General features: G+C 59.5%; 59 protein-coding genes (2 of these 59 cut by a window edge). 25 read left to right on the top strand and 34 right to left on the bottom strand.

Annotated elements, in window-relative coordinates; all coding sequences use genetic code 11:
• Positions 1-302, top strand: the 3' portion of a protein-coding gene (locus tag ACT3TP_RS01940; RefSeq protein WP_141393495.1) for a phosphatase PAP2 family protein. It extends 262 nt beyond the left edge of the window; the window shows 302 of its 564 coding nt (coding positions 263-564); its start codon lies beyond the left edge, outside the window; its stop codon occupies positions 300-302.
• Here the strand turns inward: ACT3TP_RS01940 and ACT3TP_RS01935 are convergent.
• The 6 genes from ACT3TP_RS01935 to ACT3TP_RS01910 form a co-directional block, all read right to left on the bottom strand.
• On the bottom strand, positions 279-608 hold the full coding sequence (locus ACT3TP_RS01935; RefSeq protein WP_096284499.1) for a hypothetical protein: 330 nt from the start codon (positions 606-608) through the stop codon (positions 279-281). The two genes, ACT3TP_RS01940 and ACT3TP_RS01935, sit on opposite strands and share 24 nt — an antisense overlap.
• 192 nt (positions 609-800) lie before the next feature.
• The gene (locus tag ACT3TP_RS01930) at positions 801-1400 is read right to left on the bottom strand and encodes a recombinase family protein (protein ID WP_444619009.1); all 600 of its coding nucleotides are present in this window, start codon (positions 1398-1400) and stop codon (positions 801-803) included.
• A gap of 176 nt (positions 1401-1576) precedes the next feature.
• The gene (locus ACT3TP_RS01925; RefSeq protein WP_444619007.1) at positions 1577-2323 is read right to left on the bottom strand and encodes a formylglycine-generating enzyme family protein; all 747 of its coding nucleotides are present in this window, start codon (positions 2321-2323) and stop codon (positions 1577-1579) included.
• Positions 2324-2383: 60 nt separating this feature from the next.
• Positions 2384-3376 (bottom strand): HEAT repeat domain-containing protein, encoded by a 993-nt coding sequence (locus tag ACT3TP_RS01920; RefSeq protein WP_444619005.1) that lies wholly within the window; start codon positions 3374-3376, stop codon positions 2384-2386.
• A gap of 4 nt (positions 3377-3380) precedes the next feature.
• On the bottom strand, positions 3381-4052 hold the full coding sequence (locus ACT3TP_RS01915; protein WP_444619004.1) for a HEAT repeat domain-containing protein: 672 nt from the start codon (positions 4050-4052) through the stop codon (positions 3381-3383).
• A gap of 184 nt (positions 4053-4236) precedes the next feature.
• The gene (locus ACT3TP_RS01910; protein ID WP_444619003.1) at positions 4237-4620 is read right to left on the bottom strand and encodes a hypothetical protein; all 384 of its coding nucleotides are present in this window, start codon (positions 4618-4620) and stop codon (positions 4237-4239) included.
• 209 nt (positions 4621-4829) lie between these two features.
• Here ACT3TP_RS01910 and ACT3TP_RS01905 point away from each other — a divergent pair, with 209 nt between their 5' ends.
• Both ACT3TP_RS01905 and ACT3TP_RS01900 read left to right on the top strand, forming a co-directional pair.
• Entirely contained in the window at positions 4830-5264 is a 435-nt protein-coding gene (locus tag ACT3TP_RS01905) for an NUDIX domain-containing protein (protein WP_444619001.1), read from the top strand.
• Between the two features lie 116 nt (positions 5265-5380).
• Positions 5381-5818, top strand: coding sequence for an NUDIX hydrolase (locus tag ACT3TP_RS01900; protein ID WP_444618999.1), 438 nt, complete (start codon positions 5381-5383; stop codon positions 5816-5818).
• A gap of 250 nt (positions 5819-6068) precedes the next feature.
• Here ACT3TP_RS01900 and ACT3TP_RS01895 read toward each other — a convergent pair whose 3' ends face one another.
• From ACT3TP_RS01895 to ACT3TP_RS01885, 3 genes are all read right to left on the bottom strand, one after another.
• On the bottom strand, positions 6069-6677 hold the full coding sequence (locus tag ACT3TP_RS01895; protein WP_013350240.1) for a tetratricopeptide repeat protein: 609 nt from the start codon (positions 6675-6677) through the stop codon (positions 6069-6071).
• A gap of 236 nt (positions 6678-6913) precedes the next feature.
• Positions 6914-7474, bottom strand: coding sequence for a TIGR02391 family protein (locus tag ACT3TP_RS01890; protein WP_096287252.1), 561 nt, complete (start codon positions 7472-7474; stop codon positions 6914-6916).
• 213 nt (positions 7475-7687) lie between these two features.
• Positions 7688-7945 carry a metal-sensitive transcriptional regulator gene (locus ACT3TP_RS01885; RefSeq protein ID WP_022876876.1) on the bottom strand — a complete coding sequence of 86 codons (258 nt, stop codon included), beginning with the start codon at positions 7943-7945 and terminating at the stop codon, positions 7688-7690.
• 517 nt (positions 7946-8462) lie between these two features.
• Here ACT3TP_RS01885 and ACT3TP_RS01880 point away from each other — a divergent pair.
• The 9 genes from ACT3TP_RS01880 (at position 8463) to ACT3TP_RS01840 (ending at position 17147) form a co-directional block, all read left to right on the top strand.
• Positions 8463-9860 carry an MBL fold metallo-hydrolase gene (locus ACT3TP_RS01880; protein WP_022876878.1) on the top strand — a complete coding sequence of 466 codons (1398 nt, stop codon included), beginning with the start codon at positions 8463-8465 and terminating at the stop codon, positions 9858-9860.
• A gap of 114 nt (positions 9861-9974) precedes the next feature.
• Positions 9975-10559, top strand: coding sequence for a rhodanese-like domain-containing protein (locus tag ACT3TP_RS01875; protein WP_022876879.1), 585 nt, complete (start codon positions 9975-9977; stop codon positions 10557-10559).
• A 120-nt stretch (positions 10560-10679) separates the two neighbouring features.
• Positions 10680-10976, top strand: coding sequence for a rhodanese-like domain-containing protein (locus tag ACT3TP_RS01870; RefSeq protein WP_096287258.1), 297 nt, complete (start codon positions 10680-10682; stop codon positions 10974-10976).
• 65 nt (positions 10977-11041) lie between these two features.
• Complete coding sequence (locus tag ACT3TP_RS01865) at positions 11042-11938, top strand: sulfite exporter TauE/SafE family protein (protein WP_096287260.1); 897 nt, start codon at positions 11042-11044, stop codon at positions 11936-11938.
• Positions 11939-11992: 54 nt separating this feature from the next.
• Positions 11993-13321: an MFS transporter gene (locus ACT3TP_RS01860; RefSeq protein WP_096287262.1), complete on the top strand. Its 1329-nt coding sequence runs from the start codon at positions 11993-11995 to the stop codon at positions 13319-13321.
• Between the two features lie 88 nt (positions 13322-13409).
• The gene (locus tag ACT3TP_RS01855) at positions 13410-13829 is read left to right on the top strand and encodes a DUF302 domain-containing protein (RefSeq protein ID WP_022876883.1); all 420 of its coding nucleotides are present in this window, start codon (positions 13410-13412) and stop codon (positions 13827-13829) included.
• Positions 13830-14226: 397 nt separating this feature from the next.
• A complete protein-coding gene (locus ACT3TP_RS01850) occupies positions 14227-14820 on the top strand; it encodes a recombinase family protein (protein ID WP_096287264.1) in 594 nt (197 codons plus the stop codon).
• A gap of 6 nt (positions 14821-14826) precedes the next feature.
• Entirely contained in the window at positions 14827-16335 is a 1509-nt protein-coding gene (locus ACT3TP_RS01845) for a Mu transposase C-terminal domain-containing protein (protein WP_444618992.1), read from the top strand.
• A complete protein-coding gene (locus ACT3TP_RS01840) occupies positions 16335-17147 on the top strand; it encodes an AAA family ATPase (RefSeq protein WP_105553695.1) in 813 nt (270 codons plus the stop codon). The genes ACT3TP_RS01845 and ACT3TP_RS01840 overlap by 1 nt, the downstream gene beginning before the upstream one ends.
• 618 nt (positions 17148-17765) lie before the next feature.
• Here the strand turns inward: ACT3TP_RS01840 and ACT3TP_RS01835 are convergent.
• The 3 genes from ACT3TP_RS01835 to ACT3TP_RS01825 all read right to left on the bottom strand — a co-directional run bounded on the left by ACT3TP_RS01835 (position 17766) and on the right by ACT3TP_RS01825 (position 19288).
• On the bottom strand, positions 17766-18194 hold the full coding sequence (locus tag ACT3TP_RS01835) for a hypothetical protein (RefSeq protein WP_128471010.1): 429 nt from the start codon (positions 18192-18194) through the stop codon (positions 17766-17768).
• Entirely contained in the window at positions 18187-18837 is a 651-nt protein-coding gene (locus ACT3TP_RS01830) for a hypothetical protein (protein ID WP_444618990.1), read from the bottom strand. Before ACT3TP_RS01830 ends, ACT3TP_RS01835 begins: the two co-directional genes overlap by 8 nt.
• A gap of 196 nt (positions 18838-19033) precedes the next feature.
• On the bottom strand, positions 19034-19288 hold the full coding sequence (locus ACT3TP_RS01825; protein ID WP_444618988.1) for a hypothetical protein: 255 nt from the start codon (positions 19286-19288) through the stop codon (positions 19034-19036).
• A 419-nt stretch (positions 19289-19707) separates the two neighbouring features.
• On the opposite strand from ACT3TP_RS01825, the gene ACT3TP_RS01820 reads away from it, so the two are divergent.
• Both ACT3TP_RS01820 and ACT3TP_RS01815 read left to right on the top strand, forming a co-directional pair.
• The gene (locus tag ACT3TP_RS01820) at positions 19708-19992 is read left to right on the top strand and encodes a DUF6355 family natural product biosynthesis protein (protein ID WP_096288825.1); all 285 of its coding nucleotides are present in this window, start codon (positions 19708-19710) and stop codon (positions 19990-19992) included.
• 57 nt (positions 19993-20049) lie between these two features.
• Complete coding sequence (locus tag ACT3TP_RS01815; RefSeq protein WP_444618986.1) at positions 20050-21282, top strand: glycosyltransferase 87 family protein; 1233 nt, start codon at positions 20050-20052, stop codon at positions 21280-21282.
• 204 nt (positions 21283-21486) lie between these two features.
• Here ACT3TP_RS01815 and ACT3TP_RS01810 read toward each other — a convergent pair whose 3' ends face one another.
• The 6 genes from ACT3TP_RS01810 to ACT3TP_RS01785 all read right to left on the bottom strand — a co-directional run bounded on the left by ACT3TP_RS01810 (position 21487) and on the right by ACT3TP_RS01785 (position 27504).
• On the bottom strand, positions 21487-22269 hold the full coding sequence (locus ACT3TP_RS01810; RefSeq protein WP_096284686.1) for a GntR family transcriptional regulator: 783 nt from the start codon (positions 22267-22269) through the stop codon (positions 21487-21489).
• An 84-nt stretch (positions 22270-22353) separates the two neighbouring features.
• Positions 22354-22755 (bottom strand): cytochrome c oxidase subunit 4, encoded by a 402-nt coding sequence (locus ACT3TP_RS01805; protein ID WP_105552125.1) that lies wholly within the window; start codon positions 22753-22755, stop codon positions 22354-22356.
• Positions 22756-22757: 2 nt separating this feature from the next.
• Entirely contained in the window at positions 22758-24476 is a 1719-nt protein-coding gene (gene ctaD / locus ACT3TP_RS01800) for an aa3-type cytochrome oxidase subunit I (RefSeq protein WP_444618983.1), read from the bottom strand.
• A 5-nt stretch (positions 24477-24481) separates the two neighbouring features.
• Positions 24482-25372 carry an aa3-type cytochrome oxidase subunit II gene (gene ctaC, locus ACT3TP_RS01795; RefSeq protein ID WP_096284692.1) on the bottom strand — a complete coding sequence of 297 codons (891 nt, stop codon included), beginning with the start codon at positions 25370-25372 and terminating at the stop codon, positions 24482-24484.
• Between the two features lie 213 nt (positions 25373-25585).
• Positions 25586-25960: a HesB/IscA family protein gene (locus tag ACT3TP_RS01790; protein WP_096284694.1), complete on the bottom strand. Its 375-nt coding sequence runs from the start codon at positions 25958-25960 to the stop codon at positions 25586-25588.
• A 134-nt stretch (positions 25961-26094) separates the two neighbouring features.
• The gene (locus tag ACT3TP_RS01785; protein WP_105552126.1) at positions 26095-27504 is read right to left on the bottom strand and encodes a dipeptidase; all 1410 of its coding nucleotides are present in this window, start codon (positions 27502-27504) and stop codon (positions 26095-26097) included.
• Between the two features lie 69 nt (positions 27505-27573).
• Between ACT3TP_RS01785 and ACT3TP_RS01780 the strand changes: the two genes are divergently transcribed.
• Complete coding sequence (locus ACT3TP_RS01780) at positions 27574-28167, top strand: DUF3043 domain-containing protein (RefSeq protein WP_096284698.1); 594 nt, start codon at positions 27574-27576, stop codon at positions 28165-28167.
• 374 nt (positions 28168-28541) lie between these two features.
• Here ACT3TP_RS01780 and ACT3TP_RS01775 read toward each other — a convergent pair whose 3' ends face one another.
• On the bottom strand, positions 28542-29606 hold the full coding sequence (locus ACT3TP_RS01775; RefSeq protein ID WP_444618981.1) for a quinone-dependent dihydroorotate dehydrogenase: 1065 nt from the start codon (positions 29604-29606) through the stop codon (positions 28542-28544).
• A gap of 61 nt (positions 29607-29667) precedes the next feature.
• Between ACT3TP_RS01775 and ACT3TP_RS01770 the strand changes: the two genes are divergently transcribed.
• Complete coding sequence (locus ACT3TP_RS01770; protein ID WP_176484118.1) at positions 29668-30705, top strand: alpha/beta hydrolase; 1038 nt, start codon at positions 29668-29670, stop codon at positions 30703-30705.
• On the opposite strand, the gene ACT3TP_RS01765 is transcribed toward ACT3TP_RS01770, so the two are convergent.
• The 3 genes from ACT3TP_RS01765 to leuA all read right to left on the bottom strand — a co-directional run bounded on the left by ACT3TP_RS01765 (position 30702) and on the right by leuA (position 34087).
• Entirely contained in the window at positions 30702-31508 is an 807-nt protein-coding gene (locus ACT3TP_RS01765) for an isoprenyl transferase (RefSeq protein ID WP_096284704.1), read from the bottom strand. The genes ACT3TP_RS01770 and ACT3TP_RS01765 overlap by 4 nt on opposite strands.
• Entirely contained in the window at positions 31505-32254 is a 750-nt protein-coding gene (recO, locus tag ACT3TP_RS01760; protein WP_096284706.1) for a DNA repair protein RecO, read from the bottom strand. Before recO ends, ACT3TP_RS01765 begins: the two co-directional genes overlap by 4 nt.
• Before the next feature lie 93 nt (positions 32255-32347).
• A complete protein-coding gene (gene leuA / locus ACT3TP_RS01755) occupies positions 32348-34087 on the bottom strand; it encodes a 2-isopropylmalate synthase (RefSeq protein WP_096284708.1) in 1740 nt (579 codons plus the stop codon).
• 343 nt (positions 34088-34430) lie between these two features.
• Here leuA and ACT3TP_RS01750 point away from each other — a divergent pair, with 343 nt between their 5' ends.
• The 3 genes from ACT3TP_RS01750 to ACT3TP_RS01740 all read left to right on the top strand — a co-directional run bounded on the left by ACT3TP_RS01750 (position 34431) and on the right by ACT3TP_RS01740 (position 37129).
• Positions 34431-35603 carry an FAD-dependent monooxygenase gene (locus ACT3TP_RS01750; RefSeq protein ID WP_444618979.1) on the top strand — a complete coding sequence of 391 codons (1173 nt, stop codon included), beginning with the start codon at positions 34431-34433 and terminating at the stop codon, positions 35601-35603.
• Between the two features lie 92 nt (positions 35604-35695).
• A complete protein-coding gene (locus ACT3TP_RS01745) occupies positions 35696-36271 on the top strand; it encodes a DUF4396 domain-containing protein (protein WP_444618977.1) in 576 nt (191 codons plus the stop codon).
• 39 nt (positions 36272-36310) lie between these two features.
• Positions 36311-37129, top strand: coding sequence for a type II CAAX endopeptidase family protein (locus tag ACT3TP_RS01740; RefSeq protein WP_105552131.1), 819 nt, complete (start codon positions 36311-36313; stop codon positions 37127-37129).
• A gap of 166 nt (positions 37130-37295) precedes the next feature.
• Here the strand turns inward: ACT3TP_RS01740 and ACT3TP_RS01735 are convergent, their stop codons facing one another.
• The 5 genes from ACT3TP_RS01735 to ACT3TP_RS01715 form a co-directional block, all read right to left on the bottom strand.
• Positions 37296-38531 carry a serine hydrolase domain-containing protein gene (locus ACT3TP_RS01735; protein WP_096284714.1) on the bottom strand — a complete coding sequence of 412 codons (1236 nt, stop codon included), beginning with the start codon at positions 38529-38531 and terminating at the stop codon, positions 37296-37298.
• A 296-nt stretch (positions 38532-38827) separates the two neighbouring features.
• On the bottom strand, positions 38828-39790 hold the full coding sequence (era, locus tag ACT3TP_RS01730; RefSeq protein ID WP_096284716.1) for a GTPase Era: 963 nt from the start codon (positions 39788-39790) through the stop codon (positions 38828-38830).
• The gene (locus ACT3TP_RS01725) at positions 39780-41072 is read right to left on the bottom strand and encodes a hemolysin family protein (protein ID WP_096284718.1); all 1293 of its coding nucleotides are present in this window, start codon (positions 41070-41072) and stop codon (positions 39780-39782) included. The genes era and ACT3TP_RS01725 overlap by 11 nt, the downstream gene beginning before the upstream one ends.
• Positions 41073-41075: 3 nt before the next feature.
• Positions 41076-41549, bottom strand: coding sequence for an rRNA maturation RNase YbeY (gene ybeY, locus ACT3TP_RS01720; RefSeq protein ID WP_096284720.1), 474 nt, complete (start codon positions 41547-41549; stop codon positions 41076-41078).
• A complete protein-coding gene (locus ACT3TP_RS01715) occupies positions 41546-42574 on the bottom strand; it encodes a PhoH family protein (RefSeq protein ID WP_096284722.1) in 1029 nt (342 codons plus the stop codon). Before ACT3TP_RS01715 ends, ybeY begins: the two co-directional genes overlap by 4 nt.
• Positions 42575-42879: 305 nt before the next feature.
• Between ACT3TP_RS01715 and ACT3TP_RS01710 the strand changes: the two genes are divergently transcribed.
• Positions 42880-43785 carry a GerMN domain-containing protein gene (locus tag ACT3TP_RS01710; RefSeq protein WP_444618974.1) on the top strand — a complete coding sequence of 302 codons (906 nt, stop codon included), beginning with the start codon at positions 42880-42882 and terminating at the stop codon, positions 43783-43785.
• A gap of 81 nt (positions 43786-43866) precedes the next feature.
• Here the strand turns inward: ACT3TP_RS01710 and ACT3TP_RS01705 are convergent, their stop codons facing one another.
• Genes ACT3TP_RS01705 through hrcA form a run of 3 tightly spaced genes read right to left on the bottom strand, consistent with a single transcriptional unit; the run spans position 43867 to position 46832 of the window.
• Positions 43867-44640, bottom strand: coding sequence for a 16S rRNA (uracil(1498)-N(3))-methyltransferase (locus ACT3TP_RS01705; protein WP_096284726.1), 774 nt, complete (start codon positions 44638-44640; stop codon positions 43867-43869).
• A gap of 2 nt (positions 44641-44642) precedes the next feature.
• On the bottom strand, positions 44643-45767 hold the full coding sequence (gene dnaJ / locus ACT3TP_RS01700; RefSeq protein WP_444618972.1) for a molecular chaperone DnaJ: 1125 nt from the start codon (positions 45765-45767) through the stop codon (positions 44643-44645).
• 51 nt (positions 45768-45818) lie between these two features.
• Positions 45819-46832: a heat-inducible transcriptional repressor HrcA gene (hrcA, locus tag ACT3TP_RS01695; protein WP_096284730.1), complete on the bottom strand. Its 1014-nt coding sequence runs from the start codon at positions 46830-46832 to the stop codon at positions 45819-45821.
• A gap of 125 nt (positions 46833-46957) precedes the next feature.
• Here hrcA and ACT3TP_RS01690 point away from each other — a divergent pair, with 125 nt between their 5' ends.
• The gene (locus ACT3TP_RS01690) at positions 46958-47827 is read left to right on the top strand and encodes a DUF3097 domain-containing protein (protein WP_105552135.1); all 870 of its coding nucleotides are present in this window, start codon (positions 46958-46960) and stop codon (positions 47825-47827) included.
• 91 nt (positions 47828-47918) lie between these two features.
• Entirely contained in the window at positions 47919-48320 is a 402-nt protein-coding gene (locus tag ACT3TP_RS01685; RefSeq protein ID WP_096284734.1) for a DUF4870 domain-containing protein, read from the top strand.
• A 17-nt stretch (positions 48321-48337) separates the two neighbouring features.
• Here the strand turns inward: ACT3TP_RS01685 and hemW are convergent, their stop codons facing one another.
• Positions 48338-49567, bottom strand: coding sequence for a radical SAM family heme chaperone HemW (hemW, locus tag ACT3TP_RS01680; RefSeq protein WP_096284736.1), 1230 nt, complete (start codon positions 49565-49567; stop codon positions 48338-48340).
• Positions 49568-51412: a translation elongation factor 4 gene (lepA, locus tag ACT3TP_RS01675; protein WP_096284738.1), complete on the bottom strand. Its 1845-nt coding sequence runs from the start codon at positions 51410-51412 to the stop codon at positions 49568-49570.
• Positions 51413-51524: 112 nt separating this feature from the next.
• Here lepA and ACT3TP_RS01670 point away from each other — a divergent pair, with 112 nt between their 5' ends.
• The 3 genes from ACT3TP_RS01670 (at position 51525) to ACT3TP_RS01660 (ending at position 53117) form a co-directional block, all read left to right on the top strand.
• The gene (locus tag ACT3TP_RS01670; protein ID WP_444618969.1) at positions 51525-52091 is read left to right on the top strand and encodes a type II toxin-antitoxin system PemK/MazF family toxin; all 567 of its coding nucleotides are present in this window, start codon (positions 51525-51527) and stop codon (positions 52089-52091) included.
• A 170-nt stretch (positions 52092-52261) separates the two neighbouring features.
• Positions 52262-52522 carry a 30S ribosomal protein S20 gene (gene rpsT / locus ACT3TP_RS01665; RefSeq protein WP_096284742.1) on the top strand — a complete coding sequence of 87 codons (261 nt, stop codon included), beginning with the start codon at positions 52262-52264 and terminating at the stop codon, positions 52520-52522.
• A gap of 163 nt (positions 52523-52685) precedes the next feature.
• Complete coding sequence (locus ACT3TP_RS01660; protein WP_176484119.1) at positions 52686-53117, top strand: SRPBCC domain-containing protein; 432 nt, start codon at positions 52686-52688, stop codon at positions 53115-53117.
• A 17-nt stretch (positions 53118-53134) separates the two neighbouring features.
• On the opposite strand, the gene holA is transcribed toward ACT3TP_RS01660, so the two are convergent.
• On the bottom strand, positions 53135-54127 hold the full coding sequence (holA, locus tag ACT3TP_RS01655; RefSeq protein WP_444618967.1) for a DNA polymerase III subunit delta: 993 nt from the start codon (positions 54125-54127) through the stop codon (positions 53135-53137).
• 34 nt (positions 54128-54161) lie between these two features.
• A protein-coding gene (locus tag ACT3TP_RS01650; protein ID WP_444618965.1) for a ComEC/Rec2 family competence protein crosses the window boundary here: on the bottom strand, positions 54162-56391 show its 3' portion. The gene runs 41 nt beyond the window's last position; 2230 of the gene's 2271 nt are visible here — the last part of the coding sequence; its start codon lies beyond the right edge, outside the window; it ends in the stop codon at positions 54162-54164.

Here is a 56391-nt window from a genome sequence, read left to right as displayed (position 1 = left end):
CCGTGCTGCTGGCGGTTTCGGCGCCAGGCCAGATCATTGCCGAAGTGCTTTTCATGCTTGCCGGATTGGTCATCGTCGGGATCGTGAACCTCGCTTGGAAGCTTTCCATCCACGCGGCGCTGGCCACCTTCGCAGCCCTGCACTGTCTGCTGGCCTTGCCTGCAGGAGCGCAGATCGCGGTAGTGATTATCGCTCTGGTGGGATGGGCGAGAATCCGCAGCGGCCATCACACTCCCACACAAGTCATGGCGGGAACTCTCATCGGCGTTCTGGTGAGTTTAGGAGACCTTTTGGTGGTGTAAACGAGGGGAGAAGGGGACTTTATGGCGGTGCAGCGTGGTGGAGATCCAACCCAATGTCACACCTGCCAACACGAACAGCATCGCCGGATAGACAATCAAATCAGTGAGCCAGTCCAGCTGCCGGTTCGATAGCTCCACCAAATGTCCCATAGGCGAGATCACGCCGAAGGCAAAGCCGATCGCCATCAGCTTTTTTGAGTAATAAGGAACCCGGTACACCGAGCCCACGGTTGCCTGCACAAGCGGTCTGACCAGCATTGCCGAGACCATCGCGGGATAAATGTAGAGGGACAGCTTATAGAGCACGACCTCAGACTCTTTTTCCCTGAAGTCGGGGTCTGAGGAAGATCGGTACGGAAATTCACGCTAACGACATCCCGGTGTCGATCCTGGCGTGGATAGGGCTCGCGAAAAAGCGAAATGCCCGACGCAAAGCTTTCGCAGTGTGGGGCAACGGATGAGAGCCGCACGTCATCTTTCGGTGGTGGCAGGAAGAGGTCACGGAGTGATTGTGCCGGTTTTCTTGCGTTGGTCGCGTTCAACGGCCCGGTAGATGGTGGATCGGCTGATGGAGAATAGTTCTGCCATTTCGGTCATGGTGTGTTCCCCGGCGTCGTGCAGTTCGAGGAGGTGGGCTTCCTGCTTCACGCTGAGCTTCGGCTGTTTTCCCCGGAGCCGGCCGTTGGCCTTGGCAACCTTCATTCCTTCGCGGGTTCGCATGCTGATGAGGTCGGCTTCGAACTCAGCGATCATCGCCAGGACGTTGAACAGCAGTTTGCCCATTGGGTCGGTGGGGTCGTGGACGGAACCACCGATGCTGAGTCTAATTTCGCGTCTGGCGAGGTCGTCGGCTATCTCGTGGGCGTCTCGGACGGACCGGGCCAGGCGGTCGAGTTTGGTAACGACGAAGGTATCTCCGGCCCGGCAGGCGGCGAGGGCTTCGTGAAGTCCTGCGCGATTCTTGTTCCTGCCGGTAAAGCCATGATCAACATAGACGCGTTCGGGTTCAACGCCGAGGGATGCCAGGGCATCACGCTGGGCGGTGAGGTCTTGCTCCTCCGTGGACACGCGTGCGTAACCGACCATGATCTTAGACATGTAGATCAGTGTGTCACATAGGGATCCTTCACCGGACAGTTCACCGTACACCCTATACGGACACTTCATAGGTCACCATTAGCAAAGCAGCAGGTCAGCGGTTGGCGTGTCCGGTGGAGGACCCTCCAGCGGGACAGCAATAATAGCGGATACAACCAGGCCGAAATTGGCTGGAATTAGTGTCGCCGAGGTGTCCAGCCAGATGGCAGCATGCCAGCGATCTTTCCACGTTCAGAGTCTGCCGCCAATGACCATCCTTGAGCTGCCAGAGCATCATCATAGGCACCCCGTGCCAACCTCAGACCAAGGTCTGGGTGACTCATTCCAGGTGCACCGCCTCGGCGCGTCGAGGCCCGGACACTCCACGGCTTGTCAGCAAAGCCTCCTCCGCGGAAGACCCGGTAATCTCCGTAGCGGGCAGGATCTAGCAAATCCCAGCACCATTCCCAGACGTTTCCAAGAGTGTCGCGAAGCCCGAAAGCATTGGGCTGTTTTTGACCAACTTCTTTCGGGTTCTCCAGCTTGTCGTTCGATGTCCAAGCAACGGCATCGAGTGGTCCATACTGTGGCCCTACCGTGCCAGCTCGGCACGCATATTCCCATTCGGCTTCGGTGGGCAGCCGATACCCAGAAGCGTTGGTCTGCCAAATCACCTCGTCTGCTTCGAAGAAGTATGCAGGGGCAAGATCTTCTTCCATCGAGGCCGCATTGCAGAACTTGATGGCTTCCAACCACGTAATATCTACCAGCGGCGATTCCGAACCCGATTCGCTATCACCCATCAGCTGCGCGTATTGAGCTGTGGTGACGGGGACAGCCCCAATCGCAAAAGGTTCTAGGTCGACGGTCCAGCGGCGTTTCCGTCGAGCGTCGTGCAATTCCACTTGTCCGGCCGTTAACGGACGAAGGTCAAAGGTAGGCATTCCACAATGTTCCCATGCCTCGCATAAGCCGGTCGGGTTGCGGACGCACATATGAGGTTCTCAGCGGAGCGCGCGGACGACTGAGGTTGCGGTCAGAGCGACGCCGCGGTCAGAGTCATTGACGAGGGCGGTGAGCGTAGCTTCAGCCGCCGACCCGGGAATCTCCGCGAGTGTAGCCGTCAAGCGTTGGCGAGCGGCGACTGGTGCATCTGACAGTCCGGCGACAATCGCACGAACAATGCCATCCGCACAGCTGTCCTCTGCTGCAAGAACGCCAAGTGCATCCGCGGCTTCGATGTCGTAGCGCCCATCGATGATGAGGGCGATCAGAGCGGGAATGGCATCCGTGTCACCGCGGGTGCCGCGTGCGAGCACGGCTCGTCCGCTGACCAACGGGTCGGAGTGTTGGAAGGCGTCGCCAAGCGCAGCAAGAGCGCGTGGGGAGTTGATCTTCTCCAGTGTCTCGACCGCGCGGCCTCGTCGCCCGGCGTCAGGTGAGCTCAATGCCTCCGTCAGAATCGGGATTGCCCTATCACCATTCCGCGCGATCGCCCAGTAGAGAGCGCCCGCAGCGTTGGGATCGAGTTCGCTCAGCGCTGCTTCGGCGAGGGACGCGACATCCGTCTGCCCCTCGCCGGTAAGCGCAAGGGCGAGGCGTTGTCGCGATGACGGGTCGTCCGCTTCGAGTCCTCGTACCAGCCCGATGGTGCGCAGCACGTCCGACCATGCGGTGGGGCTGCTCCTGTGTACCTGGTTGAGTCTGCGAAGCAGCTCCTCCTCTTCTGCAACGCGGGTGCGTGTGCGGGCGATCATCTGTTCGACCATGGGTGCCGGATCGAATGCGAGGTCTCCGAGCGCTTTTGCGACCTCTTGCAGGTTCAATCCGAGAGAGCGGAGACACTCTACGTGGAAGAGGCGGTGAACGTCTTGCTCTGAGTACTGCCGATACCCGCCGCGCGTCCGTCCGGTGGGTGATACGAGCCCGATCTTGTCGTAGTGACGTAGCATTCGGGCGCTGATCCCGGACTGCTCGGAGACTTCGCCGATAAGCATCCGCTCAGTCCTTCACAACTGGCGAATCGCGAAGAGCGACGACTCGACGTGCTTCTGCAATCGCGGCATCGAACCCCTCGTCGGGATCCTGCATGAGTATTTCGGTTGCCAGCGCATGCGCACGCACCCCTGTGTCAGAGTCGGTCGTTGCTCGCTCGACGACCGCCGTCGCGCCCTCTCCCAAAGCGGCGAACGCGCGGCTGAGGCTCAGCTGAACCTCCCGATCTCCACGGTTGAACTGGGTTGACAATGTCTCGGCCAGATCAGCTTCTCCGCCAGAGGGAACCAAGCCGGCAGCCGTGCGCCAAGCGGCGCGGGCGACCTCGTCATCCTCGTCCTGCAAGAGCGCCGAGGTGATCGCGGGCCAAGTGTCAGGGTGTCCAAGCTTCGAGAGGGTATGAAGGGCTTGAGCCCGCGCTTGTGTGACGTCGGAGCCTAGCTCCGTTAGCAGCCGTTCGGCCACTGCCGACGCGTCATTGCGGATCAGTGCCCACGTCAGCATGTCACGCACATAGAAGTCCGGCTCGATCGCGCACCGGTCGATCAACACGTCGATGTAGCCCGGGATCGGGGCGCTCCCCGCCGTGAGAGCCGCCTGTAGCCTCACCGACGACGCCGACGATTCCAGCGCGTTCCTCAGCTTTATAGCTGACTCTTCCACCTCTATTTGGGTCATCGTGACCACCTCCTACATTCATTGAAGACCTTGTCACGATGTCAAGGTCAAACCAAGCAGTTCAGTATTCCCGCTGAGGGTTCCGCTTGAGGACATTCTTCTAGAGGACCGGCTTACTGTGATGATGATAATAAGCCATCAGTTCGGCGGTAACCGGCGGCATGTCATCGACGTTGAACAGTTTTTAGGTTGAGGCGTGGTAGGGAACTACGACGATCTGCACCGAATCTTCGTAGATAATTTTGCCGGGATCGTCGCTGATGAGTCGCACTACTTGCACGTCATGCCGTTTGAGAAGTTCCAAATATGGATCGACGCGTTCTAGCAGATGCGTAGCAGTGCCCTTGAACCAAGCTGCTGCGCGGGGGTTCACCTGAGGATCGTAGACATCGGGATTCAATTTGGTCGGATCTGGGTAGGCCTCATTGAACCAGTCATTTCCAGATCTCCAGGTAGCCCATTCTGTATCGCTCAGTTTGCCTTTGTGGGCGAGTACATTGGCAAGACCGAAAACCCCGGGGTATATTCCTCGATGATTAGGAACACTCGCTTGGTACCGGATATACATTTGTTACCGTGTTTCCTTACACTCGCTAACGTTTTCAACTCAGATCTTCTCAGTCAACCAGATCGAGCAGCCCAAGCGTTGTTGCGGAGCGCATCCCTGAGAATATTCATTGAGAGGTAATAGCCTCAGACCTGCTGTCCCGTAGTGCGTTCCTCCTATGGATCTGATTGAGCGACAAAGACACCTTGGCGCATTGGTACGCTCATTGAATGCCCGAAGTGAAAGATAAAGTTGTTTGCTACGTCGTCCAAGATGGCCACCTCTTGGTCTTTACCCATTTGCAGCATCCGATGCACATTACGGGAGTTCAGGTGCCTGCCGGAAGTATAAAAGCCGGAGAAGATCCTCAACGAGCAGCAGTTCGCGAGCTCCTTGAAGAAACCGGACTCGAAGGCGTTGTTAAACGTGAGCTTGGAACATCCACATACGACATTCGCCCCATGCGCAACGAGGTCGCAAATCGATTTTTCTTCGAGCTAGAAGTCACTGAGCAAGACGTTTCGCGTCGCTGGATATCCGGAGAAGACGACCCCGAAAGCGGAGATCAAACCGAAACTTGGGAATGCTGGTGGTTGCCTGTCGAACACGCGCACGTCTTGGCCGCTGGGCTTGGGGCGCAGCTATGGAAGCTCAAAGCGGAATGATGCTGGTGGCGGCATTAAGTGTTGCGAAGAGTTTCCCATCTGAAACTTGGGTTTTCGAAGATAGTTCAGTGAACATGCACTGAAGGTGGTCGGTCACGAGACATATAAAATGAGGCATGGCTACAATCAGGAACCTGGCCGTAGGGCTACCGATTCGCAACGGTCACCTTCTCGCGGAAGAAGGAAAGGACACCGTCAAAGACAGCGCGTACTTGCGCGCAATCGGAGGTGGAATCGAATTCGGAGAGACTGCCGAAGTTGCACTGCGGCGTGAATTTCGAGAAGAACTCGGCATGCAGCTTGGTAATGTCTGGCTACTCGGCGTGGTCGAGAACATCTATGTGCATCAAGGCTTGCCAGGGCACCAAATAGCCCATGTGTTCGCCGTAGAATCTAGTGACATCGACTCGATTGCCCTCGACGCACAACTTCACATATTAGATGAGGGTAGCCCGGTCCGTTGGATCAATATCGAACAGCTAAACCGTCCGCTGTACCCGGAGGGAGCTAGCGATCTGTTGCAAAGATGGCTAGCGTCTCCTATGAAATCGTGATGCATTATCTGGCCCCAATTTTTCCGTCCCGCAGAGGGTTCCCCTTGCGGGCGGCGGCAGTGCTGAGGACTACGGGCAAATGTGCTGAGGACTTCGGAAACTGACATCATGGGTTGACGCTCTAGTGTCCTGCAGGAGGTTCCCTATATGGATCTTCGAGGGTTGTCCGTCACCAAGTGGGGCATTCAAGATTTGACGTTGTTCTTACGCAAATTCGAGGCGTCCGTGACCCAAGTCGATGAAAACATGTCTATAAAGGCTTTACTTTCTGCGCCAAACAGGCTTCGGCAGTACAGATGGCTTGTCGGGTTGATGCGAGTTGGTCTTCAGGGCTTTTCAGTTCTTGGCGCAGGACCAATGCAGATTCGAAACTTTGTAGAGCATCGGCGAACTGTCCTTGGTCGAAGTGCAGCTTGCCTAAATGCTGCCACGCGAAGGCTGCCAATGAACGCGCAGCGACGGGGTTCATTTCAGAATTATCGATCTCAGACTGTGCAGATTCCAGCGCCGCTGTGAATAGCCGATCGGCCTGGCTGTATCTCTTCTGCCAGTGCAGGACGTGAGCCAGTCGTAAAGCACCGGCTACGGCTTGGAATGGAAGTGGTGTGACGATTTGCCGGTTATCTGTCACTCCGCCCGATTTTACTAATGTGATCCAACCCAGTTCTTCAGCTTCTTGCAGCCTTCCGAGCATCCGAAGCCATGAGATGCGTTCCGCGTCGCCTGGCTCACCAATATTTTCAAGTTCTTCAATCCGGGATTCTACTGCGGCTTCGTTGCTCACGACTTCGCGCAGGGAGACAGGATCTATGATGTAGCGAGCTTTTCGAGATTCCTCGGTGGGAGAATTTTGTGACATGGCTAGAAGCTTAGCCGCAGTCAGAGGTACTGGTTTGAGGGTCCGGCCTCATGCCCCGTAGAGGGTTCCCCTTGCGGGCGGCAGTGCTGTGGACTATGGACAGAAATGCTGAGGACTTCGGAAACTGACAGGATCGGCGGTTTTTCAATGTTCTTGTTTTCCCGAAACTGCTTCCCGAAATAGATTCTTCCCAGAAAGTTTTTTTATCGTTTATGGGAACACTCATTGAGTGCCGGCTAATTGGCGGGAGCTGTTTCCACTTCTGCTTGGTCTATCCAGCGGGCTAGCAGGCTGAATGCTGCGAGCTGTTCGAGGGCTAGCTGCTGTTGCCCGCCATGGTTTTCCTGCGGTTTGTGCATGCCTGGGTTGCGGATGCCCGCATAGAGCCCTTCGGCGAATGCACGCGCGCCCTGGTGCAGGTTCGCATATGTGTCCCCACCGTCATTTTTGGCGAGTCGAAGTCTTGGCGCGCCTGGCTTGGCCGGGTTGGTGCTGAATGCGTCGTTGAAGAGCTTTCGCTCCGAAAGATCCATGCGTCCAAGCTTCTGCTGTGCTTCGTGATTGATAGTTTTAGCTGCCTCCATCACAGCCTCGTGGTAGTGCCCGCTATTCCACAAAGATTTGCTTCGTTCCCAGGCCCAAGGATGCAAATTTGAGGCATCCATGTCTGGTGCATCAGTTCCCAGGTGTTTACTGAGTTCTTCGCCTCGCTGAATAAGTACTTGTGAGCCACAACGATAAGTGGCCTGTTTTTCACAGTGCTTAGTGGCGGTGTTTTCTGGCCTTGGCTGTTGCATCTTCGGGCCGATGGATCAAGCACCCACATTGACTGCTGTCGCTCGGTGCGCGGCGTCTGATTAGTGAACAGGGGTGCTGATCGCTACGGCCCGCTTGGCGGCAGGGAGTGATTCCTCGGCGGTTGCGGAACCGCCGCACTGCCGAAGTTCGCGCAGTGGTCCTGCCGGACTCCATGGGTGGTCTCGGGGAGAGCTATCGCTGGATGGCTGGGGCTAGGCCAGGGAGAGGAAGAGTTTTTCCATGTCGGCACGGTCGGCTGTGGGGTCCTCGCTTTTCAGGCACTGCTCGAGCCCGGTGGCGATAATGGAGAACCCGGCACGGTCTATGGCCTTGGAGGCGGCGGAAAGCTGGGTGACCACCGCGCGGCAGTCGCCGCCTTCCTCCAGCATGCGGATCACGGCGTTAAGCTGGCCCTGGGCGCGCTTGAGCCTGTTGATGGCCGGTTTCATGGTGTCCGCTTCAAGTTCCATGGTGGGTCCCTTCAAGGTGTTGATTTCTTCAATGGTATACCCCCGGGGGTTTCCTTAGCGTATCAATGGCAGTGATTCTCGATACCCCCATGGGTATATGCCATACTCGAATACAGAGGGGGCGGCCAAGCCTCCATCAACAACCCCAGACGCAAGGAGTCACCATATGTGCCGTGCGACCAAATGCCGTAAGTGTCAGAAAACCACCTGGGCCGGATGTGGCCAGCATGTCAAGCAGGTCATGGCCCACGTGCCGCGGAGCGAGCGCTGCTCCTGCGATCCAAATGCCCCGAAGGAGTCCAGCAAGAAAGGCGGCTTCTTCGCGCGCCTCTTGGGCCGCTAGGCCCAGCCTCGCATGCGCCTGCGGCGATCGGCACCATTCCCGATGGTGTCGATCGCCGCTTTTTTGTGCATCCGTGAACGACTTGACGTATACCCCAGGGGGTATTATTGTTGCCTGTGAACCTGATACCCCCAGGGGTATGAAGGGTAAACTGACCAACCACAAGGAGAACCAATGCTTCTCGAACGAATCTATGACGAGGACCTGGCACAGGCCAGCTACTTCATCGGCTGCCAGGCCAAGGGCGAGGCCCTCGTGGTGGACGCCCGGCGCGACATCCAGGTGTACCGGGACCTTGCCGCAAAAAACGGCATGAAGATCACCGCCGTCACCGAGACCCACATCCACGCCGACTACCTCTCCGGCACCCGGGAGCTGGCCGCCGCCACCGACGCGGAGATTTACGTTTCGGGCGAGGGCGGGCCGGACTGGCAATACGAATTCGAAGCCGAACGCCTCTTTGACCAGTCCACCATCACGCTGGGAAACATCACCGTCACCGCCCTGCACACCCCGGGGCACACCCCCGAACACCTCTCCTTCCTGGTCACCGACGGCGCCTTCAGTGACAAGCCGGGCTTCCTGCTCTCGGGCGACTTCGTCTTCTCCGGGGACCTGGGCCGCCCGGACCTGCTCGACGAGGCCGCCGGCGGTACCGACACCCGTTTCGCCGGGGCCCACGACCTCTTCGTCTCGCTGAAGAACAAGTTCCTGACCCTGCCTGACTACGTCCAGGTCTACCCGGGCCACGGCGCCGGCAGCGCTTGCGGCAAGGCCTTGGGCGCCATCCCGTCCTCCACCGTCGGGTATGAGCGCAACTTCGCGTGGTGGGGTCCCTACCTAGAGGCAAACGACGAGGCTGGATTCGTCGAGGCCCTGCTTGACGGGCAGCCCGACGCCCACGCCTACTTCGGCCGCATGAAGCGCGAAAACCGCCAGGGTCCGGCCGTCCTGGGCGAACGCGCACCGCTGGCCCAGCTGGCCATCGAGGACGTTGCCACCGCCCTGGCCGCGAACGAAATCGGCATTGTCGACACCCGCCACCACACCGAGGTCCACGAGGGAACCGTCGCAGGGGCACTGAACATTCCCGCCGGCACCAAGGCGGCAAGCTACGGTGCCTGGGCCGTGGACCCGGAAACGGACCAGCGACCGCTGGTGCTCTTGGCTCCCAACAGCGAAACGGCCACCGAGATGTGGGACCACCTCATCCGCGTGGGCATCGACCGCGTCGCCGGATACATCACTTCCCTGGACGGCCTGCCGGTCTACGTGCCCCGCACGATCTCCCCGGCCGACCTGGCAGGGTTCGATGCGGCCATGGTCTTGGATGTGCGCAACAAGACCGAGCACACTGCCGGACACGTGCCCGGCTCCGAACAGCTCAACGCCGGACGGGTGCTCTGGAACACCGACAAGCTTCCGTCCGACGGCGTGATCGTGAGCTTCTGCCAGTCCGGGGTGCGCAACTCCGTGGCCGCCTCCGCCCTGCGCCGGGCCGGGTTCGACGTCGTTGAACTCGAGGGCAGCTACGCCGGATGGGCCGACTGGAAGCAAATGCAGAACGCCTAGGTTCTCCACTGCCCATCCCTCAACAATAAATTCTACGTATTCCCGGTCCCGCATCCCCCTTTCCGGATGCGGGACCGGCCGGGCGCCATGCCCGGCAGAAAGGCCCACACCCCCATGAACACCATCCCCCAGGCCACCAGCCCCGAAGAGCTCAAGGACTGGATCGATACCGGCACCGACGTCGTGGTGCTGGACGTGCGTTCCGCCGCCGAATTCGAATCCCTGCATATCAAGGGCTCCTACAACGTCCCCCTCCCGTTGCTGGCAGAACACACCGAGGAACTCGCCTCGAAACTCGACACCAAGGTGGTGCTGGTCTGCCAATCCGGCGTGCGCGCCACCGAAGCCAAGACACACCTCGCGGCAGTCGGATTCGGCAACGCCCATGTCCTGTCCGGCGGCGTCCCCGCTTACAAGCAGGCCGGTGGCGGGACCGTCGAGGGTTCCAAGCGCTGGGACCTGGAACGCCAGGTGCGCATGGCCGCCGGTTCCCTCGTGGTGGCCGGGCTGGTGGGTGGGAAGTTCCTCTCCCCGCAGCTGCGCACCGTCGCCGGTGCCATCGGCGCGGGCCTGACCTTCTCCGCGGCCACCAACACCTGCGCCATGGGCAAGGCCCTGGCCAAGATGCCGTGGAACAAGACCGGCAACGAACCGACCCGTGCATCGGTCCTCGCCCAGCTTCCGCCCAAGAAGTCCTAGCGCACACCCGGTTGGCCCGCCGCCAACCGGATTCCTCCCGGTTTCCGGGCCCGGGTCGCGTTGATCCGGGCCCGGAAAGCACCCACATACCGCTTGAACACGCCCCCGAAGGAGCAGACCATGCCCGAAATCACCATCACCGACACCGACCAGCGACGTGCCACGGACCAGGTCCTTGACGTCCGCGAAGACTTCGAAGTCGCCGAGGGAATGATCCCCGGCGCCATCCACATCCACATGGGAGAGCTCAACACCCGCCTGGGGGAGATCGACCGGACCCGCCCCGTCATCGTCATCTGCCGCAGCGGCAACCGCAGCGCCCGCGTCGCCGACGCCCTCACCGGCGCCGGATTCACCGCCGACACCATGGCCGGCGGCATGACCGCCTGGCAACGTGCCGGCCTGCCCGTCACCTAAAGCCATACCCCGGCGCCAACCCCACCCGCGTCCCCTGCCCTTCCTTCCCAGACAAGGCCCCCTCCATGACCCTCACCCTCGCACTCACCCTCCTGCTCTCGGTGCTGATCGGGATCTCCCTCGGCCTGCTCGGCGGGGGCGGGTCCATCCTCACCGTCCCGATCCTCACCTACGTCGCCGGCATGAACCCCAAGGAAGCCATCGCCGCCTCGCTCTTCGTCGTCGGCGCGACCTCCGCCGTCAGCGCCGTGACCCACGCCCGCAAGAAACGTGTGCAATGGCGCACCGGACTCGTCTTCGGCGCCGCCGGCATGGCAGGGGCCTTCGGCGGCGGCCTCCTGGGGGGCCATATTCCCGGAACGATCCTCATGATCGCCTTCGCCCTCATGATGGTCGCCACCTCCCTGGCCATGATCCGCGGCCGTAAGAACCCCGCAGGCGCACCCCACCAGGGGGATCTGCCGGTGCCCAAGGTCATCATCGAGGGCCTGGTCGTCGGCTTGGTCACCGGGCTCGTCGGTGCCGGCGGCGGCTTCCTCGTCGTTCCGGCACTCGCCCTGCTTGGCGGCCTGTCCATGCCCGTCGCCGTCGGCACCTCGCTGGTGGTTATCGCCATGAAGTCCTTCGCCGGACTCGGCGGCTACCTCACCACCGTCACCCTGGACTGGACACTTGTCGGCGGAGTCACAGCCGCCGCGATCCTCGGCTCCTTCCTCGGCGCACGCCTGGCCGGACGCATCCCCGAAGCGGCCCTGCGCAAGGGCTTTGGCTTCTTCGTCCTGGCCATGGGCGTCTTCGTCCTCGTCCAGGAACTACCCTCCCCCGCCAACCTCATCCTGGGCCTCGCGGCCACCGCAATCGCCGCGGCCGCGGCCCTGTGCTGGTTTGCCATCCCCGCATGCCCCCTGCGACGCAAGTCCCTGGGTTCACCCGCCACCACCACGGCAACCGAAGCCCGCTAGCCCCGGCTCCCCTCCGTGTTGCCCCTCCAGCCTCGGCACTCCAGGAGTCCGCGCATGAAACCGTCCACCACCAAGATCCTCCCTGTCCTGGGTTTGCGCGCCAACGCGGCCCAGTTCGCGTTGCTTGTCGCGGTCAACGCACTCGTCGGCGGGATGGTCGGGCAACAGCAAACCGTCCTTCCGCTGCTGGCCCACGCGGAGTTCGGCCTGAGCGGATACACGTTCCTCTTCGCCTACGTGGCGGCCTTCGGGATCGCCAAGGCGACCTCCAACTGGTTCGCCGGGACCCTCTCGGACCGCTACGGACGCACCCCCGTGCTGCTGGCCGGGTGGCTCTTCGCCATCCCGGTGCCGCTCATGCTCATTTTCGCCCCGGACTGGAGCTGGGTCGTCGCCGCGAACGTTCTGCTGGGCATCAACCAAGGCCTGACCTGGTCGACCACCGTCATCATGAAGATCGATCTGGTAGGCCCGGCCCAGCGCGGCCTGGCCATGGGACTGAACGAGGCCGCGGGCTACGGTGCCGTGGCCGCCACGTCCCTGCTGGCCGGATACCTCGCCGAACAGTACGGGCTGCGTCCGGCGCCCTTCCTCTTGGGAATCGCCTACACCGCCTTGGCACTGCTGCTGTCGGGCCTTTTCGTCCGGGAGACCCACCCACATGCCCTCCTGGATGCCGGAAACATGGCTGCCCGGGGCGCCTCCGCCCGGCATGGCCTGGACGCCAACCTAGCCAACGGCCAAATCTTTTCCCTGACCAGCTTCCGGGAACCGGCCTTGTCCTCGGCGAGCCTGGCCGGCCTGGTGAACAACCTGAACTTCGGACTCTCCTGGGGCCTGTTCCCCCTCCTGTTCGCCACCGCGGATCTCAGCATGGGCCAGATCGGCCTGCTTTTCGCCCTGTATCCCGGGGTCTGGGGCATAGGCCAAATGGCGACCGGTGCTCTCTCGGACCGGATCGGACGCAAACACCTCATCACCACCGGCATGTTGGTCCAGGCCGGAGCCCTTGCGATCATCGCGCTCGGGGACGGCTTTGGTGCCTGGGCCTCGGGAACCGTATTGCTCGGCGCGGGAACCGCCATGGTCTACCCCACGCTGCTGGCCTCCGTGGGCGACGTCGCCCATCCCGCTTGGAGGGGACGCGCGGTGGGCGTCTACCGGGTCTGGCGCGACCTCGGATATGCCGTCGGTGCCATCATTGGCGGGATCGTCGCCGACCTGTTCGGGCTCAACGCCGGCGTCTGGATGGCCGCGGCACTCAGTGCAGCCGCAGGGCTGATCGTCGCGATCCGCATGTATGAAACGCACCCACCGCATCCCCGGCCGACCCCTGGGGGCAATGCCCTGGCAACACTTCCGCGCGACCACACCAACCCGTAGCATGGCCACAGAACCGAGGTCCCATGCCGTGGCGGAGCACGCAGTCGCGCTCGGCACGCCTCCACACCACGACCCGAGGAGAACCGCCATGACCTACACCCACGCCATCACCGTCCCGCTGTCATGGCAAGACGCCGTCGAACGGACACGCGGCGCCCTGGCAGAACAGGGTTTCGGTGTCCTGACGGAAATCGATGTGAAGGCGACCTTCACCCAAAAGCTGGGCCAGGAGGCCGGGGTCTCCGTGGGGGACTACATCATCCTCGGGGCCTGCAACCCGCAACTGGCCCAACGCGGCATCACCGCCGAACCGCAGCTGGGCGCACTGCTCCCGTGCAACGTCGTCGTACGTCGCGCTCCCGCCGCCACGGAAACCACCATCGAGGCCATCGACCCGCAAACCATGGTCAAGCTCAGCCAGAGCGACGCGACACGCGAGGTCGCCAACGAAGCCGACGCCAGGCTTCAGGCGGCATTGAAGGAAATCTCCGGAACAGTAGGTACCTAGGTTCTCACCTCATTGGCACAGGTCGCTCGCACGATTCCCACATCGCTAACGGGCACCGATTCCTGCGCGGAGCTCCATGCGGAGCCAGGTACCTCAGGAATCGGCCCATGAACCGTCCGGTTCCGGACAGTGTTAAGGGCACCAAACGCGCCGACCACCACCCGCCAAGTCAGCAAAGAGTGATGGGCGTTGCAGCCACGGACAACAGTTATTGAGCGGATAAGCCGGGAAACCACCGTCTTGAAAACCTAAAGATTATTGAGACACTCTCCTCAGCCCGGCCATGCCGTCTCAATATTCCGTAACGGCAAGGAGTCCAACCGTCTTATAAAGTCGTCCCAACGTAAAACGTCTTACCTGCTTGCCGTGCAGGGGTTTTTGAGCCACACTGGGGCAGGTGAGACATTTGGGATACACGCGCGTGAGCACTTCGAGCCAAGACGCGGCCTTGCAGCTCGATGCCCTGGTTGCTTTAGGGGTGCAGAAGCGCGACGTGTTCGCCGACGTGACTTCCGGCAGCCGCAGCGCGATCGATCGGCCCGGGATGAAGAAGCTGCTGGACTATGCCGAAGCCGGCGACACCGTCGTGGTGTGGCGGGTTGACCGGCTGGGTCGCTCCCTGATCGATGTCTTGAATACCGTGAACCTTTTGCGGGAGCGCGGGATTAATGTCCGCTCCATTTCCGATGGCATCGACCCGGCCACATCGACCGGTCGGATGATGCTGAACATGCTTGCTTCGTTGGCCGAATACGAGCGCGAATTGATCGTTGAACGAGTCAACGCCGGCATTGCCGCCGCCCGGCAATCCGGAACCCGTTTCGGCCGGCCGGTCTCGGACCCGGCGGTGATTGCCGACAAGCTCGCGATCGCCAAAGATGCCCGCACCAGGGGACGCACCGCCGAAGACGCAGCACGCCTGGTTGGCTGGAGCCGCGCAACGTTCTACCGCCACTTGGGCCAAGAGCCCGCATCTTCCAAGAGTCTGTGATCGGCCATGTCCCTGCGAAGCGAAACGCGCAGGGACGTACCGCTGGGGCAAGACCAGATTGGCAACAGTACCGAGAAAGCAGGAACTCCTCGTGACTACCTGGCTAAGGCAACAGCACGTTGGGAAATACTGCGGCAACACGTCGAAGACGGAGTGCCGTTGACGGTTCTGGCAGGGGAACACCATATCGGCCTGAGGACACTGCAGCGATGGCACCAGAGCTTCAAGCTCCACGGGAAGCCTGGTCTGGAACCGGTGGCACCGGGCAAACGCGGACGCCGGATGCCCAGCGAATTCGTGAACCTGGTCGAAGGCCTCGCCTTAGCTAAACCGCCCAGGACTACGGCAGCCATCCACGAACAAGTCAACAAGGTAGCGCTCCACCAAGGATGGGCACCGGTTTCCTACTCCACCGTCCGCTCGATCGTCGGCGCGATAGATCCGGGGATGATGACGCTGGCGCAGCAAGGTACGGCGGTGTACCGCGATAAATATGAATTGGTCTGGCGCCGCCGCGCCGAACGTCCGAACGCGGTGTGGCAGGCCGATCATACCGAGCTCGACATCCTGGTTTTTGACGCTGGCCACCAGCCGGTCCGACCGTGGCTCACCACGATCATGGATGATTACTCGCGAGCCCTCTGCGGGTACATGCTCTTCACCGGTGCTCCCTCATCCTTGAATACGGCATTGGCGTTGCGTGAGGCGATCTGGCCCAAAAAGACAGCAGATTGGCCGATGTACGGAATCCCTGATGTGCTCTATGTAGACCACGGAACCGATTTCACGAGCCACCACTTGGCGCAGGCCGCCAGAGACCTGCACTTCGAAATCATTTTCTCCGCTGTGGCCCGGCCGCAGGGCAGGGGAAAGATTGAACGATTCTTCGGCACCCTCAACACCGAACTCTTAGCCCGGCTGCCCGGCTACTTGCACAATGTGCGCAACCCCAAGCCGGGGCTGTCCATCGGTGAACTGGACATGGCGCTGGGTGAGTTCATTGGGCAGAACTACCACCAGCGCGAGCACCAAGAGATCAAGGAAACGCCTCAAACAGCGTGGCAGGGCAACGGTTGGTTACCGCGTCTGCCTGAAACCATCGATGAACTGAACCTGCTGCTGCTCACGGTCGCCAAGCCACGGATCGTCCACCGCGATGGCGTGCATTTCCAAGGGCTACGCTACATTTCCCCGTTGCTGGCTGCCTACGTCGGAGAATCCGTCATTCTCCGCTATGACCCGCGGGACGTTGCCGAGATCCAGGTCTTTCACCGTGGCCAGCACATCTGCAAAGCCGTGGATCCCGCGCATGAACGAGCCACAGTGACGTTCAAGGACATCCAGAAAGCACGCTCCGCACGCAAGCGTCAATTGCGCGGACAAATCAAAGAACGAATCGCCACCGTCGCAGAATTTCTACCGGCCGGGCAACCAACCACGGAGGCACCCCAGCCTGATCCGGCGGTCCACCGAACCAAGAAAACGAAGCTGCGCACTTACGCGGAGGACGAGTAATGGGACCAACAACTTTTATCGCAACGAAGGAGCACCGCCGCTTCACTGAGTTCGCCAATGCGGTGCGTCGGCAGCGGACTATCGGGGTCTGCTATGGACAAGCTGGAATTGGCAAAACCCTATCGGCTAAACGTTATGCCAACTGGAGCCCGAAAGCCGAGGCGTTAATAGAGGAATGGGGCCGACGGGAGGACAGTGACCTCCAGATCTACAAGGATCTGGCCAAAACGCGGACCGTCTTCTTCACCCCAGGGGTTCTGACGACGCCTAAGCAAATCAAGGATGAACTCTCTCTGGTCACCACCCGGACCTCGATCTGTATCCATCAACATCTCGATACTTTAGGTGCCACGACGGGCCCGATGAATCAAGACAAGCATGTTGAGCTGATCATCGTCGACGAGTCGGAGCGACTCAACGCCACTGCCTTAGAAGTGCTACGAGATAGGTATGACAGGAACAATATCGCGCTGATGCTGATTGGGATGCCTGGCATCGAAAAGCAGTTCAGTCGATACCCTCAGCTCTATAGCCGTGTTGGTTTTGCTCACGAGTACCGTCCGCTTGCTCAGGATGAACTGCATTTCGTTCTGCAACGAAAGTGGCGTGCCCTCGGAAAAACTCTGGACTTGGAGGACTTCACCGATACGCAAGCTGTCGCGGCGATCGCCCGTATCACGCGCGGTAATTTCCGGCTGATCGATCGACTCTTCACACAAATGCAGCGAGTCATGAAAATCAATGAGCTGGACACGATTACCGATGATGTTGTTGAAGCTGCGCGATCCACGCTAGTGATCGGAATCAGTTGAACCGCCAATATTAGGTGCGCAGAAACCGCCAAACGAAGTTAACAATCACATATTCCACGCAGATAGTCCTATTCATCAAAGGTATTGAAGGCTTGGACTCTGATTATCGGCTGTTCCAGCAACATAAGTCCGGCGCCGAGTGCTACTGCCAGACCGACAAATAACGCTAGAATCTCCTCAGCCCACACGTTAAGGATTTCGCCGAGCTCGTTCAGTGGCGGGAAAATGCCGTTATCCCTGATGCTCTCTTCTCATAGTGACCGGCTGAACCACTGCTCAGGAAGGGCAATATGAGCAGCAGCGAGGAGAGAATCAAGAGAGCATGAATCAAATTCGAACTGCGGCTGCGAAGTACCACGGTACGGCTCTATGCATTGTTGTCACCTCAATGTCGAAATGTGTTAGTTGTCTTCTTTTGCAGTTTTCCCTAGTCCCGTTGTTTCGCGGTGAGTGTGCTTCGTGCACGCATGAAAATGCTCCCTCAAAAGTGTCGACTTTTTACAGTCCAATTTTCGGGGAGCAGTTCATTTCACAGTCCAACTATCGGGGAGCATTCCACTTATAGGAGTGGATTGCACCATCTACTGATGCACAGTTCGTGCACGCGTGTATTGATTCTTACTTGAGCAGACTATTCACGAGCTGAATAGGGGTGGACTCTTCGAGGAAGAAGTACAAGTAGATTTTCAAAAGTAGGCTATCCATTTCCTCTGAAGAGATAAGACGGGCTTCGGGGGCACGAAGCGAAACCACTATGGAAGCGACATTCATGATGGCTTTATTATGCTCACCTCTGGAAAGGTTCTTGTTTCTGAAAGATTCCAGATACAGAAGAGCCAGATGGCGCAATACGTCTACATCTGCTTTGCTGTTAGTCGCAATCGTTGAATTCGTGGCACGATTCATTGCGTCAATTGCCACGTCAACTTCAGGTAACGGCAAGCACTGCTGATTCAGTTTGAGAAGAGCATGTTCTGTGAATATTGGGTCTTGATGGCCATTCGCAGAATAGTCAACCTCACTCCGCTCTCCTGGGAAATTATCCACCACAGTTGTATCGCCTCCAGCCTGAAGCGCCTGTTGCGATGTAGCCTTTGCCAGCGATGGTTACACGTCCTTGTGACACTGTATTGAATTCAGCAACATAGCCGGTTTTGCACGTGTAATCAGTTTCAACTTCGTTGTGGAACTCTGTTTCACTGGCGACAATGGTTCCGCTACCTGGAGCTCCGGCTTTCTTTTTATGGATATCTAATTCGATTCTGTGCGAAAAGGCTTGGTCGCAGCGGTTGTGCGCCCATCCGGACACATGGCTGTAGTTGCTGCTGTTCGGGGTATGGTACTCACCTGTTACTAACTTGCACCCACCAGGCAAAGCAAATGTTGTTGCTGCTTTATTCGAAGATGCTTCAGGCACATACTCGGTAGAGCTCACACTAAGAATGACTCCTCCTCCATCCTGCTCTACTCGTTCTGCAAGCAATTCCAAAGCCTGCTTCTCATCTTGGTTCAATCTGTCCACATCAACGTAGGAAACATCTACCTTGACGTTGCTGGCGTCAATCCCAAAATGCGAAATCGGCTCTACTGAGTCGGAGGGGCTATTCGTTGCTGCAATAGCTGGGGTCACCATCAAGGAAGACGCCAATAGAGCTATTGCGGCGATGGAGCCAAAGGTTTTAGATTTCAAGAGATGAAACCTTTCTTGTGTTGGAACGCTGTCTGGTCGTCGAGAGACGGTGAGGTCATCTTGGATATGAACTCAATTTTAATAGTAAAGGCAAATGTGTAAATCGTCATCTAGGTTATGACTTTTTCGGCTCTTCAGGGTTCCGGGTGTAATCGCGATCTAAAACCACCGCTATTGACTCACCCTGAAAAACTGATCAATTTCCAACCTGACGAATGAGTTCGTCCAACCTGTCATCGCGATCCTGCAAGGCTTGTTGATCATCTAGAGAACGCGTCACGATCTTCTCTTCTCCCCCGCGAAACAGCGTCGTATCGCCGACTTCGAGCCAAGCTGCATGCTCCCCCTTTCCATGGTATTTGCCTTCACAGGAGCACGTGCAGTCATTGCCTTCAGCTGTCTGACATCTCGTATCGCACTGCTCGGCCGTGCTGTAGTGCATCTCGATCAATACGAGTCCATCGCGGATAGCGACTGCTTCAGCAACGTCCGTTAGATGTTGACGTGCGATCGCCCAATACCCTTTCCAGCCCGGTTCCCCAGGAGGGGCCCCAACCCATGTCGGTCGGATGGCAGCGCCAGTTGCCGTTCTAAACAGTTCCCTGTTCGTCGGCTGTCCAGTTCGGGGAGCGCGCAAACCCCTTACCTGAATCCGACCCCTAAGTGGGCGAATAATTGTCGCAGTCATAAAGGCATATTACAGACCCACCTACTGCTCTAGCCACCGATTCCAGAAGGTGTCCGCCCCTTAGTCCAGATATTTGATTTGCGCATCCTACACTCAAAATATTTAAATATCACTTCTAGTTTAAAAATCTAAATATACATATTGTGGACTTGTCACTGCATCTCAAAAGGGAAGGTAAGACAATGATCGGATTGAAGAAACGCCTCACAGGAGCCGCATTAGCGCTGGGCATTATTGCTTCGGGCGCAATCGTAGCGGCGCCTGCCGCACAAGCTGCCACCTGCGGCTATTACGCAAGCGGGGGATACAGCTACTACAACCACTGCGGTTCAGGCAATGCCTACATCCAGATTGACCAGGTTGTAGGAAACTACGAGCAGTGCGTCGGTCCAGGCACAACTCTGCTGCGGAAACAGGACGGTGGAATCTACTCAATCACCAACGCCTTCTATCTTCGCTCTTGCTAATTGTCATAGAGTGAGTAGAGAGAATCTCTACCCAATAGACAAGTAAGGTCGTTGCCAGTGCTAAAGCAGAAATACTTAATTCAGTATCTTCTCCCGCTGGCAATGACCTTACTTTTTCTGTGTCTGGCGTTATCTCGCGTGACCTACATGCCCGTAGATTTTTTTGTCTACTACGACGCGGCGCGGCAGGCTTTCACTACCGAGAATATCTACGCTCACAATATTTTCAGCGGACAGTTGCCAGATGAGGGGTTGCCGTTCGTCTACACCCCTTTCACCCTTTTACTCATCCAGCCTTTCGCTTGGCTCCCACCAATGCTGGCCTGGGTGGCCTGGACCTTCGTCATGCTTTGCGGACTCGCTTGGGCGCTGAGATTCCTCGCCCGCTCTATCAGCCAGGATCCCTCATCCAAGTTTGTTATCGCCCTGTTTCTCCTGCTGAGCGGAACGACAGTGATCGCTCAGCATCTTGCTTTCGGACAGATCAATATCCTGCTAGCTGTTGCCTGCCTCTATGATCTAGCGGCTAACAAGACACAGCGGATTTCTTGGCTCCCACGTGGCTTATTGACGGGCATTGCAGCAGGAATCAAGCTCACTCCGGCATTCTTTCTGTTTTATCTTTTGATCACTCGCCAGTTCCGAGCAGCAATGTGGATGTGTGCAGGAGGTCTGGGAACCCTGGCCATCGGCGCTGTACTCTTCCCCGTAAATACATGGCATTATCTGAGCGTGGAGATCCTGTCGCTAAGCGACAAAGTAGATCTGGGCAGCAACTTCGCAACGAGCGGGAACAATTCCATTTCCGGCGCTCTCGCATACTTTTGGCCGGATGCACCCCTAGCAGTCAAAGCCTTCTTCATCTTAGGCGTAGCCACGACAGCTCTGGCCCTTGCTTACCGCTTACACAAAGCACAGCGAACACTCGATGCAGTTCTTATAGCCGGTGCAAGCATCCAATTGCTCTCACCGGTTAGCTGGATACACCATTGGGTGTTCCTGGTGTTTATTGTCCTGCGTCTCTCCCTGAACGCCCGCACCCGGCGCTGGGGATTAACAGGACTGCTCTTTCTTCTTATGCAACCAACCGACCTCGGAGATTGGATGCTCACGTCGCTACCTGAGAATATTATTCTCACTGCGATTGGTACAGCCCTCCGCGAAGGTTTGCTCCTGCTGACGCTGGCTTTGGGAGTCGTTCTCGCTCTGCGGACTAGTTCGTTCGAAATCTCAGAAACAGGTACTTCTAATCCTGCACGACTACCCGAGGGCCAAAACAGCAAGCGATAGTCTTAGAGCGGATCAACCAGCTCAAAAACCATCGCTTGTGGGTTGATGTTTGTGCTGTAGAGATCTCGCAGAACAATAAAGCAGGAGCGAATGCATGATTTTTGATTCGGTAGTCAGCGCAGGAGAGCTACGGCGCTGAGGGCGGTCGGAAGCAATTAGGCAATGGTGGAACACTCGCCAGAGCCGCTGTACGCGATTCTAAGCCTAGAAATTCTCCGTATAGCGAGGTGTGCGCGTTCCGAGCCGTTGCAGCGGCACAAAGAGCTTGTACCGGTCTGAGCGATACAGCGAGACCGAATAGTCGGCAAGCCGCTCGCCAATGTAGGCATATCGGGTGATCTGCAGAAGTGGGAAGCCAGGTTCAACACCGAGCAGTAGCGCTTGCGCGCTGCTTGCGGCGGTGCTTTCAACCTGGTCTTCGCCCCACTCCAGCAAGATCCCGTAGCGCTCGTGGAGCGCCTGATAGAGCTTGGATGGCGGCGGTCCGTCGGTGAAGCCTGGCACCAGGTCCGCGGGCATGTAGTTCTCATCCAGGCTCATGGGGGTGCCGTCCGCAAGCAGCAGACGCTTGAAGCGGATCACCGCCGTGCCCTCGTCAACCATGAGCTGCGCGCTGAGGTAGGCCGAGGCCTTGAGTTCGTCGAACTCCAGCACGCGTGCGTCGGGCACCATGCCGCGGCGCATCATATCTTCGGAGTACGAGTGCAGCCGTACGCGGAGATCCATTTTTTCCGGGACCACGAAGGTGCCGATGCCGACCACGCGTTTGAGTACCTGCTCATCGACCAAGGCATCAATTGCCTGGCGGATGGTCTTTCGCGCCACGCCAAAGTGAGCGGCCAGCTCACGCTCGGGTGGAAGCTTATAACCTGGCTTGCAGGCCTCCCGGGCATGCGTCTTCAGAATGTCACGGATCTGGCGATACTTGCTCGTCTTGCTCTGTGCATCGAGTGTGGCGGTAACGGCTGGCGTCGGCGAGTAACGCACGAGGATCTCCTTTGACAAGGCGGTGCTGCTTAAAATACTAACGGGGTGACAAGTAAAAACTTGTCACCCCGTTAAGAGAACTACTTAGTGGGCGTGATCGCCGCGGCTGTATTCGTAAACCCAGCCAACAAGTGCGACTACCGATAGGCCTGCTCCAATGTAGAAGACCCACCATCCAACGGCCAAGCCGAGGAAGCCAATTGCTGCGGCACCGGCAAGTACCAGTGGCCACCAGCTCCATGGCGAGAACAGACCGAGGTCTCCGGCGTTCTCGTGGATTTCGCCATCAATGCGGTCCTCTGGACGAGCACCAACACGCTTGGCGGTGAAGAACAGGTAACCGCCGACCATGGCCGACAAACCGGTGAGCATGAGCAGAGCCAGCAGGCCTACCCATTCGTTCCAGTTGGTCATGTAGCCATAGACAATTGCCACTGGGGTGAAGAAGAAGATTCCACCCAGGAAAAGCCAGGATTCAACTTTCATCTTTACAGGTCCTTCTGGTCAGCCGGTCCGAAGATCTTTGCGGCACCAGCAGTAGGAGTGGAACGACCACTCAGTTCTGGGTGGTGCAGATCCAGCGCAGGGCGCTCGGAGCGGATTCGTGGGATCGAGTGGAAGTTGTGACGTGGTGGAGGGCAAGAGGTTGCCCACTCCAGCGATGCGCCGAAGCCCCATGGATCGTCAACTTCAACCTTCTTGCCATTGCGGTGAGTGACCCACACATTCCAGAAGAACGGAATCATCGACATGCCCAGGATGAAGGCGAACACGGTCGAAACCTGGTTCATGGCGGTGAAGCCATCTTCTGGCATGTAGTCAGCGTAACGACGTGGCATACCCATAACGCCCAGCCAGTGCTGGATCAGGAAGGTGCCGTGGAAGCCGATGAACAGCAGCCAGAAGTGGATCTTGCCAAGGCGCTCGTTGAGCATCTTGCCGGTCCACTTTGGCCACCAGAAGTAGAAGCCGGCGAACATTGCGAACACCACGGTGCCGAAGACCACGTAGTGGAAGTGTGCCACCACGAAGTAGGTATCCGAAACGTGGAAGTCCAGCGATGGAGCGGAAAGGATGATACCGGTCAGTCCACCGAACAAGAAGGTGATCAGGAAGCCGATGCTCCACAGCATTGGAGTTTCGAAGGTAATCGAACCTCGCCACAGGGTGCCGATCCAGTTGAAGAACTTCACGCCGGTCGGCACCGCGATCAGCATCGTCATGAAGCCGAAGAACGGCAGCATCACGGAACCGGTCACGTACATGTGGTGAGCCCAAACGGAGACCGAAAGATCTGCAATGGAGATGGTCGCGAAAACCAGGCCCTTGTAGCCGAAGATCGGCTTGCGGCTGAAGACCGGGAAGATCTCCGAAACGATACCGAAGAACGGCAACGCAATAATGTAAACCTCTGGGTGACCGAAGAACCAGAACAGGTGCTGCCAGAGAACGGCTCCACCATTATCCGGGTCGAAGATATGTGCCCCGAAGCGGCGATCTGCACCCAAGGCGAACAGCGCAGCTGCCAGCGGTGGGAAGGCCATCAGGACCAAGATCGAGGTGATCAAGGTATTCCACGCGAAGATCGACATGCGCCACATGGTCATGCCAGGAGCACGCAAGCAGATGATGGTGGTGATGAAGTTGACGGCGCCAAGGATGGTACCGAAGCCCGACAGTGCAAGGCCGAAGACCCAAAGGTCTCCACCGATGCCTGGCGAGAAGGTGGTGTTCGACAATGGTGCGTAAGCGAACCAACCGAAGCTAGCGGCACCCTGAGGGGTGAGGTAGCCAGCCAGGGCGATAGTCGAGCCCAAGGAGAAGAACCAGAAGGCCAATGCGTTCAGACGTGGGAAGGCCACATCCGGGGAACCGATCTGCAGTGGCATCATCACGTTGGCAAAACCTGCGAAGAGCGGGGTTGCGAACATCAGAAGCATGACGGTGCCGTGCATGGTGAACAGCTGGTTGTACTGTTCCTTGGTCTGCAGGATCTGCATACCTGGCTCGAACAGTTCCGCACGAATCAGCAGCGCCATGACGCCACCGATGCAGAACATGATGAACGAGGTGATCAGGTACATGTACCCGATCTTCTTGTGGTCGGTCGAAGTAATGTAGTCGACAAAGAGTCGACCCTTTGACTTCGGCACGACGGATGGGGCAATCGACTTGACGTCGTCGGTAGCATACTCAAACGTAGTCATAGCGATTACTCTCCTTCCTCTGCGTGACCGTGCTCCACAACGATGGAGTTGACCTTGTTAGGCTGACGGTCGTATTCCTCACCAATGTGGCCATCTTCCAGCTTGGCAAGTTCAGCCTTGAACTCTGCGTCGCTAACGACCGCAACGTTGAAGAGCATCTCCGAGTGGTACTCGCCGCAAAGCTCGGCGCACTTGCCATCGAAGTTACCCTCAACCTGTGGGGTCAGGTAGATGTAGTTGGTCTTGCCTGGAATCATGTCCAGCTTCTGAAGGAATGCTGGAACCCAGAACGAGTGGATAACATCGCGGCTGTTAAGCTCGAGCGTTACCGACTTACCTGCAGGCAGGTACAAGGTAGGCAGTGATTCCTTCACGCCAGCCGAGCCGTCCTTGTTCAGGTGAGCCTGTTCGCCAGCGAAGTACTTCTCCTGGCCCTGGTAGCTGTAGTTGAAGTCCCACGACCACTGCTTCGCGCGGACGTCTACGACGACCTCGGAATCCACAGGTGCGTTGATTGACTTCTCAACAGTGTTATTGAAGCTAAAGAAGACCAAAACAAGGACCAAAGGAATGGCCGTGTAGAAGATCTCCAATGGCAGGTTGTAGCTCAGCTGACGTGGGTAACCAGTATCGGTCTTACGGCGACGGTAAGCCACGACGCACCAAAGCATCAGACCCCAGGTCAGAATTCCGATAATGATCACGGCGATCCAAGAGTGAACCCATAGATCCTGGATTGCTCCAGTGTGGTTCGTGGTATCGCGCTCCACATTTGGGAGCCAACCGCGTTTAGCCTCCGCTGTACATCCCGTCAGCAGCAATGCGCCGGCGCCAACCAAGGCAATAACTTTTGCCTTGGCGGATCCGAGACTGCCGGTTCGGTGTTGCGAACTCACAGACGGCCCTTCCTCTTTGTTGGTGCAGAATGTGGTCTTCATAAGTCACCTCGCGGCTAAACGAGTTGCACGGTGAGGTGGCTCACGAAGGGAAACATAGTTTTACTACTTAATGTAGAGCTTACCCTCTTCGACCCCAGAATACCGAAAAACGCCGCCGTTCTAACGAGAAATTTCTTCAACGTTTGAACGGCGGCGTTAGTTCCCTAAGGCCTAGTGGAAGGAATCTCCACAGGCGCAGGAGCCGGAGGCTGCAGGGTTATCAATGGTGAAGCCCTGCTTTGAAATTGTGTCTTCGAAATCGATCGAAGCGCCGGAGAGATACGGCACGCTCATCTTGTCGACGATGACCTCTACGCCGTCGAAGTCACGCAGTGCGTCACCTTCGAGCATGCGCTCGTCAAAGTAGAGCTGGTAAATCAGGCCCGAGCAGCCGCCAGGCTGAACGGCGATACGCAAACGAAGGTCGTCACGGCCTTCCTGCTCCAGAAGTGAACGCACCTTCTGCGCAGCCACGTCGGAAATTTCTACCTCGTGGGTTGGTAGCTCGGTTGAGTCACCCTTGGTCTGGTCAACTGCTGCAGTCATGATTTTCCTCCCATACTGCTTGGTGTGACACCGTCGGCCCGAATATCTTCAGGTTATATGGCGCCTTTTCTTGATTCAATACTACGTCGCGGTCGCTGAAAATGCTCTCAGAACTTCTCCTTGTATGACGCGGTTCACAGGCCTTCGGAATTAATCCGCGCCAACAGCAGGGCTTCTGCGACAATCGCCTTCTGGAAGTCCCCAATGTGAAGCGACTCATTAGCCGAGTGCGCCCGCGAGTCGGGGTCTTCCACGCCGGTCACCAGGATCTGGGCCTGCGGGAATACGTCGAGCAGATCTGCAATGAACGGAATCGATCCACCCAGGCCCATGCTGACCGGCTCAACTCCCCACGACTGCTCCAGGGCCCAGCGTGCGGTGCCATTAGCCGAAGCTTCAAGATCCGCCTGATAGGCGCTACCTGCTTCGGTAGCCACAAACTGCACCTCGGCACCACGCAGGTCCACGGAGTTCACATGAGCTTCCAGCGAGGCCAAGGCCTGGCTTGGTTCCTGTCCTGGAGCCAAACGCATCGATACCTTGAAGCGCGTTTGCGGGATCAGGGTATTGGACGAGCGATCAACACTGGGCATATCCATTCCAATGACACTGAGCGCTGGTTTATTCCACAAGCGGTCCGTGATCTTGCCCGTGCCTGCCAGTTGAACGGATTCAAGCACCGAGCTGTCGCGGCGGAACTCGGACTCATCGAAGTCAACCTCGGCGATATCGTTCGCCACCAAACCGGGCACGGCAACCGAACCATTTTCATCATGGAATGACGCAATGAGTTTCGCTGCAAGAACCGGTGCGTCGAGCACCGGGCCGCCAAACATGCCCGAGTGAACTGCGTGCCCCAGCGAGCGCACGGTGATTTCCGCGGCCGCCATGCCGCGCAGCGAGCTGGTCAGGGCGGGAGTTCCCACGGCCCAGTTAGAGGAGTCGGCCACTACGATAACGTCGGCCGCGAGCTTGTCCTGATGCGCCTCCAGGAAGTTCCTGAAGGATGGCGAACCAGCCTCTTCTTCACCCTCGAAGAAGTAGGTGACGCCGACACCAAAATCCGCCACGGAATCCAGCACCGCGCACAGGGAAGCAATGTGCACCATGATGCCCGCTTTATCGTCCGCGGCACCGCGGCCATAGAGCCGCTCCCCCACCTTCGTGGCTTCAAAGGCCGGAGTGTTCCAGTCTTCTTCGTTGCCAGGAGGCTGGACATCGTGATGCGCGTAGAGCAGGACGGTTGGCTTGCCAGGCTGGGCCATGCGGCGAGCCACCACCGCCGGTGCGCCCATGACGCCATCCTCGGCTGGCTCGCGCAGAATCTCAACGCTCTCCATGCCAGCGTCACGCGCCAGCGCGGCCACGGCCTGAGCGCTTTCTTCCAGATTGGCCGGATCGAAGGATTCCCAAGCGACGCCAGGGATGGCTACCAGCGAACCGAGCTCTTTGAGGATCTTCTCAAAGTTCTTCTCGATATGACTTTTCAGGGCAGTGACATCGACGCCATGGTTCGAGGCGACGACTGAAGAATTATTTGTCATGACTTCAGCCTAGCAATGACCTAGGTTGCTAATGTCACTGTGCCGCAAACAACCCGGTAGGATAGGGGCGTGTTTGGACGTAAAAAAGATGACTCTCAATCCCCCGCAAATGAGGAGCCGACTGCACTGGCTCCCGAATCAACTGACGGCCGCAAGACTGGCCCGACCCCTAAGCGCAGCGCGCAGCAAGCCAGCCGCCAGCGCCCACTAGTGCCTACCGATCGCAAGGCAGCCAAGGAAGCCGATCGTCAACGACGCATCGAAGCCCAGAACCGCTTGCGCATCGCCAATGAGACCGGTGACGAACGCTACCTGATGCCTCGCGACAAGGGTCCGCAGAAGCGCTATGCCCGTAACTTCATCGACTCGCGCTGGATGTTCAGCGAATTCATGATGTTCGTAATCTTCGCATTCCTGATCTTGTCGTTGACGTTCAATCAGAACCTCTCGGTACAGATGTACGTGCAGGGTGCCCTGTGGGTTGTCATCGCCCTGGTGATCATCGAATTGATCGTCACTACGGTGCTGCTCAAGCGCCGCTTGGTCGCTAAATTCGGCTCCATGGATCGTGGAATCCGCATGTACGCGGCGATGCGCGGCATGCAGTTCCGCAAGCTGCGCCTGCCGAAGCCGCAGATTAAGCGCGGCGCCGACATCGACTAGTTTCATTGTCCAAATCTTCTTAGGGCGGATTCCTTATGGAATCCGCCCTTCTTTTATGTCGTTCAGCCCCGCATAAAGCGAGGCCTTTCACAAAATAGAAATCCTGTGAATCGCTTTACAAGGTTATAAAAGTCGAAAGCCTGTGCCACCACTGCTGCATCACATTTGCCCTTGTAAACGGGTTTACCAGCCCTTTGCGAGTATCCACAAGGTTTGGATTTGGTAACAGATGGTGCCGATGAGCACGGCCGCATTGGGCTGGCCAGCTTCTCCCCCAGCGTTGGGCGGTTTTTCATGCGGGAAATGGCACCCAGAGACAGCGAAGCTCCCGAAACGGTATTTCGGGAGCTTCAGACCGATCCTTCGACAGCAGATTACCGGCGGCTAGCTAGTTCCTTGTTGATGGCGCGTGCCCAGAACGGACCCTCATAGAGGAACGCGGTGTACCCCTGAACGAGATCGGCGCCCGCAGCGAGCCGTGTCTCGACGTCGGCGGCGTTCTCCACGCCGCCGACGGAAATGATGGCCATCTTCGAGGGGACCAATTCACGTAGCTGGCGAAGCACTTCCAGCGAGCGTTCTTTCAACGGAGCACCGGACAAACCACCGGCGCCGATTTCTTCGACCTTGGCGGCATCGCTGGACAAGTCTTCGCGTCCAATCGTCGTATTGGTGGCGATAATCCCGTCCAGGCCTAGCTCGGTAGCCAACGTCGCGACATCGACGAGATCTTCATCGCTCAAATCCGGTGCGATCTTCACCAATAGCGGGATGTGGCGGCCGGAGACCTGATCGGCCAACTGCCCGACTTCGCTGAGCAGCGGTCGCAGCGACTCAACGCTTTGCAACAGGCGCAGGCCCGGAGTGTTCGGGCTGGAAACATTGACCACCAAATAATCCGCATGGTTGGCCAGCTGACGCGTGGACTGCAGGTAATCGCCCACCGCATCGTCAAGTTCGACCAACTTGGTCTTGCCAATGTTCACTCCGATGACCGGGCGGGTGCCGGCATAGTCGGACTTGAGCCGCTGACGTGCGGTGGCGACGCGGGCGGCGACGACCTCGGCTCCTTCATTGTTGAAGCCCATGCGGTTGATCACCGCACGGTCATCAACAAGACGGAAAAGCCGTGGCAAGGGGTTGCCCGGCTGGGCCTGACCGGTCACGGTACCGATTTCGACATGGCCGAAACCGATGTCGCTCAGCGCCAAAATACCGGTGGCCCCCTTATCAAACCCGGCTGCCAGGCCGAATGGTGATGGAAAATCTATCCCCATCACGGTTCGCTGGAGTTTCGGATCGGGGGCAAAAAACTTTCGGGATGCCTTGGTCAATCCCACACGTTGCATGAGCTTGATGGCGTCAAAGGCGAAGTAATGGGCCTTTTCAGGATCCATCTTGGTGAAAACATGCTTGAAGACCAGGGGATAAATGCGCATGGTTACTAGTTTCTCGTGAAGTTCCCGATTCAGACAACTTGCGGTCGGTATGCTTCAACATATGAAGGTCTCATCGAATTTACCTAGCGGGCAGTGGCCGGACTTCACCACCACGACCAACCCAGGGCAATGGGTGGCAGATCCGCTAGGCGAGGGCTTCGAATATACGACCTTGGACTTCGGTACCGATTCCGAGGGGCCGGCAGTGGGCACGCTCGTGCGCTACAAGCCCGCCGGTTGGCGCAACCGCCTACCGAGAAAGTTCAACGGGGTGGTGCTCAGCGTCCACGGGTGGAGCGACTACTTCTTCAACCGCGAACTTGCCGAATTCTGGCATCAGCGTGGATACCATTTCTACGCTTTGGATCTGCGGCGCTACGGGCGCAGTCTTCGGGCCGAACACGAAATTCCAGGCTTCGTCGATGACCTCGCGGTATATGACCAGGAACTAGAAGCCGCCATGGACCTGCTCGGCACGGCCCATCCCGACCTGCCGATCATCGGGCAGGGGCACTCGCAAGGCGGGCTGATCCTTAGCCTGTGGGTGGCACGCACCGGCCCGCGCATCCAGGCCCTGGTGCTCAATGCGCCGTGGCTCGAATTTCAAGGCACCGCATTTTTGCGCGTTCCGATGCATGGAATTCTCGAAGCGATCGGCCGCACCAATGGCCGGCGTAAATTGGCACTGCCGGAATTTGACCACTATTGGAATTCTTTGAGCGATCAAGGCGTCGGGGAATGGGACATCCATCGGCTATGGCGGCCGCGGCTGGCATTCCAGCCGACTACCGCTTGGATGAAAACCATTCTCGACGGACACGCCACCGTCGCCAAGGGACTGAACCTGACGCAACCTATATTTGTGATCAGTTCTGACGCTTCGCATTTCAGCACCAGCTATTCGCCGGCAATGCAGAGCACCGACTCGGTGATTGACATACACCAGATCCGATTGCGTGCCTTGAAGTTGGGAAGTTTCGTGACGCTCGCGCAAATCCACGGGGCCATGCATGACGTCTTCACCTCGGCAGAGCCTGCCAGGGCCGCCGCCTACCGCGATCTGGCGCTGTGGCTTCGGCTCCTCGACCGGCCGCGCTAATTCTTCGGCTTATCCACTGCCCCGCCGTAACGTCGATCGCGTTGCGCAAATTGCTCGACGGCGGTGAATAACGTCCTGCGGTCCACATCTGGCCAAAGCTGATCGAGGAAGACCATTTCCGCGTAGGCCGACTGCCACAACAGGAAGTTGCTGGTGCGCTGCTCGCCGCTGGTACGCAGGAAAAGATCTACGTCCGGAAGCTCTGGGGCGTAGAGGTATTTGCCGAGAGTTTTCTCCCCCACCGCCGAGGCCTTCAGCTTCCCGGCTGCGACGTCCTTGGCAATCGCGGACAGCGCATCGCCAATCTCGGCGCGGCCGCCGTAGTTCACGCACATGGTCAGCTGGCAACCGAGATTACCTTCGGTTAGCTCCTCGGCCGCACGAAGCTCGTTGACCACCGATTTCCACAGGCGCGGTTCACGCCCGGACCAGCGGATCCGCACACCCCAAGAATTCAAGGTATCGCGCTGGCGGCGCAGCACATCGCGGGAGAACCCCATGAGGAAGCGCACCTCTTCCGGGCTGCGTTTCCAGTTTTCCGTGGAGAACGCGTAGACGGAGACGTGCTTGATGCCCAGCTGCACGGCGCCGGCCATGACATCGAGCAACGCGGCCTCCCCGGCCCGGTGCCCTTCGGTACGCGGCAGGCCGCGCTGGTTCGCCCAGCGCCCGTTGCCGTCCATGACGATCGCGATATGCTCGGGGATCAGCGCCGCCGGAATGCTTGGCATCACCGGGTTATCCGGGTGCGGGTATGGGGCGACCGGACCTGGACGGCCGGTGATGGGGCGAAGCTTGCTCATGTTCTCTCCACGTGTCTTAATGACTTCACGGCACGTTCCAGGTGCCATTGCAGGTAACTGGCAACGATATCCGCTGCCTGCTTTTTCGCTCGAGGTCCCCCCTGGGCGACCGTGTCCCAGTCGCCGGTCAGCAGGGCTTGCAGGTACCCGATGGTGATCGGATGCGGGGCGAGCGATCCCGCTGGCCGGCAGGCGGGGCAAACCACCCCGCCCAGGTGCACATTCAGTGCCTCATGCGGCCCCGCTGCACCGCAGCGCACGCAATCGGTGAACGAGGGGGCCCAGCCGGCAATGGACAGAGCGCGAAGAATATAGGAATCCAGCACGGCTCCGTCATCAACCCGATGCTTGGAGAGCAACGCGATCGCACCATGCAATAACAGATACTGCTTATTGGTCGAATCGGCATCTGCTTCAAGCAGCTTCTCGGCAATTTCAACCATGGCGGTGGCTACCGTGTAGCTCGCATAGTCGGTGACCAGCTGCTGGCCGTAGGGGGTGCGCAGCTGTGCCTGGGAGACGACGTCGAGATTTCGTCCCATCACGATCAGCGCATCAACCTCCATAAACGGCTCGAGCGTGGCGCCGAGGCGCGAAGAGGTGCGCCGTACGCCTTTGGCGACGGCGCGGACCAAGCCCGTGGGGGTGATCAGCGTAATGATGCGGTCCGCTTCGCCAAGTTTATGGGTGCGCAACACCAGACCGCGGGTGCGGTAGCTGCGCGAGGCGAATCCGGAACGTGACACATCCCCAATTCTCCCACCTCAACCGCGCAGGACTAAAAACGCCACGGGGCGCAACCGAAGTTGTGCCCCGTGGCGTTCAGCATCTTCCAGCGGTTAGGCGGCGTCGCGGATTGCCCGGTTGACTGCCGAAATGACCGCCTTCAGCGCGGCGATGTTGGTGTTGGTGTCCAAACCGATCCCCCAGAGGATGCGATCTCCCACCGCGCATTCGACGAATGCCGCGGCGCGGGCGTTGCCGCCTTCGCTCATGGCGTGTTCGCTGTAGTCCAGCACGCGCAGGTCCACTCCGTCATCGTTGAGCAGCTTCACCAAGGCCGACAGCGGACCGTTGCCCTGGGCGCTGCGCTCGTGGGCGACGCCGTCGACGATCAGCTTGACGTCCAGCTGGAAGCTGCCGTCTTCGGCGGAGGCCGCGGTCGCCGAGGCGATCTCGTAGTAGCCCCAGGCATTCAGCCCGGAGTCCTCGCTGACCGGCAGGTACTCATCCTGGAAGACGTTCCAGATGGTGGACGAGGAAACCTCGCCGCCTTCGGTTTCGGTCTTCTTCTGGATAACCCCGGAGAACTCGATCTGCGCACGGCGTGGCAGATCCAAGTTGTAGTCGTTCTTCAGCAGGTAGGCCACTCCGCCCTTGCCGGACTGCGAATTCACGCGGATCACCGCTTCGTAGGAGCGGCCGATGTCCTTCGGATCGATCGGCAGGTACGGAACCGCCCAAACCATATCGTTCAGTTCCTTGCCGGCAGCCGAGGCCTTGACCTCCATGGCTTCCAGGCCCTTCTTGATCGCGTCCTGGTGCGATCCGGAGAAGGCGGTGAAGACCAGGTCGCCGCCGTACGGGCTGCGTTCTGCCACTGGCAGCTGGTTGCAGTACTCGACGGTGCGGCGGATGTGGTCCATGTCCGAGAAGTCGATCTGCGGGTCGATGCCCTGGCCGAACATGTTCATGCCCAAGGTCACCAGGTCGACGTTGCCGGTGCGTTCGCCATTGCCGAACAGGCAGCCTTCGATGCGGTCCGCGCCGGCCAGGTAGCCCAGCTCGGCAGCGGCTACTCCGGTGCCGCGGTCGTTGTGCGGGTGCAGCGAGAGGATGATCGAATCGCGGTTTGCCAGGTTGCGGTGCATCCACTCGATGGAGTCCGCATAGACGTTGGGGGTGGCCATTTCGACGGTGGCCGGCAGGTTCAAGATCATCTTGTTTTCCGGAGTCGCCTCCAGCACCTCGGCCACGGCCTCGGAAATGCGCTTGGCGAAGGCCAGCTCGGTGCCGGTGTAGGACTCTGGCGAGTACTCGTAGGTGATCTTGGTGCCGGTCAGCTGTTCTTCGTACTTCTTGCACATCCGCGCGCCCTGCACCGCGATGTCCACGATGCCGTCCTCGTCCTGGCGGAAGACGACTTCGCGCTGCAGCACCGAGGTGGAGTTGTACAGGTGGACGATGGCCTGCTTGGCGCCTTCCAGCGCCTCATAGGTGCGCTCGATCAGGTGCTCGCGGGACTGCGTGAGCACCTGGATGGTCACGTCATCCGGGATGCCGCGTTCGATGAGCTGGCGGACGAAGTCGAAGTCGGTCTGCGAGGCGGAAGGGAAGCCCACCTCGATTTCCTTGAAGCCCATTTCCACCAGCAGGTCGAACATCTTGTGCTTGCGCTCGGGGCTCATCGGGTCGATCAGTGCCTGGTTTCCATCACGCAGGTCAACCGCGCACCAGCGCGGGGCGGTGGTGATGTACTTATCTGGCCAGGTGCGATCGGGCAGGTTGACTTCGATCTGGTCCTGGAAGGGAACATACTTGTGGATTGGCATGTTCGAAGATTTTTGCATGTTCTGCATTTCGGTGTATCCCCTAGACAATGTTGGTGCTTAGTTGTGTGGGGCCAGACAAGAGCTACTCCGCGGCGAGAAGGTCGGCCGAATAGACCACTAACGGTCTCTTGGATCCTCGCAGCGGCAGATTAGAAGTAGAAGCTCGAAATGCACTTTTTGAGCATAACACCGCTTTGAACTGCGACGGGATTTGCTACTCAATTGTGTCAAATAGTGGACATCGGCCGGGGAAGCGATCTTCGGGATCGGCTCGATGGCCATGGACAGCTCGGGGCAAACGTGCGAACAATGGGATTTCAGGCCCGGTTGCACGCGGGCCCGGGCGGTGGAGCTGAGGGAAGGGCTACGGATGAAGGCGATCATCATCGGAGCGGGAATTGCCGGCCTTGTCGCGGCTCGCCAGCTCGGGTTGGCCGGCTGGCAGGTACTGGTGCTTGAACGCTCTAAGAAGCCGCGCCCAGATGGCTACATGATGGACTTCTTCGGCCCCGGCCTGCGCGCCGCCGAACGCATCGGGCTCTACCCCTATCTGGCAGAGGTTGCCTACCGGGTGCAGGCCGCCGAATACGTTGACGCGAAGGGCCGGCGCACCGCAAGCCTAGATTACCAGAAGTTCTCGGACCTGGCAGGCGGGCGAGTGCTTACGCTCTTGCGCCCGGATATGGAAGGTGCGGCGCGCAAGGCCTTGCAGGATGTTGCCCCGGGCCGAGTTGGCATCCGCTACGGCGCGCGGGTTGAGCGGATCGAAACGACGGATGCTCGGGTACAGGTGCAGCTAGCGGGCCAGGAGCATCCGGAAATCGGGGAGCTCCTGGTAGGTGCCGACGGGATCCATTCAATGGTCCGGGCCGCGGTCTTCGGACCCGAAGAAGACTACCTGCGGCCCTTGGGGATGCGGGCGGCGGCCTTCATCGTTGAAGAGCCACAGCTGAATCGGGAGTTCAAGAACCGTTTGGTGCTCAGCGATACGGTCAACCGCACCGCCGGGATCTACGGGCTGCGTTCCACCGAGGTTGCCGCCTTCCTGGTGTATCGCCAACCGGAAGACACGACGCCCAGCGATCCCCGGCAGCGGCTGCGCAAGGCCTTCGCCGGAGTTGATGGACGGGTGGATCGGCTTCTTCGGCTATGCCCGGAGCATCCCTACGACGATGCCGTAGCGCAGGTGGTCATGCCCGGCTGGCACCGCGGTCCGGTGGTGCTGCTCGGAGATGCGGCGGCCGCGGTATCGCTGCTTGCCGGCCAGGGCGGCTCCATGGCCATTGCCGGCGCCGCAGCCCTCGGCGAGGCCTTGGCCGCAGTCACCGAACCGGCGCAGCTGCCGAACGCGCTGGCCGGCTATGAACGGGCCATGCGTCCGGTCATCGCCACCGCGCAGGCCTCGGGGCGGCGTGCGGCGAATACCTTCCTGCCGAAGAACAAGCTGCAGCTGCTGGTGCGCCGTTGGATCGTTCGGGCAACCCATCTGCCCGGAGCAGACCGGCTGGTGGCCAAGCAGATCCTCAAGCGCATCGCCACATAGCGTGGGCACGTAGCCGGCCACGGCGCAGGCGGTATGATGCTGAACAACCGCGGAAGGCTAGCCGATTCCTGAAAGCACCCGGAAGGAGATCCATGGAACACGATACGAACGGTGAGCACGCCGGGCACGGCGCCGGGCATGACATGTCGTCGATGGCGGTGGGCGCAACGCTGCACTGCCTGACCGGTTGCGCCATCGGGGAAATCATCGGGCTGCTGGTGGGCACCGCGGCCGGATGGGCAAACCTGCCGACTGTGGCGCTGTCCATCTCGTTGGCCTTCCTCTTCGGCTACGCACTGTCGGCCATCCCGCTGGTGCGCGGCGGCATCGCCCTGTCCGCCGCCCTGGGCCTGGTGCTCGCCGCCGACACCCTGTCCATCCTGACGATGGAGATCGTGGACAACCTCGTCATGCTGCTCATTCCCGGAGCCATGGACTCCGGGGTCCTCAACCCCGTTTTCTGGGTTGCCATGGCCCTCGCCCTGACCGTCGCCTTCTTCGTCGCCTGGCCGGTGAACCGGGCCCAGCTGCGCCGCGGCAAGGGGCACGCGGTAACCCACCAGGCACTGGGCGGAGGCGCGGGCATGGACAACCGGCCGCTGGCCATCGGCGTCGGCGCTTTTCTGCTCGGCGGCTTCGTCGCCTCGCTCGGCACGCTGCTGCACTGAACCCTTTTGCGCCGCGGGCGGAGGTGGCATGCTGGTGGTGTGAAGCTCACCCTAGATGATCCGCCCCGCACCGCGCTCAGCTGGAAATTGCTGCCGGCGGTACTGCTCTCGCTCTCCGGCGTGCTGCTCTTCGCCGTAGGAAATGACCCGGCGGGCTACACCACGCTCGTGCTCAGCGTGCTCACGGCAGCATTTATCGATCGCCAGCTCGCCCGCCACCTGGGACTGATCGCGGCGGGGCTGGCGATCATCAGCTTCGTTCCGCTCAATGCCGATTTGAGCATCGGGCACATGCTCCAGATGGGTGGTGCGCTCGGCATGGCCGTGCTGGTGCCCTGGCTGGTCTCACGGTTTGCCTACCGCGAGCAGATCATCAAATTTCCGGTGAACACCGGACGTAAATGGCCGTTGGCCGCCAAACTGTATCTGCTCGGCGTGGTAGCGCTGGGCTTCCTCATTCTGCCGGTGTACCTGATCAGCACGGGGGTCTTCCAGAACTGGCCGGACGCCTCGGATCCCACCATCTTCTGGCGGCTCTTCCTCGGAGTGAACGCCGTGGGCATCTGGGATGAGCTGTTCTTCATCTGCACCACCTTCACGCTGCTGCGACGCCACTTCCCCGACTGGCTCGCCAATATCCTGCAGGCGGTGATCTTCTCTTCCTTCCTCTGGGAGATCGGCTACCAGGCTTGGGGTCCGCTTCTCACGTTCCCCTTCGCCCTGCTGCAGGGCTATACCTTCAAGCTGACCAAGTCGCTGACCTACGTCGTCTCGGTGCATTTGATCTTCGACTTCGTACTGTTCCTCGCGCTGGTGCACGCGCACAACCGTGACTGGCTGCCGATTTTCTTCTACTAGGTTCCGGGGCGCACGTGCAGTTTCAGGGCAGCGGGCCGGCCATAATCCGTGCCCTCGTCTTTGGCTGAAGGCAGCCTTCGGCCAATTGCCCGATCCGCGCACGAGCGCTGCACTGCGGCATCGCGGCCGAATCGCTGGCCAACCTGGGATCCCGTATCCCGGGCAGCTAGTTGCCGGCTGGTGCCGCCGAGGCAGGTGGTGCGGTGTTGGCCTCCACCAATAGCGCCGCGGAGATAGCGTCGAAGGCGCGCAGCGTGCGGGAGAGCTTGGCAGGTCCCTGCGGGGTCGGCCAGCTGGAGAGCTTCACCGCCACCACCTCGGCGGGCCGGTTGATGTAGACCATCTGCCCGTGTATGCCCAGGCAGAGCACCACATCATTGCCGGGGTACGGGAACCACATCTGGTTCCGGTACATCCCGCCGGGCATGAGGTTGTCCACCGGGCCGTCGGCAAAGGCGTCGCGGGAGTCCGGGGCGCCGGCCAGCGTTTGGGCGATCCATTCTTTTGAGAGCACCCGTTCGCCGCTCGGCGCGAGTCCGTCGTTCAGGAAGAGCGAGCCGAAACGGGCCATATCGCGCATCGTGGCGTTGATCCCGCCGTCGAATATTCCGGTGCCGAACTGGTCGACGCCGATGGTGGCATCCGATTCGGCGCCGAGTTTGCTCCAGAGCAGCTCGCTCAGCAAGGTGGCCATGGGCTTCTTGGCCGCGGACTCGCAGATCCAGCCGAGCATGTCGGTCTCGCAAGATCGGTACTCGAAGACCCCGCCGTGGGCGGTCTTGCGCACCAGGGTTCTCAGGTACGGGTACATGCCGGTGGGCCCCGGGGCCTTGAGCGCAGACCATCCGATGGCCTGTCCGAGCATCCGCACCCCGGCGCTGGGGTCCAGGTAGTTCTCGGAGAAATCGATGCCGGAACGCATATCCAGCAACTGGCGCACCCTGGCCCCGGCATAGCCGTTCTCGGCTACCTCCGGCAGGTAATCGGTCAAGCGCGCGTCGGAGTCAAGCACTCCGGAATCGATCAGCGCTCCGGCCACCGCGCCGATCAGCGACTTGCTCATGGACATCAGCAGGTGCGGGGTGTCGGCCTTCATCTGGCCAAAGTACTGCTCGGCCAGCACCGTGCCGCGGTGCATGAACATCCACCCGTCGGTTTCGGTGGCGGCCATCACCGAGCCCACGCTCAGCGGCGCTTCTGAAGGGAATGCCGGGGCCAGCCTCACCGAGTCCAAGTCACGGTGTGCCGCGGGAAGCGGCGCCACCGTTCCTTCGCCCCGGGAGATCAGTGCCGTGGGCAAGAAGTCGGCCATATGTTGGAAGGACCAGCGCAAGTTCTTGGGAAGCCGCCAGTTGTTCATGTTCACTCCGGCGGGGGTGTGCTCCTGCTGTGTGCCGTCCATATGCGTTCCCTATCGCTTGCTGCGCCATTGATTATCTGGACATTACCATCGAGTAATCTTTCCTCCCCCGTTCATTTTCGCGCCGTGCCGAGAACTACGGAATATGAAGCCGGCCCAGTGCATCCAACTCGTCTCTCGCAGAGCCGAGCCGCTCGAACGGCAGATGGCCGGCCGAATCCGCAATCCCATATAGCTAGTTATCTGGGGCCGGTTAAAAGCCAACTGTTAAAAGCCAACCCCCGGATCGCCTCTCGTGGAGAGGGGATCCGGGGGTGGGGTAATCTACCGGGCCGGGCTTAGAAGCCCAAGCGGCCGAGCTGCTTCGGGTCACGCTGCCAGTCCTTGGCAACCTTCACGTGCAGGTCCAAGAAGACCTTCGTGCCCAGCAGCTTCTCGATGCCCTGACGGGCGTTGGACCCCACCTCGCGCAGGCGTGAGCCACCCTTGCCGATGATGATGGCCTTCTGGCTCGAGCGCTCCACGAAGAGCGAGACGTGGATGTCCACCAGCTGGTTGCCTTCGCTGCGTCCCTCGCGTGGGATCATCTCCTCGACGACCACGGCCAGGGAATGCGGCAGCTCATCGTGCACGCCTTCCAAGGCGGCCTCACGGATCAGTTCGGCGACCATCTTCAGCTCGGGCTCGTCGGTAAGCTCGCCATCCGGGTAGAGCGGCGGTCCCTTGGGCAGGTGCTGGACCAGTACGTTGGCAACCTCTTCGACCTGGAATTCCTTCACCGCGGACACCGGAATGATCGCTGCGAAGCCGTCTTCGCCGAAGCTCTCCACACCCAGTTCAGCGACGGACATCAATTGCGCGGCGAGCTGTTCGCGGTCGACCAGATCGGCCTTGGTCACCAGGGCGACGATCGGCTTGCGCTGCAGCTGGGCCAGCTGGGAGGCGATGAAACGGTCGCCGGGGCCGATCTTCTCATTGGCCGGCAAGCAGAAACCGATGGCATCGACCTCGGAAAGGGTCTGCGCGACGAGGTCGTTCAACCGCTGCCCCAAGAGGGTGCGCGGGCGGTGCAGGCCCGGGGTGTCGACCAGGATCAGCTGCGCGTCATCACGGTGCACGATCCCGCGGATGGTGTGCCGGGTGGTCTGCGGCTTGGCCGAGGTGATGGCCACCTTCTGGCCCACCAGCGCGTTGGTCAGCGTGGATTTGCCAGCATTCGGGCGCCCCACGAAGGAGGTGAAACCCGAACGGTAGTTCTCGGGCCAGCCGCTGGTGGCCAGCAATTTGTCTTTATCGCTCATCTGAGGATTCCTCGTCGTTCTCTTTATGATCGGATGCGTCCGTTTCCAGACGCTCTACATGGATTTTGCCGATGCGGTTGCGGCGGCCGGCCAGGGCCACCACGGTCAGGCGCAGACCGTAGACATCGGCGGTGGATCCGAGCACGGGCACGGATTCCAACGCCTTGGAGAGCAGGCCACCGACGGTGTCTACATCTTCGTCATCGATGAACACATCAAAATGATCTGCGACGTCATCGATGGATACCGAGGCCATTGCGAAGAGCGAGCCATCGGGGTTTTCGATCAGCTCGGTGCGCGAGCGGTCATACTCGTCGTCGATCTCGCCGACGATCTCCTCGAGCAGGTCCTCCAGGGTGATCAGCCCCGCGGTGCCACCGTACTCGTCGATGACCACCGCCAGGTGAATTGCCTCTTGCTGCAGTTCCTGCAGGAGTTCTGCAGCGTTTTTCGACTCGGGGACGAAACGCACCGGACGGGAGAGATCCTCGAGGCGCTCGGCCTGCTGCAGGCCGTGGATCTCGGAGATCACATCCTTGAGGTAGATGATGCCCTGGATGTCATCGGTGTCTTCGCCGATCAGCGGGATCCTCGAATAGCCTGAAGCCATGAACAGTTCCAGCGCGCCGTTGATCGTATGTTCGCCGGTGAGCACCACCATGTCTGTGCGCGGCACCATGACCGCACGGACGTTGGTTTCCTCCAGATCCATCACCGAGGAGATCAATTCCGCGGACTCTTCGTCCAGGTCCTCTCCCTCGCTGGCACGGTCCACTATGTCGCGCAGGCGCTCCTTGCCGAGGTAGCCGTCTTCATCGTTTCCGGGCCCCGGGCTCATCGCGGTGCCGATGCTCGCCAGCCAGTTGGTGATCGGGCCGAGCAGCACCCGCAGGAGGCGTACCATCGGTGCGGTTGCGCGCACGACATTGCGCGCATTGGAGCGGCCATAGCGCCGCGGGGAGACACTGACCAGGACGAATCCGAGGGCCGCCATAACCATAGTCGCCACCAAGCCGACCATCCAGATATTATCAATCCAACGGGCCACCAGCAGCGCGACGGCCACCGCGGAGGCCGTCTCGAACCAGATACGCCAGAAGCGGATCGCCTGGGCGTGCGATTCGCTGTCGTCCAGGATATGGCTTATCGCTTTGGAATTCGACTCGATCCGCAACCGTTCGGCCGCATTGCGGGACAAGGCGTAAAAGGCGGAATCGGCGGCGGTGAGAATTGCGGCACTGGCCATGAAGGCCAACGCCACGACTAGTAGGACTATGCCCACCGGCTATTCCACCGTTTCCTTCGGCGCCGGGCGCCCGGTGTAGCTCTCGAGCAGACGGCGCTGCAGACCGAACATTTCGGCCTTTTCGGCAGGCTCATCGTGGTCGAAGCCCATCAAATGCAGCATGCCGTGGGTGGTGAGCAGCAAGATCTCATCGTGGACCGGGTGCCCACCGGCCTTGGCCTGGGCCTCGGCGACGGTGGGGCAGATCACGATATCCCCGAGGATGCCGCTTTCCGACGGGGCCTTCTCCGACCCCGGACGCAACTCGTCCATCGGGAAGCTCATCACATCGGTGGGACCTTCCAGGTCCATCCACTCCACATGCAATTCGCTCATGGCCTCTTCGTCGATGAAGACGACGGAAACTTCCGTTTCCGGGTGAATGAACATCGCCTGGGTGATCGAGTCAGCGAGTTTCTGCACGTCCTGCAGATCCACTTCGTAGTCTGTTTCGTTATTTACTTCGACGCTCATGACTTGTGCCGTCCCCGGGATTGTGCTTTGCGCTGTTGGGTGTCCCAGCGATCGTACGCCGTGACGATATCTGCAATGAGGCGGTGGCGCACCACGTCGCCGGCATCCAGCCGGCACAGGGCGATGTCGTCGATACCCGCCAACACGTCGATCACCATGCGAAGCCCGGAGACCGAGTTACCGGGCAGATCCACCTGAGTGACATCGCCGGTGATGACCATCTTGGAGCCGAAGCCCAAACGAGTGAGGAACATTTTCATTTGTTCGCTGGTGGTGTTCTGCGCTTCGTCGAGAATCACGAAGGCATCGTTCAAGGTGCGCCCGCGCATGTACGCCAAGGGAGCGACCTCGATGGTGCCTGCCTCCAGCAACCGTGGAATGGTCTCCGGGTCGATCATGTCGTGCAGCGCATCATAGAGCGGACGCAGATAGGGATCGATTTTCTCCGTGAGGCTTCCGGGCAAAAAGCCCAGTTTCTCCCCGGCTTCTACGGCGGGACGAGTCAAGATGATGCGGCTGACTTCTTTCGCCTGCAAGGCTGCCACGGCCATAGCCATGGCCAGGAAAGTTTTGCCGGTACCGGCAGGACCCACGCCGAAGGTCACCGTGTTGTCTTCGATGGCGTCGACATAGCTTTTCTGATTCAGCGTTTTCGGCCGGATCGCGCGTCCCCGTCCGGAGAGAATCTTCAGCCCGAGGACGTCGGTGGGCGCATCGGCACCACCGGCGGAGAGCATCTTGATGATCTGCTCAATGGTGTCTGCGCTCATCCGGGAGCCGCGGCTGGCAAGTGCACGGGCCTCTTCGGTCACACGCTGAGCCTTGCGCACCTGCACGGGCTCGCCAACCAGGGTCAAGGAAGCGCCATTGGGGCGAAACTGCACCAGCGGGTAGGCGCCGGTCAGAATGCGCAACAATTCATCGCTTGGACCCAGCGTGGCAACCATGAGTTCGGGAGTGTCGAAGGTGATCGTCAATGACGCGGGGCCGGATTCGACCGGCATCTTGTTCTGTTCAACCTGCATGCAGTGCTTAGTGCCCCTTTGCTGAGCTTGGCAATGATTATTGTTCTTGTCCCCTACAGTCTATCTAGTTCAGCACGCTTAGGGGATAATTTCGCAGGTAGCTAGAGCACAAAAATCTGAAGTGATTCTAAAGCATCTGTGGTGGTAAAGGTATAGATTTGGTTACGAATCCTTCGTTAGACTCCTTTTTGGCGATCCCGGGCGCCATCATGTGCCAAACTATTTGAGCGCCAGAGCTGGTTTACAGCAAGGTGTCAAGTGAATAATCAACGGATTGGTAAGTAGTGCAAGGAAGAATTACGAGGTTGATCTCCAAGCGGGTAACCGTCACCGGAGTCTGTTTAACTCTCGTCGTAGCAGCTGGCTGCGGTCTTGCCTCGCGCGAAGAATCCCACGAAATGCCGATCAGTACTGCCGCGGGTACCGTGGGACTGCCTCCTGCCAACGATTCGGTGGAGCACCATTCCCCGATCGACAGGCTCCCGATCTACTGGCTTGAAAATATGGACCTCGGGGTTTTCCTCTACCGCGAGTACGCCACAAAAAACGCCACTGGCGAGCCGATCGGCGATTCAATCTCCTACCTGCTCAACGAAAAGCCGGCCAATGCCGAGTGGTACACGCATCTGAAGCCTTCGGGTGAAGTTGGCGTGTCCATGAACCAGGACAATGTGATCACCCTGGACCTACCGGAGAAGGTCTTCGGTGCAAAGCTTGATCGTGGCCTTTCCGAACGCACAATTCAGCAGCTGGTGTTCACCGCCACCGCCGCCGCGTCCAATGCAGGCCTCCTCGTTGGCTCGCTGCCACCGAAAGTGAGAATTCTGGTTGACGGCCGGGCCAACGCCACGGTCTTCGGCGACTTGCGACTGGCGGACTCCTACGACCGCGATGCCTCATTCATGGCCCCGATTTGGATTATCGACCCGCAATACGGGTCGACCCGCAAGGCCGGTCAGATCCAGTTCAATGCTCGCGCCTCGAAGTTCAGCGACGGCATCTATTACAGCTTGGAGAGCAAGGACAAGTCGGGAAAGCTCACCGTGCTCACCGCCGAGGAGCCAATCCCGGAAGATAAGGTCAATCCCGATGGCTCCTTTGATTTCACCAAGCAGCTGAGCGTAGGCGCCTACAAACTCACCTTCTGGGGCAGGGAATCCGGATCCGAAGAAAAGATCGCCTCGGTATCCAGCGAGTTCACCATTAAATAGGCTGCGAATATTCGCTACCAATTAAAAAGTTCCGCAGGCCGTCGGCCTGCGGAACTTCTTAATTGCTGAACCTTTCGGCGGCTACAGTTCTCCGAGCAGATGCCGAACCAGAACGAGGGCTGCCGGCCCGGCCGTCGAAGCGCGTAGCACGTGCTCGCCTAAGAGCGCGGCCTTGGCACCAGCGCCGACAAACTGATCGAGCTCCGCGTCGCTGATCCCGCCTTCGGGGCCCACTACCAACGTCACCCCCGCATGTGCCGGGGCCGAATCGAGCCACGACCGGGTTTCCTCGGCCACCGAGCATTTAGCTGATTCATGCAGGATCAGAACCAGCTCGCCCTGGGCAGCAAGCTGCGCGATCTGTCCGGCCAGAGCCTTGGACCCGAGCGGGTCCAAGACCTTTGGTTCGAAGGCGCGGCGTGACTGCTTCTGTGCCGAACGCACCTGCGAACGCCATTTAGCTAAGGCCTTTTCGGCCTTCGGCCCATTCCAACGCACAATCGATCGATCGGCCTGCCAGGGGCGGACCGTGAAAATTCCCAGTTCCACCGCCGATTCCACGGCCTGTAGATCCCGGTCGCCCTTGGCCAGCGCCTGCACCAGGCCGACCGGGTGGACCGGCGGCGCTTCTTCGATGCGTTCCACCACGGTCACGCTGAGCAGGTCCTTGGCCGCGGCACTGACCTTGACTCGCAACCGGAGCCCGGTGCCGTCGAGCAAGTCCAGCTCCTCGCCGGGCGCCACACGCTTGACCGCAACCGCATGGTGGGCCTCGGGCCCGGTGAGCTCCAAGCTGTCCCCCACCATGGCCTCAGCTGCTTGCTGAGCGTCGATCACGAAGCTGTGATTGCTCATGCTCAGCGTTGGTTCAACTTGTCACGCAGTCGCGAGAACATTCCACCGGACTGTTCGACGCGGCCGGCGGTCATCTCTTCGCCACGCAATGCCGCCAGCTGCTCGAGCAGCTCACGCTGTGCGGCGTCCAGCTTCGTCGGAGTCTCCACCTGCAGGTGCACCACGATGTCGCCACGCTTGCCACCGCGCAGGCGCGGCACACCCAGCCCTGGCAGAGTGATGGCGTCCCCGTCCTGGGCGCCCGATTCCACGGTGATCTGCTGTTCACCATCGAAGGTTTCCAGCTTCAGCTCGCAACCGAGGGCGGCGCCGGTCATTGGGATGGCCATCTTCGCGTGCAAGTCGGTCTGCGCGCGTTCGAAGACCTTGTGGCGGCGTACGTCGATTTCGACGAAGAGGTTTCCGTTCGGGCCACCGCCGGGACCGGCTTCGCCCTGTCCGCGCAGCTGGATACGAGTGCCGGCATCGACACCGGCCGGAATGTTCAGCGACTTCGAGACGTGCTCGCGCACGCGTCCCTCGCCATTGCATTCATTGCATGGATCCGGAATGGTCGTGCCAAAGCCACGGCAGGCCGGGCAAGTTTCCACGGTCATCATCTGGCCGAGGAAGGAACGCACCGGACGCTGGATCTGGCCCGCACCGCGGCAGGTTTCGCAGGTAACCGGGCTGGTGCCGGGCCGGCAGCAAGAGCCTTCACAGACCTTGCAAGTGACGGCCGTTTCCATCTCGAGCGGGTATACAGTGCCCTTGACAGCATCGACCAAATCGATGGTGATGGTGATCAACGCGTCGCGGCCGGCCTGCGTGCGCGAAGCCGGCCCTTGGGCTTGCCCGCCGCCGAAGAACTGTTCGAAGATGTCGCCGAAGCCACCGAAGTTCTGGCCTCCGCCGCCGAATCCCTGCTGGCCGTTGCCGTTCAGGTCGCCGGTGGCGTCGAAGTTGGCGCGCTTCTTTTCGTCGGAAAGGACTTCGTAGGCTCGTGTGACGAGCTTGAACTGCTCGGCTGCCCCCTCGCCTGGGTTGACATCGGGGTGCAGCTTGCGCGCCAGCTTGCGGTAGGCGCTCTTGATTTCCTGCGGGGTCGCGTCCTGGGCAACACCCAGCGTCTCGTAATGCGAGCTCACGATATTCGCCGTGTCCTTTCGTAAAAATATAAAACGTTGTTGCTGACGAAACTAGTTCGTCAAAATCTTTGACAGGTAACGGGCAACCGCCCGGACCGAAGACATGGAGGTTGGATAATTCATCCGCGTCGGACCGAGCACTCCAAGCTTGTTCCTGGTGTCCGAGCCATAGGTTGTCGCGATGACCGTTGCGTCGGAAAGCTGCCCGTAATGGTGCTCGGTGCCAATGGCTACCGCCACGCCCCGAGAGTCCGCTTCCAACTCGGAGAACAGCTTCAGCAGCACCACCTGCTCTTCAAGCGCTTCGAGCACCGGGGTGAGCGTCAGCGGGAAATCTCCCACCGAACGGGCAAGGTTCGCGGTCCCCGCCATCACGATGCGCTGGGTGTTAGCCGCACGTGCCATCTCCTGCAAGGAACCGAGCACCGTCATGAACAGCGTATCTTCCAGAAGCTGGAGCGGAATTGATTCGGTGGTCAGCGAACCTACGAGATCTGCCAACTGCCGACCGCCAAAGGCCTTGAGCACGCCTTGCTTCATACCCTGCAGTTCGTCGTCGCTATACGCCCTGGAAGTGCCGATCATCCGCTGGTCGACGGTGCCATTGGAGGCAATCATGACCATCAATACCTGGGATGAGCCAAGTCCGACTAGGTCCAGATTGCGCAGCGATGCGGTGTCATAGTGCGGCACCTGGATCAACGCCACCTGATTCGTCAAACGTGCCAGCAAGCGCACGGTGCTATGCAAGACTTCATCTAAATCCTGGGAATTATCCAAGATTTTGTTGATGGCCTCGCGCTCCGCCCGAGACAACGGCTTAAGCTCGCCGATCTGGTCAACGAATCGGCGATAGCCTTTTTCCGTGGGTATTCTTCCCGAGGAGGTGTGCGGGGCAGCGATGAGCCCCTCTTCTTCCAGCAAGGCCATATCATTGCGAATCGTGGCAGCAGAAACTCCCAGGTTATGCCGATCAAGCAAAGCCTTTGAACCTACCGGTTCATGCGACTGGACGTAGTCCTCCACAATGGCGCGTAAAACGTCCAGACGTCGAAACTCGCTCACGTCAACACCTCCTATGAACTCCGGCAAGGATTTGGCACTCTAACCTATCAAGTGCCAAGTCTAATACCTACATCGGTTGCTAGCATTGGATTTCGAGCGTATTCGATCACAGCGAAAGGCAGTACGTGACCAATTACTCCTGGGGAGCCCACGACCTCAGTGCACCTGCACCGAAAAAACTGCGTCAAGTTCCGATATCAATGGGCCTACTACTCGAAGACGTGGACAGCGGTTGGGTCGGCGAAGTGGTGCGTACCGAGAAGTCCGGAGGAATGCGGGTGATCGTTTTAGAAGACCGGCGGGGCAAGACCCGCTCTTTCCAAGCGGGCTTCGGCTTCCTGCTCGAAGGCGAGCCGGTGGAGATCGTTGAGCCACAAGCCAAGGCATTGGCGCCAAAGACCATGGTTTCAGCTTCCGGTTCCCGGGCGGTCACCGGTTTGAAGGCCCGCGAGGCACGCGCCAGCCGGATCTGGGTCGAAGGCAAGCACGATGCCGAACTAGTGGAGAAAGTCTGGGGCCATGACCTGCGCGTGGAAGGCATCGTCGTTGAGCCTCTGCATGGCGTCGACGATCTTGCCGGCGCCATTCGCGCTTTCAATCCCTCGCCCGAACGGCGTCTGGGGATCTTGGTTGACCACCTGATTGCGGGCACCAAGGAAGAACGTATAGTGAAGGAAGCGATGGCGGTTCCCGGTGCGGCGAATCATGTCCTGATTCTTGGTCATCCGTATGTCGACGTGTGGCAGGCGGTGAAACCGGCAGCACTTAATATTGAGAAGTGGCCGGTGATCCCCCGTGGAACGGATTGGAAAACCGGAATATTACGCGCGTTCGGCTGGCCGCATTCAACTGCCGAGGACATCGGGCTGGGTTGGCAGCGCATCCTTTCCCGAGTTGACCACTACGCACAGCTTGAACCGCAGCTGCTGGGTAAGGTCGAGGAGCTCATCGATTTTCTAACCAGCGAAGATTACGGTTTCCTAACGATTGACTAATAGTTGGATTTTTAGGGCGGGTTGTACTCTGCGTCGCTAGATCCTCGATAGAATCAGATCGACCACCCACTGCTAAACAAGGAAGCGCCACGTGACTGCACGCAAGACCGTACCGCCGGAAAATTCACGTTTCGAAGGTTCCAAGGTCTCGGCTTTGCCCTTGACTCCTTCCGAGGATCGCCAATGGGCCATGATGTCGCATTTCGGCGCGGTACTGGGATGCATTCCCGCGGCCATCATCTTCGCCGTGTACCGCGACCGTGGACCTTTTACCTCGCAGGAGTCGAAAGAAGCCTTCAACTTCACGTTTCCGCTGACCATTTTGGCCATCGTGCTGAACGTGCTCACCCTGGTTCCCGGGTTTGGCTGGGCGTTCGCGGTAGCCACCGTGGCGCTTTGGGTCTATATGACGCTGATGGGCGCCCGTGCAGCCATCCAGGCTAACAAGGGACGCCCATACCGCTACGCATTCAACCTGCGGCTAATGAAGTAACAATCCTTGCTGAAACTTTAGAAGTCCAACAGTTCCCGCACTACAAGGTCGGCCAGGAGCCGACCTCGTTGCGTTAACACGATCGTTCCGGCAAAGGCCGACTGCGGTTCGATCAGCTCGTCGGCAATGAGTCCGGCAACTGCCCGACGGCCATGCTCATCCAATTCGGCGATCGGCATGCCGCTGCCCAACCGGGTCAGCAGCATCGTGCGCTCCAGTTTGACTGCCTCGGCATCGGGGAACTCGCGGCCGTGGCCCGGGGAAATCCCGCCGTCGATCCGCTGCTGGTAGGCCGAAGGATGCTTCACATTCCACCAGCGCAGGCCACCAACATGCGAATGGGCACCCGGTCCGGCGCCCCACCAGTCTCCGCCTTGCCAGTAGGCAACGTTATGCCGGCAAGCATGCCCTTCGCCCTTGGCCCAGTTGCTAACTTCATACCAGCGGAAGCCCGCGGCCGCGAACATTTCATCGGCCAGCTGATACTTTTCGGCATGATCGTCATCGTCGATGTTCGGTACCTGTCCGCGGCGAATCTGCGCCGCAAGCTTGGTGCCCTCTTCAATAATCAGCGCGTAGGCCGAAATGTGATCCGGTTCATAGCTCAAAGCCGCTTCCACGCTGGTGCGCCAATCCTCCAAGGACTCCCCCGGAGTCCCATAGATCAGATCGACGCTCACCTGGAGACCCACTTCGCGAGCCCAGCGGACCACCTGCGGCACGCCCTTGGGATCGTGGGTTCGCTCCAGCACCGCCAGCACATGTGGCACCGCCGACTGCATGCCAAAGGACACGCGGGTGAACCCGCCGTCCTTGAGCTCTTGCAGGCTTTCACGGGTCACCGAATCCGGGTTCGCCTCGGTAGTGACCTCGGCGCCGGGCTTCAGCCCGAATTCGCTGTTGATGCGTGCCAAAACCGACACCAGGTCGCTGGCTGGCAGTAGGGTCGGGGTGCCGCCACCGAAGAACACGGTCTCGATTTCACGATGCGGCAAGCCAGATTTGTCCATCACTTGCCGAGCGAAGCTGATTTCCTGGCTGACGGTGGCCGCATAGCTGGCTTGGCTCGCCCCGGAACCAAGTTCCTTTGCGGTGTAGGTGTTGAAGTCGCAGTATCCGCAGCGCACCGTGCAGAACGGAATATGTACATAAAAGGACATGGTCCGCTCCTGCGCATTGTGTGAACACAATGCGGGGAGCAGACCATCGGCCGGAGCCGGATCGCCATCAGGCAAAACTGAGGGCATTTACTTCTTTTTCTCTTCGCCGGTGGACAACGCGGCGATGAAGGCTTCCTGGGGAACCTCCACGCGGCCGACCATCTTCATTCGCTTCTTACCGGCCTTCTGCTTTTCCAGCAGCTTGCGCTTGCGGCTGATATCGCCGCCATAGCACTTGGCCAGCACATCCTTGCGGATGGCGCGAATGGACTCGCGGGCGATGATGCGCGAACCGATGGCAGCCTGAATCGGCACCTCGAACTGCTGGCGTGGAATCAGTTCACGCAGCTTGCCGGTCATCATCACGCCGTATGAGTACGCCTTGTCGCGGTGGGTGATCGCGCTAAACGCGTCCACCTGCTCACCCTGCAGTAGAATATCGACCTTGACCAGGTCTGCAACCTGACTTCCGTCGGCCTTCCAGTCCAAGGATGCGTAACCACGCGTACGTGACTTCAGATGGTCGAAGAAATCGAAAACGATCTCGGCCAGCGGCAGCGTGTAGCGCATTTCTACGCGTTCTTCGCTGAGGTAATCCATACCGCGCAAGGTGCCGCGACGTCCCTGGCACAATTCCATGACCGAGCCGATGAATTCGGATGGAGCGAGAATAGTTGCCGAGACCAGTGGTTCGTGAACCTCGAGGATCTTGCCTTCGGGGAACTCCGAGGGGTTGGTCACGGTGGTCAACTGCTTGTCTTCGCCCATGACCTCATAGACCACGTTCGGAGCGGTAGAAATCAGGTCGAGGTTGAACTCGGCCTCCAAACGCTCACGGGTGATTTCCAGGTGCAAGAGCCCCAAGAAGCCAACGCGGAACCCGAAGCCCAAAGCGACGGAAGTCTCCGGCTCGTACACCAGGGCGGCGTCGTTGAGCTGAAGCTTATCCAAAGCATCGCGCAGCGCCGGGTAATCAGTACCGTCCATCGGGTAAAGTCCCGAGAACACCATCGGCTTCGGATCTTCGTATCCGCCGAGGGACTCAGCGGCAGGCTTCAGGCTATTGGTGACAGTGTCTCCGACCTTGGACTGACGTACATCCTTCACACCGGTGATCAGGTAGCCGACCTCACCCACGCCCAGTCCCTTGCTTGGAACCGGGTTAGGCGCGGAGACGCCAATTTCGAGCAGTTCGTGCGTGCTACCGGTGGACATCATCTGGACGCGTTCGCGCGGACGCAACATGCCGTCGACGACACGAACGTAGGTGACCACACCGCGGTAGGTGTCATAGACGGAGTCGAAGATCATGGCCCGTGCAGGAGCATCGGCCACGCCAACGGGCGGCGGAAGCTGCTTGATGACCTCATCCAGGAGAGCCTCAACGCCCTGGCCGGTCTTACCTGAAACCTTCAAGACGTCATCGGGATCGCAACCGATGAGGTTTGCCAGCTCTTCGGCATACTTCTCCGGCTGCGCGTTTGGCAGATCGATCTTGTTGAGCACCGGAATGATGTTCAGATCGCTCTCGATGGCCAGGTAGAGGTTCGCCAGGGTCTGTGCTTCGATGCCCTGTGCTGCGTCAACGAGCAGGACCGCGCCTTCACAGGCCGCCAGGGAACGGGAAACCTCATAGGTGAAGTCAACGTGGCCAGGCGTGTCGATCATGTTCAGCGCGTAGGTCACGCCATCGACTTCCCAAGGCATACGGACAGCCTGGGACTTGATGGTGATACCGCGTTCACGTTCGATATCCATGCGGTCCAGGTACTGGGCCTTCATGTCGCGTGCGGAGACCACGCCGGTGGATTGCAGCATGCGGTCGGCCAAGGTGGATTTACCGTGGTCGATATGGGCAATGATGCAGAAGTTACGGATGAGCGACGGATCGGTCGCGGCTGGCACCTGGGCGGTGCGGGCCAATGGAGACACCTAAACAGACCTCATTTGCAAACTAAGAATAGACGCGGAATTAGGCTCCATTCTGTCATGATTTACGCGTCACTACCTATTTGGTACCGCGCGCCCTGATAGTTTGTCGATCATGGCTTTGAATGTGCAGAAGATTCTTTCCCTCGTTGTGCGTGCAGTTAAGGTTTTCAACTCCACTCGCGCTAATGGGTCAAACACCTCCCCCACTACCCGCCGGCCGAGCAATGCTCCGAGCCGGGCTCAGCAGCGGCATGGCAGCAGCGATGGCGGGAACAACCTCCGCGAATCGGCCTACCCGGGCGATTTCCGCGGCACCGTCCACTATGAATACAACCCGAGCCTCGACGGCGAGGCCGATCCCGGCGAAGTGGTTTGGGGCTGGGTTCCCTACGAGGAAGACCACAGCCAGGGAAAGGACCGCCCGGTGCTGATTATCGGCCGCGATGACAGCTGGTTGCTTGGCCTGATGCTGACGAGCAAAGACAAGAACAATGGCGGTCACAGCAATCCGGACTACATGGACATCGGAACCGGCGCCTGGGACCGCGAGCGCCGTCCCAGCGAGGTCAAGCTCGACCGAATCATCCGCCTGTCGCAAAGTGCAGTACGTCGCGAAGGGGCCATTCTCGACGAGCAGCGTTTCGGCAATGTGGTGAACGCCCTAAATAACGGCCGCTAGGCGTTGGTCGTTGCCGCGGCGTTCTGCTAGAGTTAATTCTTGTGTGTCACGCAGGTTGGGTGACACGCCCCCTTTGGGTCGCCATAGGTGCCCCACACCGCTCAGTCGATGGCCCGAAGGATGAACCCTCTACCGACCGTATTTCGCAATAAACGAGAGAGTTTATTAAAGTGGCAAACATCAAGTCCCAGAAGAAGCGTAACCTTACCAACGAAAAGGCTCGTCTGCGTAACGTAGCAGTCCGCTCGGAAGTTAAGACCGTGGTCCGTAACGTCAACGACGCAATTGCCGCCGGTGACAAGGATAAGGCAACTGACGCATTGCGTCTGGCTGGCAAGAAGCTCGACAAGGCTGTTAGCAAGGGTGTTCTTCACAAGAAGAATGCTGCTAACCGTAAGTCGGCCATTGCCAAGAAGGTTAACGCCCTCTAAGCAACGCTAAACTTCAGCAAGATCCTCGAAGCCCTTGGGTTTCGGGGATCTTGTGCTTTAAGCACCGCTTCTCTGCCCTGCGGCACTGCGCTAGTGTTCAGCTATGCCATTAGTCGGTAGATCAGTAAATATTTTCGCAGGACGTGTCCTGCACCATTGGGAAATGCCAGCCACGGCAGACCAGGTGTGGCACGCGCTGACCGAGTCCGCGCCGTTATCGGGGTGGCTCGGGACGCTGGTCTCTGGGACCTTTCGCTCCGGTGAAGTAGTCACGGTCGAACACGCACCGAATTACCCCTGCACCTCACAGGTGCGAGGAATTGATCCGCTCAAGCTCTTGGCCATGTCCTGGAAGTTCCCCGACGAAGAGCCCTCGGAGTTGCGGATCGAACTCACCGGGCGAGAATCCAGCACCGGGTTGCACCTCGAACACCGGGGGTTAGCGGATAAGGCCGCCGACTACCTGATCGGTTGGCATACTCATCTGCGGTATCTGGAAGATCTGCTCGCCGGCAAGCCGCGCGACATGGTGGATTTTTGGACGCTCTACGAAGAACTGGCCCGTTCCACCGATCCCAAGCGGAACGAAAGCTAGGTGCCAGGCAAGCCGAGCTATCGCTGCGGTGCTTTGGAAGCAATAAATAAGATCGCACGTTCCAAGGCATAGCCTGGTGACCGCCCGCCGCCTTTGACCATGCGATCTGTTTGGGCGATGTTCTCAATGCATTGCGCGACATCAGCGCGTTTCCAACCGCGTGCTTGCTGCTGCGCTGACTGAACCTGCCACGGCGCCATGCCCAGCTCGGAGGCCAAGGACGCCGCCGGCTCGTTGACTCCGAGCACCTTCGCCAGCTGACGGATCTTCATCGCCAAGGTCGCGACGATGGGAATTGGATCTGTTCCGGTATCCAGGGAGTGGCGCAACGTGGTCAAGGCCAATTGCGCATTTCCGGCCAAGGCGGCGTCCGCCACTTTGAAGGCCGTCGCTTCGATACGGCCACCATAGTACCGATCGACCACCTCTTGATCGATGGTTCCGGTGGTGTCCTGAATCAGCTGGTGACAGCTGGATCCAAGCTCTGCCAAGGAATTGCCAACCGCGGCGACTAGTGACTTCACCGCGTCATTGGTGATCCGGCGCTTTGCCGACTTGAATTCGGCTTGCACAAAGTCGATTTTCTCGGCGTCGCGTTTAATCGGCTGGCAATTGACGAGCAACGCGCCGGCGGCCTTTATGACATCCAGTAATTTCTTGCCGCGGGTACCCCCGGAGTGGTGCATGATCAGCACATTCTCCGGTGCCTGATCCTTCAGATAATTCAAGGCATCTTTGAGGAAGTACTCGTTCATTGATGCCAGGTCGTGTACCTCGACGAGGTTCGCGCTGGAAAACAACGAGGAGCTCGTTGCCAGCAACAGTTCGCCTGGCTCGTAGCTGGCCGCGTTGAGCCGAGTATGCTGGATGTCCTCGCGCGTAGCAGCTTGGCTGCGCAACAGCTCGAAGGCGCGCGAAGCCAGATATTGTTCGGATCCGGTCAGCAGAATCAAGGGTTGGGGTGTTAAATCCCGCCAAGAAATTCCCGGAGATGCTTGCGCGCGTGCCATCGAGCTCCTTCATGCGTCGTGCGTTATCTCGATCCTACCGAACTGCAGGCCCGATCGCTGTGGCGAGCACCTTGTCCGGTTCGAATGTGAGCAGAACCGTACCCTCGAGGTCGGATCTGATCACGCGCGCGCCGGTGGCTCGCGCGGCATCGAGTATTTCTTGATGCGGATGACCATAGGAATTGTCTTTTCCGGCAGATATCAAAAGGACCTGCGGCCGCAGTGTTTCAATGATTTCCGTGCCGCCATTGCGCGCGCCGTGATGCGAAGCCTTGAGCACCTGGACCGGAGGTTGCGGCAGCTCGGCCAGCAGCTGATGCATCGCTGCTTCCTCCAGGTCTCCGGCGGTAAAGAAGCTCAGCACCTGCCCTTGGACAAGAAAGTCGAAAACGATCACCAAGGAGGTGTCATTGGGTTCGGCATAACGCGCACGGATTTCATTTGGCCCGATCACCCGGTAGTGCACCGCGTCCGTGCCACCGCTATCCCCCGGTTTGAGCACTGTGGTCTCGGCCCAGCGGCTAGGGTCGAAGCCGGGCGAAACCAGACGCTGATCGATTTGCAATCCCGTCCCTTCCACCTCGGCGATCCCGCCAAGATGATCGGCGTGTTCATGCGTGATGAAAACCTTGGATAACTTTTTGATTCCCAGCTGATTCACGCAGTCAGCCACGCCCCCATCTGTGGGTCCGGCGTCCAAGAGCCACCCCTCAGCGGGACCAGTACGAATCACGAACGCGTCACCCTGGCCGACATCGCACATCGCGATATTCCAGGTCACCGGGATGGCCGGACGGTAGAACAGGGTCGCCGGGAGCACCAGCGACACGAGGAGCACCACGAGCACCGCCAATCCGGCGCCGGCCAGCCGATGAATACTCGCGTGCTCGCTTTCATAGGTGCTCAGCAGCAGGACGGCGAACACCACCGAGAATCCAACTGCCAGAGAGATGCCGGCAATCCCAGGAGGCCATGGACGTGCGGCACCGGGCAGCTCGACTACCCAGAGCGCGAGCTTTCCAATCCATCCCGCTGGAAGGCCAGGCACCCATAACAAGATGTCGGTGACCGCCGGCAATGGAGTACAGCACAGCAGGCAGATCACCCCCATGCTGGTGATCAGGGGCAGCAATGGTGCGACCAAGAGGTTGGCCGGCAGCGAGTACAGGCTGAAATTTGAGTTCAAGGCGATGATCACCGGCAGACAGGTGAATTGCGCGGCGCAGCAAATTGCCGTCAATTGCGCAAACCACGACGGGAAGAGGCGTGAAAGGATGTCGGTGAGGGCCGGTGTCAGTACGATGATGCCCAAGGTGGCCAGTACGGATAAGGCGAAGGCCGGTTCCACTGCTAGCGACGGATCGATCAGCAGCAAAATGGTCCCCGACAGGCTCAAGATGCCCAAGGACCCGCGCCCGCGGCCCAGCATGAGCGAGATTGTTGCGATGATTCCCATTAATCCGGCGCGGAGCACACTCGGGTCAAGGCCCACGAACCAGATGAATAAGGCCAGGAAGCCGATGCCCAGCAGCGCGGCCAGCACCCTGGGCACGGCGCAAAGCCTGAGGATCACCAGCACCATGGCACCGAGCAACGCCACGTTTGACCCGCTGACGGCGGTGAGGTGGCTCAGCCCGCTGTCTTTCATTGCCGCGGAGAGTTCTTCGCCCTGCCCCGAGCGGTCCCCGTAGAGCATGCCCGGAAGGAGCCCGCGGGCCTCGTCGGGTAGTTCTTTCAGGCTCGACGCGAATCTGGTTTTCAAGTGATCTGCCGGTGTCGGTTCCTGCCAGGTCTTCACCACCGGTTCGCTCTGTGCCCGAGCCCACCAGTGGAATGCACCTTTTGCCCCGGTAGATTGCAGGTCCAGAATTGTTTCGAAACTATCCGCGCCGGTTTCCAGCGGGTAGGGCAGGCTCAGATATATCGGAATGGGGCAAGCAACCCACTGCTCCTGGTGCCAATATTCTCCGATCTGCGCAATGCCCTTGTTCGTTCCGTCTTCGCCGAGGCGCGGCGGATCGTTAAAGGCCACGATGACCCGCCGCTGCTGTTCTGCTCCCTCGGGCAGCCGGCAGTCGTTCTGCCCCTGGGCGGCGAAGCTGATGCTGATCGAGGCCAGGAGCAGCAGCAGCGGTCCGGTGAACCAGGGAGCCGAGGAGGGAGCATCGTGACGCCGGCGCAGCAGCAGCGCGAAGCCCACGAGGAAGAGCAGCAGCACGATGAGGGTGACCAGCACCGGCGGTTGCAGGTATGCGGTCACCCAG

The sequence above is a fragment of the Glutamicibacter sp. AOP38-B1-38 genome, assembly GCF_052377485.1.
GTDB lineage: Bacteria > Actinomycetota > Actinomycetes > Actinomycetales > Micrococcaceae > Glutamicibacter.
This window is presented reverse-complemented; position numbering and strand designations above follow the sequence as displayed.

Bases quoted from the DNA above. Each gene is read 5' to 3' on its own strand.
- ACT3TP_RS01930 (WP_444619009.1), bottom strand. From the start codon at position 1,400: ATGTCTAAGATCATGGTCGGTTACGCACGCGTGTCCACGGAGGAGCAA.
- ACT3TP_RS01925 (WP_444619007.1), bottom strand. From the start codon at position 2,323: ATGCCTACCTTTGACCTTCGTCCGTTAACGGCCGGACAAGTGGAATTG.
- ACT3TP_RS01920 (WP_444619005.1), bottom strand. From the start codon at position 3,376: ATGCTTATCGGCGAAGTCTCCGAGCAGTCCGGGATCAGCGCCCGAATG.
- ACT3TP_RS01915 (WP_444619004.1), bottom strand. From the start codon at position 4,052: ATGACCCAAATAGAGGTGGAAGAGTCAGCTATAAAGCTGAGGAACGCG.
- ACT3TP_RS01910 (WP_444619003.1), bottom strand. From the start codon at position 4,620: ATGTATATCCGGTACCAAGCGAGTGTTCCTAATCATCGAGGAATATAC.
- ACT3TP_RS01905 (WP_444619001.1), top strand. From the start codon at position 4,830: ATGCCCGAAGTGAAAGATAAAGTTGTTTGCTACGTCGTCCAAGATGGC.
- ACT3TP_RS01900 (WP_444618999.1), top strand. From the start codon at position 5,381: ATGGCTACAATCAGGAACCTGGCCGTAGGGCTACCGATTCGCAACGGT.
- ACT3TP_RS01895 (WP_013350240.1), bottom strand. From the start codon at position 6,677: ATGTCACAAAATTCTCCCACCGAGGAATCTCGAAAAGCTCGCTACATC.
- ACT3TP_RS01890 (WP_096287252.1), bottom strand. From the start codon at position 7,474: ATGCAACAGCCAAGGCCAGAAAACACCGCCACTAAGCACTGTGAAAAA.
- ACT3TP_RS01885 (WP_022876876.1), bottom strand. From the start codon at position 7,945: ATGGAACTTGAAGCGGACACCATGAAACCGGCCATCAACAGGCTCAAG.
- ACT3TP_RS01880 (WP_022876878.1), top strand. From the start codon at position 8,463: ATGCTTCTCGAACGAATCTATGACGAGGACCTGGCACAGGCCAGCTAC.
- ACT3TP_RS01875 (WP_022876879.1), top strand. From the start codon at position 9,975: ATGAACACCATCCCCCAGGCCACCAGCCCCGAAGAGCTCAAGGACTGG.
- ACT3TP_RS01870 (WP_096287258.1), top strand. From the start codon at position 10,680: ATGCCCGAAATCACCATCACCGACACCGACCAGCGACGTGCCACGGAC.
- ACT3TP_RS01865 (WP_096287260.1), top strand. From the start codon at position 11,042: ATGACCCTCACCCTCGCACTCACCCTCCTGCTCTCGGTGCTGATCGGG.
- ACT3TP_RS01860 (WP_096287262.1), top strand. From the start codon at position 11,993: ATGAAACCGTCCACCACCAAGATCCTCCCTGTCCTGGGTTTGCGCGCC.
- ACT3TP_RS01855 (WP_022876883.1), top strand. From the start codon at position 13,410: ATGACCTACACCCACGCCATCACCGTCCCGCTGTCATGGCAAGACGCC.
- ACT3TP_RS01845 (WP_444618992.1), top strand. From the start codon at position 14,827: ATGTCCCTGCGAAGCGAAACGCGCAGGGACGTACCGCTGGGGCAAGAC.
- ACT3TP_RS01840 (WP_105553695.1), top strand. From the start codon at position 16,335: ATGGGACCAACAACTTTTATCGCAACGAAGGAGCACCGCCGCTTCACT.
- ACT3TP_RS01820 (WP_096288825.1), top strand. From the start codon at position 19,708: ATGATCGGATTGAAGAAACGCCTCACAGGAGCCGCATTAGCGCTGGGC.
- ACT3TP_RS01805 (WP_105552125.1), bottom strand. From the start codon at position 22,755: ATGAAAGTTGAATCCTGGCTTTTCCTGGGTGGAATCTTCTTCTTCACC.
- ctaD (WP_444618983.1), bottom strand. From the start codon at position 24,476: ATGACTACGTTTGAGTATGCTACCGACGACGTCAAGTCGATTGCCCCA.
- ACT3TP_RS01790 (WP_096284694.1), bottom strand. From the start codon at position 25,960: ATGACTGCAGCAGTTGACCAGACCAAGGGTGACTCAACCGAGCTACCA.
- ACT3TP_RS01785 (WP_105552126.1), bottom strand. From the start codon at position 27,504: ATGACAAATAATTCTTCAGTCGTCGCCTCGAACCATGGCGTCGATGTC.
- ACT3TP_RS01775 (WP_444618981.1), bottom strand. From the start codon at position 29,606: ATGCGCATTTATCCCCTGGTCTTCAAGCATGTTTTCACCAAGATGGAT.
- ACT3TP_RS01770 (WP_176484118.1), top strand. From the start codon at position 29,668: ATGAAGGTCTCATCGAATTTACCTAGCGGGCAGTGGCCGGACTTCACC.
- ACT3TP_RS01765 (WP_096284704.1), bottom strand. From the start codon at position 31,508: ATGAGCAAGCTTCGCCCCATCACCGGCCGTCCAGGTCCGGTCGCCCCA.
- leuA (WP_096284708.1), bottom strand. From the start codon at position 34,087: ATGCAGAACATGCAAAAATCTTCGAACATGCCAATCCACAAGTATGTT.
- ACT3TP_RS01750 (WP_444618979.1), top strand. From the start codon at position 34,431: ATGAAGGCGATCATCATCGGAGCGGGAATTGCCGGCCTTGTCGCGGCT.
- ACT3TP_RS01745 (WP_444618977.1), top strand. From the start codon at position 35,696: ATGGAACACGATACGAACGGTGAGCACGCCGGGCACGGCGCCGGGCAT.
- ACT3TP_RS01735 (WP_096284714.1), bottom strand. From the start codon at position 38,531: ATGGACGGCACACAGCAGGAGCACACCCCCGCCGGAGTGAACATGAAC.
- era (WP_096284716.1), bottom strand. From the start codon at position 39,790: ATGAGCGATAAAGACAAATTGCTGGCCACCAGCGGCTGGCCCGAGAAC.
- ybeY (WP_096284720.1), bottom strand. From the start codon at position 41,549: ATGAGCGTCGAAGTAAATAACGAAACAGACTACGAAGTGGATCTGCAG.
- ACT3TP_RS01715 (WP_096284722.1), bottom strand. From the start codon at position 42,574: ATGCAGGTTGAACAGAACAAGATGCCGGTCGAATCCGGCCCCGCGTCA.
- ACT3TP_RS01705 (WP_096284726.1), bottom strand. From the start codon at position 44,640: ATGAGCAATCACAGCTTCGTGATCGACGCTCAGCAAGCAGCTGAGGCC.
- hemW (WP_096284736.1), bottom strand. From the start codon at position 49,567: ATGCCCTCAGTTTTGCCTGATGGCGATCCGGCTCCGGCCGATGGTCTG.
- ACT3TP_RS01670 (WP_444618969.1), top strand. From the start codon at position 51,525: ATGGCTTTGAATGTGCAGAAGATTCTTTCCCTCGTTGTGCGTGCAGTT.
- ACT3TP_RS01660 (WP_176484119.1), top strand. From the start codon at position 52,686: ATGCCAGCCACGGCAGACCAGGTGTGGCACGCGCTGACCGAGTCCGCG.
- holA (WP_444618967.1), bottom strand. From the start codon at position 54,127: ATGGCACGCGCGCAAGCATCTCCGGGAATTTCTTGGCGGGATTTAACA.